At 71.8% G+C, this 55,875-nt stretch carries 53 protein-coding genes and 1 pseudogene (1 of these 54 cut by a window edge); 23 read left to right on the forward strand and 31 right to left on the reverse strand.

The window, feature by feature from the left end; all coding sequences use genetic code 11:
• Positions 1–31 precede the first annotated feature (31 nt).
• On the reverse strand, positions 32–421 hold the full coding sequence (locus ACIGJO_RS27830; RefSeq protein ID WP_399962643.1) for a VOC family protein: 390 nt from the start codon (positions 419–421) through the stop codon (positions 32–34).
• 116 nt (positions 422–537) lie between these two features.
• Between ACIGJO_RS27830 and ACIGJO_RS27835 the strand changes: the two genes are divergently transcribed.
• Complete coding sequence (locus ACIGJO_RS27835; protein ID WP_399962645.1) at positions 538–1,161, forward strand: nucleoside/nucleotide kinase family protein; 624 nt, start codon at positions 538–540, stop codon at positions 1,159–1,161.
• Positions 1,162–1,453: 292 nt separating this feature from the next.
• Positions 1,454–2,581, forward strand: coding sequence for a M24 family metallopeptidase (locus tag ACIGJO_RS27840; RefSeq protein ID WP_399962647.1), 1,128 nt, complete (start codon positions 1,454–1,456; stop codon positions 2,579–2,581).
• Positions 2,582–2,771: 190 nt separating this feature from the next.
• Here ACIGJO_RS27840 and treZ read toward each other — a convergent pair whose 3' ends face one another.
• Complete coding sequence (gene treZ / locus ACIGJO_RS27845; protein WP_399962650.1) at positions 2,772–4,592, reverse strand: malto-oligosyltrehalose trehalohydrolase; 1,821 nt, start codon at positions 4,590–4,592, stop codon at positions 2,772–2,774.
• Between the two features lie 170 nt (positions 4,593–4,762).
• Between treZ and ACIGJO_RS27850 the strand changes: the two genes are divergently transcribed.
• The gene (locus tag ACIGJO_RS27850) at positions 4,763–6,121 is read left to right on the forward strand and encodes a GH1 family beta-glucosidase (RefSeq protein WP_399962652.1); all 1,359 of its coding nucleotides are present in this window, start codon (positions 4,763–4,765) and stop codon (positions 6,119–6,121) included.
• A gap of 61 nt (positions 6,122–6,182) precedes the next feature.
• Here the strand turns inward: ACIGJO_RS27850 and ACIGJO_RS27855 are convergent, their stop codons facing one another.
• The 5 genes from ACIGJO_RS27855 to ACIGJO_RS27875 form a co-directional block, all read right to left on the reverse strand.
• Positions 6,183–7,049 carry an NmrA family NAD(P)-binding protein gene (locus tag ACIGJO_RS27855; protein WP_399962654.1) on the reverse strand — a complete coding sequence of 289 codons (867 nt, stop codon included), beginning with the start codon at positions 7,047–7,049 and terminating at the stop codon, positions 6,183–6,185.
• Positions 7,050–7,104: 55 nt separating this feature from the next.
• Positions 7,105–7,569 carry a hypothetical protein gene (locus ACIGJO_RS27860; RefSeq protein WP_399962656.1) on the reverse strand — a complete coding sequence of 155 codons (465 nt, stop codon included), beginning with the start codon at positions 7,567–7,569 and terminating at the stop codon, positions 7,105–7,107.
• A gap of 116 nt (positions 7,570–7,685) precedes the next feature.
• Positions 7,686–8,207, reverse strand: coding sequence for a MarR family winged helix-turn-helix transcriptional regulator (locus ACIGJO_RS27865; protein ID WP_399962658.1), 522 nt, complete (start codon positions 8,205–8,207; stop codon positions 7,686–7,688).
• Positions 8,208–8,333: 126 nt separating this feature from the next.
• A complete protein-coding gene (locus ACIGJO_RS27870; protein ID WP_399962660.1) occupies positions 8,334–9,245 on the reverse strand; it encodes a GNAT family N-acetyltransferase in 912 nt (303 codons plus the stop codon).
• A gap of 299 nt (positions 9,246–9,544) precedes the next feature.
• On the reverse strand, positions 9,545–10,498 hold the full coding sequence (locus ACIGJO_RS27875) for a GNAT family N-acetyltransferase (protein ID WP_399962662.1): 954 nt from the start codon (positions 10,496–10,498) through the stop codon (positions 9,545–9,547).
• A gap of 130 nt (positions 10,499–10,628) precedes the next feature.
• On the opposite strand from ACIGJO_RS27875, the gene ACIGJO_RS27880 reads away from it, so the two are divergent.
• Positions 10,629–11,195: a DUF1707 and FHA domain-containing protein gene (locus ACIGJO_RS27880; RefSeq protein WP_266925023.1), complete on the forward strand. Its 567-nt coding sequence runs from the start codon at positions 10,629–10,631 to the stop codon at positions 11,193–11,195.
• Positions 11,196–11,506: 311 nt separating this feature from the next.
• Positions 11,507–12,586, forward strand: a complete 1,080-nt coding sequence (locus tag ACIGJO_RS27885) for a cytochrome P450 (RefSeq protein ID WP_399962664.1) — start codon at positions 11,507–11,509, stop codon at positions 12,584–12,586.
• Here ACIGJO_RS27885 and treY read toward each other — a convergent pair.
• Positions 12,546–15,035 (reverse strand): malto-oligosyltrehalose synthase, encoded by a 2,490-nt coding sequence (gene treY, locus ACIGJO_RS27890; protein ID WP_399962666.1) that lies wholly within the window; start codon positions 15,033–15,035, stop codon positions 12,546–12,548. The genes ACIGJO_RS27885 and treY overlap by 41 nt on opposite strands.
• A gap of 139 nt (positions 15,036–15,174) precedes the next feature.
• The gene (glgX, locus tag ACIGJO_RS27895; RefSeq protein WP_399962668.1) at positions 15,175–17,358 is read right to left on the reverse strand and encodes a glycogen debranching protein GlgX; all 2,184 of its coding nucleotides are present in this window, start codon (positions 17,356–17,358) and stop codon (positions 15,175–15,177) included.
• 592 nt (positions 17,359–17,950) lie between these two features.
• Here glgX and ACIGJO_RS27900 point away from each other — a divergent pair.
• Positions 17,951–19,183: an SAV2148 family HEPN domain-containing protein gene (locus tag ACIGJO_RS27900; RefSeq protein ID WP_266925031.1), complete on the forward strand. Its 1,233-nt coding sequence runs from the start codon at positions 17,951–17,953 to the stop codon at positions 19,181–19,183.
• A 160-nt stretch (positions 19,184–19,343) separates the two neighbouring features.
• Positions 19,344–20,096, forward strand: coding sequence for a 3'-5' exonuclease (locus ACIGJO_RS27905; RefSeq protein WP_399962671.1), 753 nt, complete (start codon positions 19,344–19,346; stop codon positions 20,094–20,096).
• 92 nt (positions 20,097–20,188) lie between these two features.
• Here the strand turns inward: ACIGJO_RS27905 and ACIGJO_RS27910 are convergent, their stop codons facing one another.
• Positions 20,189–21,055 (reverse strand): phosphotransferase, encoded by an 867-nt coding sequence (locus ACIGJO_RS27910; protein WP_399962813.1) that lies wholly within the window; start codon positions 21,053–21,055, stop codon positions 20,189–20,191.
• Between the two features lie 105 nt (positions 21,056–21,160).
• On the opposite strand from ACIGJO_RS27910, the gene ACIGJO_RS27915 reads away from it, so the two are divergent.
• The 7 genes from ACIGJO_RS27915 to ACIGJO_RS27945 all read left to right on the forward strand — a co-directional run bounded on the left by ACIGJO_RS27915 (position 21,161) and on the right by ACIGJO_RS27945 (position 28,372).
• On the forward strand, positions 21,161–22,147 hold the full coding sequence (locus ACIGJO_RS27915) for a carbohydrate ABC transporter permease (RefSeq protein WP_399962815.1): 987 nt from the start codon (positions 21,161–21,163) through the stop codon (positions 22,145–22,147).
• Positions 22,144–22,983 (forward strand): carbohydrate ABC transporter permease, encoded by an 840-nt coding sequence (locus ACIGJO_RS27920; protein ID WP_399962673.1) that lies wholly within the window; start codon positions 22,144–22,146, stop codon positions 22,981–22,983. The genes ACIGJO_RS27915 and ACIGJO_RS27920 overlap by 4 nt, the downstream gene beginning before the upstream one ends.
• Positions 22,983–24,275, forward strand: a complete 1,293-nt coding sequence (locus ACIGJO_RS27925) for an ABC transporter substrate-binding protein (protein WP_399962675.1) — start codon at positions 22,983–22,985, stop codon at positions 24,273–24,275. Before ACIGJO_RS27920 ends, ACIGJO_RS27925 begins: the two co-directional genes overlap by 1 nt.
• Before the next feature lie 67 nt (positions 24,276–24,342).
• Positions 24,343–25,542: a macrolide-inactivating glycosyltransferase gene (gene mgt, locus ACIGJO_RS27930; RefSeq protein WP_399962677.1), complete on the forward strand. Its 1,200-nt coding sequence runs from the start codon at positions 24,343–24,345 to the stop codon at positions 25,540–25,542.
• Between the two features lie 566 nt (positions 25,543–26,108).
• The gene (locus ACIGJO_RS27935; protein WP_399962679.1) at positions 26,109–27,311 is read left to right on the forward strand and encodes a S8 family serine peptidase; all 1,203 of its coding nucleotides are present in this window, start codon (positions 26,109–26,111) and stop codon (positions 27,309–27,311) included.
• A gap of 136 nt (positions 27,312–27,447) precedes the next feature.
• Positions 27,448–27,996, forward strand: a complete 549-nt coding sequence (locus ACIGJO_RS27940; protein ID WP_399962681.1) for a DUF1697 domain-containing protein — start codon at positions 27,448–27,450, stop codon at positions 27,994–27,996.
• Positions 27,989–28,372 carry a DUF4440 domain-containing protein gene (locus tag ACIGJO_RS27945; RefSeq protein WP_399962683.1) on the forward strand — a complete coding sequence of 128 codons (384 nt, stop codon included), beginning with the start codon at positions 27,989–27,991 and terminating at the stop codon, positions 28,370–28,372. Before ACIGJO_RS27940 ends, ACIGJO_RS27945 begins: the two co-directional genes overlap by 8 nt.
• Positions 28,373–28,376: 4 nt before the next feature.
• Here the strand turns inward: ACIGJO_RS27945 and ACIGJO_RS27950 are convergent.
• The 15 genes and pseudogenes from ACIGJO_RS27950 to ACIGJO_RS28020 form a co-directional block, all read right to left on the reverse strand.
• Positions 28,377–28,700 (reverse strand): annotated as a pseudogene (locus tag ACIGJO_RS27950) (ABC transporter ATP-binding protein); the annotation flags it as partial.
• A gap of 309 nt (positions 28,701–29,009) precedes the next feature.
• Positions 29,010–29,771, reverse strand: a complete 762-nt coding sequence (locus ACIGJO_RS27955) for a sirohydrochlorin chelatase (RefSeq protein ID WP_399962685.1) — start codon at positions 29,769–29,771, stop codon at positions 29,010–29,012.
• Between the two features lie 42 nt (positions 29,772–29,813).
• Positions 29,814–30,731 carry an ABC transporter permease gene (locus tag ACIGJO_RS27960; protein ID WP_399962687.1) on the reverse strand — a complete coding sequence of 306 codons (918 nt, stop codon included), beginning with the start codon at positions 30,729–30,731 and terminating at the stop codon, positions 29,814–29,816.
• Complete coding sequence (locus tag ACIGJO_RS27965; RefSeq protein ID WP_399962689.1) at positions 30,718–31,509, reverse strand: ABC transporter ATP-binding protein; 792 nt, start codon at positions 31,507–31,509, stop codon at positions 30,718–30,720. Before ACIGJO_RS27965 ends, ACIGJO_RS27960 begins: the two co-directional genes overlap by 14 nt.
• A gap of 120 nt (positions 31,510–31,629) precedes the next feature.
• Positions 31,630–32,745, reverse strand: coding sequence for an aliphatic sulfonate ABC transporter substrate-binding protein (locus ACIGJO_RS27970; RefSeq protein WP_399962692.1), 1,116 nt, complete (start codon positions 32,743–32,745; stop codon positions 31,630–31,632).
• A 288-nt stretch (positions 32,746–33,033) separates the two neighbouring features.
• Complete coding sequence (locus ACIGJO_RS27975; RefSeq protein WP_399962695.1) at positions 33,034–34,377, reverse strand: sulfate adenylyltransferase subunit 1; 1,344 nt, start codon at positions 34,375–34,377, stop codon at positions 33,034–33,036.
• A 176-nt stretch (positions 34,378–34,553) separates the two neighbouring features.
• Positions 34,554–35,489, reverse strand: a complete 936-nt coding sequence (cysD, locus tag ACIGJO_RS27980) for a sulfate adenylyltransferase subunit CysD (RefSeq protein ID WP_399962697.1) — start codon at positions 35,487–35,489, stop codon at positions 34,554–34,556.
• Positions 35,486–36,031: an adenylyl-sulfate kinase gene (gene cysC, locus ACIGJO_RS27985; protein ID WP_399962699.1), complete on the reverse strand. Its 546-nt coding sequence runs from the start codon at positions 36,029–36,031 to the stop codon at positions 35,486–35,488. Before cysC ends, cysD begins: the two co-directional genes overlap by 4 nt.
• Positions 36,032–36,054: 23 nt before the next feature.
• Positions 36,055–36,771 (reverse strand): phosphoadenylyl-sulfate reductase, encoded by a 717-nt coding sequence (locus tag ACIGJO_RS27990; protein WP_399962701.1) that lies wholly within the window; start codon positions 36,769–36,771, stop codon positions 36,055–36,057.
• Positions 36,768–36,947, reverse strand: coding sequence for a hypothetical protein (locus ACIGJO_RS27995; RefSeq protein ID WP_399962703.1), 180 nt, complete (start codon positions 36,945–36,947; stop codon positions 36,768–36,770). The genes ACIGJO_RS27990 and ACIGJO_RS27995 overlap by 4 nt, the downstream gene beginning before the upstream one ends.
• Positions 36,944–38,641: a nitrite/sulfite reductase gene (locus ACIGJO_RS28000; RefSeq protein ID WP_399962705.1), complete on the reverse strand. Its 1,698-nt coding sequence runs from the start codon at positions 38,639–38,641 to the stop codon at positions 36,944–36,946. The genes ACIGJO_RS27995 and ACIGJO_RS28000 overlap by 4 nt, the downstream gene beginning before the upstream one ends.
• A gap of 115 nt (positions 38,642–38,756) precedes the next feature.
• Positions 38,757–38,840 carry a putative leader peptide gene (locus tag ACIGJO_RS28005; protein WP_309500612.1) on the reverse strand — a complete coding sequence of 28 codons (84 nt, stop codon included), beginning with the start codon at positions 38,838–38,840 and terminating at the stop codon, positions 38,757–38,759.
• Between the two features lie 195 nt (positions 38,841–39,035).
• Positions 39,036–39,632: a GNAT family N-acetyltransferase gene (locus ACIGJO_RS28010; protein ID WP_399962707.1), complete on the reverse strand. Its 597-nt coding sequence runs from the start codon at positions 39,630–39,632 to the stop codon at positions 39,036–39,038.
• A gap of 92 nt (positions 39,633–39,724) precedes the next feature.
• A complete protein-coding gene (locus tag ACIGJO_RS28015; protein ID WP_399962709.1) occupies positions 39,725–41,017 on the reverse strand; it encodes a GAF domain-containing protein in 1,293 nt (430 codons plus the stop codon).
• Positions 41,018–41,317: 300 nt separating this feature from the next.
• Positions 41,318–42,955, reverse strand: coding sequence for an acyl-CoA dehydrogenase family protein (locus tag ACIGJO_RS28020; RefSeq protein ID WP_399962711.1), 1,638 nt, complete (start codon positions 42,953–42,955; stop codon positions 41,318–41,320).
• A 17-nt stretch (positions 42,956–42,972) separates the two neighbouring features.
• On the opposite strand from ACIGJO_RS28020, the gene ACIGJO_RS28025 reads away from it, so the two are divergent.
• A complete protein-coding gene (locus tag ACIGJO_RS28025) occupies positions 42,973–44,253 on the forward strand; it encodes a YihY/virulence factor BrkB family protein (protein ID WP_399962713.1) in 1,281 nt (426 codons plus the stop codon).
• Between the two features lie 38 nt (positions 44,254–44,291).
• The gene (locus ACIGJO_RS28030; protein ID WP_399962818.1) at positions 44,292–45,050 is read left to right on the forward strand and encodes a DUF6597 domain-containing transcriptional factor; all 759 of its coding nucleotides are present in this window, start codon (positions 44,292–44,294) and stop codon (positions 45,048–45,050) included.
• Here ACIGJO_RS28030 and ACIGJO_RS28035 read toward each other — a convergent pair.
• Positions 44,990–45,382, reverse strand: a complete 393-nt coding sequence (locus ACIGJO_RS28035) for a VOC family protein (protein WP_399962715.1) — start codon at positions 45,380–45,382, stop codon at positions 44,990–44,992. The two genes, ACIGJO_RS28030 and ACIGJO_RS28035, sit on opposite strands and share 61 nt — an antisense overlap.
• A 72-nt stretch (positions 45,383–45,454) precedes the next feature.
• On the opposite strand from ACIGJO_RS28035, the gene ACIGJO_RS28040 reads away from it, so the two are divergent.
• On the forward strand, positions 45,455–45,655 hold the full coding sequence (locus tag ACIGJO_RS28040; protein ID WP_399962717.1) for a hypothetical protein: 201 nt from the start codon (positions 45,455–45,457) through the stop codon (positions 45,653–45,655).
• A gap of 10 nt (positions 45,656–45,665) precedes the next feature.
• Entirely contained in the window at positions 45,666–45,872 is a 207-nt protein-coding gene (locus ACIGJO_RS28045) for a hypothetical protein (RefSeq protein WP_399962719.1), read from the forward strand.
• A gap of 86 nt (positions 45,873–45,958) precedes the next feature.
• Here ACIGJO_RS28045 and ACIGJO_RS28050 read toward each other — a convergent pair whose 3' ends face one another.
• From ACIGJO_RS28050 to ACIGJO_RS28060, 3 genes are read right to left on the reverse strand one after another with little or no spacing between them, the layout of a single operon-like run.
• Positions 45,959–47,494, reverse strand: coding sequence for a 3-hydroxyacyl-CoA dehydrogenase (locus ACIGJO_RS28050; protein ID WP_399962721.1), 1,536 nt, complete (start codon positions 47,492–47,494; stop codon positions 45,959–45,961).
• A 16-nt stretch (positions 47,495–47,510) separates the two neighbouring features.
• A complete protein-coding gene (locus tag ACIGJO_RS28055) occupies positions 47,511–48,332 on the reverse strand; it encodes a CoA-transferase subunit beta (RefSeq protein WP_399962723.1) in 822 nt (273 codons plus the stop codon).
• A gap of 26 nt (positions 48,333–48,358) precedes the next feature.
• On the reverse strand, positions 48,359–49,276 hold the full coding sequence (locus tag ACIGJO_RS28060; RefSeq protein ID WP_399962820.1) for a CoA transferase subunit A: 918 nt from the start codon (positions 49,274–49,276) through the stop codon (positions 48,359–48,361).
• Positions 49,277–49,476: 200 nt separating this feature from the next.
• Here ACIGJO_RS28060 and ACIGJO_RS28065 point away from each other — a divergent pair, with 200 nt between their 5' ends.
• Both ACIGJO_RS28065 and ACIGJO_RS28070 read left to right on the forward strand, forming a co-directional pair.
• Complete coding sequence (locus ACIGJO_RS28065) at positions 49,477–50,400, forward strand: LysR substrate-binding domain-containing protein (protein ID WP_399962725.1); 924 nt, start codon at positions 49,477–49,479, stop codon at positions 50,398–50,400.
• A gap of 123 nt (positions 50,401–50,523) precedes the next feature.
• The gene (locus ACIGJO_RS28070) at positions 50,524–51,750 is read left to right on the forward strand and encodes an acetyl-CoA C-acetyltransferase (RefSeq protein ID WP_399962727.1); all 1,227 of its coding nucleotides are present in this window, start codon (positions 50,524–50,526) and stop codon (positions 51,748–51,750) included.
• A gap of 182 nt (positions 51,751–51,932) precedes the next feature.
• Here ACIGJO_RS28070 and ACIGJO_RS28075 read toward each other — a convergent pair whose 3' ends face one another.
• Together ACIGJO_RS28075 and ACIGJO_RS28080 are read right to left on the reverse strand one after the other, a co-directional pair.
• Positions 51,933–53,126: an FAD-dependent monooxygenase gene (locus ACIGJO_RS28075; protein ID WP_399962729.1), complete on the reverse strand. Its 1,194-nt coding sequence runs from the start codon at positions 53,124–53,126 to the stop codon at positions 51,933–51,935.
• Positions 53,127–53,323: 197 nt separating this feature from the next.
• On the reverse strand, positions 53,324–54,073 hold the full coding sequence (locus ACIGJO_RS28080) for a chaplin (protein ID WP_399962731.1): 750 nt from the start codon (positions 54,071–54,073) through the stop codon (positions 53,324–53,326).
• A 539-nt stretch (positions 54,074–54,612) separates the two neighbouring features.
• On the opposite strand from ACIGJO_RS28080, the gene ACIGJO_RS28085 reads away from it, so the two are divergent.
• The 3 genes from ACIGJO_RS28085 to ACIGJO_RS28095 all read left to right on the forward strand — a co-directional run.
• Entirely contained in the window at positions 54,613–55,014 is a 402-nt protein-coding gene (locus ACIGJO_RS28085) for a rodlin (protein WP_399962733.1), read from the forward strand.
• A 293-nt stretch (positions 55,015–55,307) separates the two neighbouring features.
• Positions 55,308–55,541 (forward strand): chaplin, encoded by a 234-nt coding sequence (locus tag ACIGJO_RS28090; RefSeq protein WP_399962735.1) that lies wholly within the window; start codon positions 55,308–55,310, stop codon positions 55,539–55,541.
• A 271-nt stretch (positions 55,542–55,812) separates the two neighbouring features.
• A protein-coding gene (locus ACIGJO_RS28095; protein ID WP_266925098.1) for a hypothetical protein crosses the window boundary here: on the forward strand, positions 55,813–55,875 show its start. Its footprint extends 225 nt past the window's final position; the window shows 63 of its 288 coding nt (coding positions 1–63); the start codon lies at positions 55,813–55,815; the stop codon falls past the right edge of the window.

Below are 55,875 nucleotides of genomic sequence, written 5' to 3' on the forward strand. Positions count from 1 at the left end.
CGCGCCCCTCGCCCCCTCGCAGCGCAGCGGCTCACGCGGGCTGCAACAGGTCCCACCGGTTCCCGTACAGGTCCTCGAAGACCGCCACCGAGCCGTACACCTCGTGCCGGGGCTCCTCCAGGAACCGCACCCCGGCCGCCCGCATCCGCTCGTGGTCGCCCGCGAAGTCCTCGGTGTGCAGGAAGAAACCGACCCGGCCACTCGTCTGCGCCCCCACGCTCGTGGCCTGGGCCTCGTCCGCGGCGCGGGCCAGGAGCAGGCCCGTACCCGGGGCGGTGCCGCGCGGGCGCACCACGACCCAGCGCGAGCCGTCGCCCCGGTCGGTGTCCTCGGCCAGTTCGAAGCCGAGGGCGTCGCGGTAGAAGGCGATGGCCTTGTCGTAGTCGTGGACGACCAGCGTGACCAGGGCGATGAGGGACATGTTCGGGTCCTTCCGGGGGAGCGGCACGGCGGTCATCGATGACCGGTGGGTGGGCCGACACGACAGTTATACGTAACACTAACGTTCCTCCGTCCCGCCCCCGCACAATGCCCCGCATGGACACGAGCGACCTCTCCGAGCTCACGGACCGCGCCCGGCGCCTCGCCGCTCCCGGCCACCGCCGCATCCTCGGCATCACCGGCCCGCCGGGCGCCGGGAAGTCCACCCTGGCGGCCCGGCTCGTCGGCGCCCTCGGAGGAAGCGCCGTCCTCGTTCCCATGGACGGCTTCCATCTCGCCGGCGCCGAACTGGACCGCCTGGGCCGTGCCGACCGCAAGGGCGCCCCCGACACCTTCGACGCCGCCGGGTACGCGGCGCTCCTGCGCCGCCTGCGCGACCCCCACCACACCGCGCCCGTCTACGCCCCCGCCTTCGACCGTGCTCTGGAGGAACCCATTGCCGGATCCCTGCCCGTCCCCCCGGACATCCCGCTGGTCGTCACCGAGGGGAACTACCTCCTCCACGACGACGCGGCCTGGGCTCCGGTGCGCGGGCTGCTCGACGAGGTGTGGTTCCTGGACCTCGACCCGGTGGTGCGGGTGCGCAGGCTCGTCGACCGCCATGTGCGGTTCGGCAAGTCCCGCCCGTACGCCGAGCGCTGGGTGGCCGAGTCCGACGAGGTGAACGCCCGGCTGATCGCCAGGGGCCGGGACCGGGCCGACCTGCTGGTACGCGGCTGAGCCGACGGCGCGCGATCCCTCCACGGCCGCGCCCGTGGCCAGCGGTCAGGTGTCCGGGTGTACACGGCCGGCCGTGCACTGCCGGGTCCGACCGGCCGTGTACACGCTGAACCGACCAGCCCTGTGCGCGCCGTACCCGGCCGGTCACGTGTCCGCCGTACCCGGCCGGCCACGCACTGCCCCGCACTGCCCCGCTGTGCCCGCTGTGCCCGCTGTGTCCGACCCCCGCTCGCGCCGTTTCCGGCGTACGGGCAGGATGCTGTGTGCCGTGTCGCCCGCCAGGAGGTCTGCCATGTCCAGCCCGAACCAGTCCGTCCCCTTCACCGCCGACGACTACCGGGCCCGGATGACCCGTGCCGCCGAGGCGGCCGAGGCCGCCGGGCTCGCCGGTCTCCTCGTGGCGCCCGGCCCCGATCTGGTGCACCTCACCGGCTACCAGCCCGTCAGCACCGAACGCCTCACGCTCCTCGTCCTCAAGGCCGGCAAGGACCCCGTCCTGGTCGTCCCGACCCTGGAGGCACCGGACGCCGAGCACGCGGTGGGCGCCCCGGCCCTCATCCTGCGGGACTGGACCGACGGCAAGGACCCGTACGCGGTGACCGCCCCGCTGCTGGACGCCGGGGGGCGGTTCGGGATCAGCGACAACGCCTGGGCGATGCATCTGATCGGCCTCCAGCAGATCCTCCCCGCCACCTCCTACACCTCCCTCACCGAGGCCCTCCCGATGCTCCGGGCGGTCAAGGACGCGCACGAGCTGGGCCGCCTCGCGGCAGCGGGCGCCGCCGCGGACGCCACGTACGGCGAGATCCTGAAGGTGCGCTTCTCCGGCCGCAGGGAGACCGACGTGGCGGCCGATCTGTCCGCGCTCCTCAAGCAGTTCGGGCACTCCCAGGTCGACTTCACCGTCGTCGGCTCCGGCCCCAACGGCGCCAACCCGCACCACGAGGCGGGCGACCGCACCATCGAGCGCGGTGACATGGTGGTCCTCGACTTCGGCGGGCTCAAGCACGGCTACGGCTCGGACACCTCCCGTACGGTCCACGTCGGCGAACCCACGGCCGAGGAGCAGCGCGTGCACGACATCGTCCGGGAGGCGCAGAAGGCGGGCTGCGCCGCGGTCCGGCCCGGCGCCGCGTGCCAGGACATCGACCGCGCGGCGCGCGCCGTGATCACCGAATTCGGCTACGGCGAGCGCTTCATCCACCGCACCGGCCACGGCATCGGGGTCACCACCCACGAGCCGCCCTACATGATCGAGGGCGAGGAGCTTCCGCTGGTCCCCGGCATGTGCTTCTCCGTGGAGCCGGGCATCTACCTCCCCGGCCGGTTCGGCGTCCGGATCGAGGACATCGTGACGGTCACCGAGGACGGCGGACGGCGGCTGAACACCACCTCCAGGGAACTGGCGATCGTCGAGTAGGGCCGCGTGATCGGCCGACGCGCGCGGATTCCCCCGCGGCCTCGCCGGAAGCGGCTTTCGGCGAGCCCGGTCCTGACCGGGTGACGCCGTCCCCGCCCCCCGGCCGTCCCCCGCCCCCCCCCGGCCATCACGCGGGTCACCCGCGTCGGGCCGGTCAGAAGCGCGTGCCCCGCGCCGTGTCCGGGCCTCCTCAGTCGTCCGCCAGTACCACGCACGACTCCGCCGGCAGGTGCAGCAGGCCATCGGCGCCGGGTGCGCGGACCGGGTTCCAGGACGCCAGTACCCTCCCGGCGCCGCGCCGGTTCCGGCCGACGCCCAGGGGGATGGCGGCGGGGCTGTCCGCGAGGTTCACCACGATCCGGAGATCGCCCCTGCGGTACGCCAGCCAGCGGGCGTCCTCGTCGTACGCGACCCTTATCGTGGCGAGGTCGGGGTCGTGGAGGTCGGGCATCGCCCGGCGCAGTGCGATCAGTTCGCGGTACCAGGCGTGCAGCCGGGCGTGCGGCTCGCGCTCCGGCTCGCTCCAGTCGAGACAGGAGCGGTCGCGGGTCGCCGGGTCCTGCGGGTCGGGGATGTCCTCCCCTGCCCAGCCGTGCGAGGCGAACTCCCGCCGTCTGCCGCTGCGTACGGCCTCCGCGAGTGCCGGGTCGGTGTGGTCGGTGAAGAACTGCCACGGCGTCCGGGCGCCCCACTCCTCGCCCATGAACACCATGGGGGTGAAGGGGCCGGTGAGCACCAGGGCGGCGGCGCAGGCCTGGAGGCCGGGGGAGAGCGTGGCGGCCAGCCGGTCGCCGAGGGCCCGGTTGCCGATCTGGTCGTGGGTCTGGGCGTACCCGACGAAGCGGTGGGCCGCGCTCCGGGTCACGTCGACGGGGCGTCCGTGCGTACGGCCCCGGAAACCGGAGTACGTCCCGTTGTGGAAGAAGCCACTGGTCACCGTCTTGGCCAGGGCGGCGAGCGGGGCCCGCGCGAAGTCGGCGTAATAGCCCTGGGACTCGCCGGTCAGCGCGGTGTGCAGGGCGTGGTGGAAGTCGTCGTTCCACTGGGCGTGCAGCCCGAGGCCGCCGGCCCTGCGCGGGGTGGTGGTGCGCGGGTCGCAGAGGTCCGACTCCGCGATCAGGGTGAGCGGCCGGCCGGTCTCCGCCGCCAGCGCGTCGACGGCCGTGGAGAGTTCCTCCAGGAAGGTGAGCGCGCGGGTGTCGGCGAGGGCGTGGACCGCGTCCAGCCGCAGTCCGTCGAGGTGGTAGTCGCGCAGCCAGGCGAGCGCACTGCCCAGCAGGTACGCGCGGACCTCGTCCGAGCCCGGGGCGTCCAGGTTGACCGCCGCGCCCCAGGGGGTGTGATGAGTGTCGGTGAAGTACGGGCCGAAGGCCGGGAGGTGGTTGCCGGACGGTCCGAGGTGGTTGTGGACCACGTCCAGGACGACCGCGAGCCCCAGACCGTGCGCCGTATCGACGAACCGCTTCAGCCCGGCCGGGCCGCCGTACGGTTCGTGCACGGCCCACAGCGACACCCCCTCGTACCCCCAGCCGTGGGTGCCGGGGAAGGGGCAGACGGGCATCAGCGACACATGGGTCACCCCCAGCTCCGCGAGGTGACCGAGCCGTTCGGCGGCGGCGTCGAAGGTGCCCGCGCCGGTGTACGTCCCGATGTGCAGCTCGTACAGGATGCCGCCGGGCAGTCCGCGTCCCGCCCACGCGTTCCGCCAGACGTACGCCTCCTGGTCCACGACCGCGCTCTCGCCGTCCGGGCCGTCCGGCTGGCGGCGGGAGCGCGGATCGGGCCGTACGGGGCCGTCGTCCACGCAGAACCCGTAGCGGTCGCCGTCCACCGCGTCCGCCTCGGCGCACCACCAGCCCGCCCGCGACGGGTCGCGCACCATCGCCCGCCGCGCGCCGGAATCCGCTCCCGCGCCGGTCCGCGCCCCGGCGCCCGCGCCTGTTCCGGCCGCCGGGCCCGACAGCCGGAGCACGACCGACTCCGCGTCCGGGGCCCACACCTCGAACCGCATTCACCACTCCTCGTTCATGAACAGGTCGCCCGAAGGCGGGCTCCGTGATCGGCGGAAGTCGCGTTCACGGCCCCGGAACACTAGAGCGAGCCCGTTACTGGCGATTAGGGTCTGGTCCTGATCATTGCCCTGCTTGCTTCTGCTCATACGTACGGCTGCTGGAGGCCGAGATGACCGTGCCGTTGTTCCCCCCGGGCTTCCTCTGGGGAGCCTCCGCCTCCGCCTTCCAGACCGAGGGGGCCGCCGACACCGCCGGCAAGGGCCCCTCCGGCTGGGACGCCTTCGCCGCGCAGCCCGGCCGGATCAAGGACGGCACCGACACCACGCGGGGCACCGGGTTCCACGAGCACTACCGCGAGGACGTGGCCCTGCTCGCCGGACTCGGGGCGGACGCCTTCCGCTTCTCCATCAGCTGGCCGCGCGTGGTGCCCGGGGGCAGCGGTGCGGTCAACCCCGAGGGGCTCGACTTCTACGACCGGCTCGTCGACGAACTCTGCGCCCACGGCATCACCCCCGCCCCCACCCTGTACCACTGGGACACCCCGCTGCCCCTGGACGAGGCGGGCGGCTGGCTCGACCGGGACACCGCCTACCGCTTCGCCGAGTACGCGGGCATCGTCGCCGAACGCCTCGCCGACCGCGTACCCATGTGGATCACCATCAATGAACCCGCCGAAGTCACTCTGCTGGGCTACGCACTCGGTGAGCACGCCCCCGGGCGCACCCTCCTCTTCGACGCCCTGCCCGCCGCCCACCACCAGCTGCTCGCCCATGGCCTCGCCGTACGCGCCCTGCGTGCGGCGGGTGCCGACAACATCGGCGTCGCGCTCTCGCACGCCCCGGTCTGGACGGCAGGGGACACCGAGGAGGACCGCTTCGGCGCGGAGCTCTACGACACGCTCACCAACTGGCTGTTCGCGGACCCCATCCTCACCGGCCGCTATCCCGACGAGAACTTCGCGGCCCTGATGCCGGGCCCGGTGGCGGACGACCTGAAGGTCATCTCGGCACCGCTCGACTGGTACGGCGTCAACTACTACAACCCCACCCTCGTCGGCGCGCCCAAGCCGGAGGCCCTCGACTCCTTCTCCGGCTTCGGTATGCCCGCCGAACTCCCCTTCGGCATACGCGAGATCGAGGGCTACGAGAAGACCGACTTCGGCTGGCCCGTCGTTCCCGAAGGCCTCGGCGAGACGCTCACCCTGCTGCGCGAGCGCTTCGGCGACCGTCTGCCGCCCGTCCACATCACCGAGAACGGCTGCGCGATCGACGAGCCCGTCGCCGACCACCGCCGCATCGCCTACCTCGAAGGACACCTCACCGCGCTGCGCGCCGCCATCGACGAGGGGATCGATGTGCGCGGCTACTTCACCTGGTCGCTCACCGACAACATCGAATGGATCGAGGGTGCCGCCAAGCGCTTCGGGCTCGTCCACGTCGACTACGGGACGATGCGCCGGACGCCGAAGGAGTCCTACGGCTGGTACCGCGACCTGATCCACGCTCAGAAGACCCGGCAGCAGCGGTAGCCCCCCGGCCTCCTCGCGGGTGCGCCGCCACCGCGCGAGGAGGCCGGGGGCAGGGTGCCGGTCAGGCCACCGGGGCGAACACGGCGAGATGCTCGCGGACGAAGGCGTCGAGTGTCCGGGCGGGGCGTCCGAGGACGGTCTCCACCGTGCCGTCCGGGGACTCCGGACACGCGATGGCCAGTTGCTGGATCTCCACGACATGGTTCGCGAGCCAGTCCGGCATGTGCGCGGTCCGGACGAGATGGCCGTGGAAGTCGTCCGGTGTCAGGTCGATGTGGCGGACGGGCCGGCCCGTCCGCGCGGTGAGGAGAGCGGCGAGCTCCGGATGGCTGAAGGCCTGGGGGCCGGTCAGCGTGTACGTGGCCCCGCGGAGGCCGGGGCGGAGAAGGGCCTCGGCGGCGACATCGCCGATGTCCCGGACGTCGATGTAGTTGCAGGGCACGTCGCGCATCGCTCCGATGAGCACGCCCTCGGCGACCGCCGGAGCGTTCAGGAGCAGGTTCTGCATGAACCCGTAGGGCCGAAGCAGCGTGGCCACCATGCCGGTCGCCGCGAGGTGTGCCTCGATCCGCCAGTGCCCGCGCGAGATGACGACCGGTGAGTCGGGCCCGACCGCTGGGGAGGAGAGTTTGACGACGTGCTGTACGCCGCACGCGGCCGCGGCGTCTATCGCGTTGATCTCCAGCGCCACTTGACGCGGGCTGTTGGCCATGGCGAGGAACAGCTGCGAGGAGCCTTCGAAGGCAGCGCGGAGCGCGCGGGGATCCGCGGCGTCCGCACCGACGACCTCGACCCGCGTTTCCCCGCCCATCGCGGCACGCAGTGTGTCCGGAGTACGGCTGACGGCACGGCAGGGGATGCCCAGTTCGGTCAGGCGCCGGAGCAGCGCTCCGCCGGCGGAGCCCGTCGCGCCCATGATGGTGATCACGATATGTCCTTCGTGGTTGTGGTGAATCCGGGGAATCGGGTGGAGACCGGCCGCGTCACTTCTGCTGCCGGGATGCCGTGCCACGCCATCGCCAGGTGACGATCGTGGTCGCCAGGGCGGCCGACAACGGCAGGTCGATCCGCAGCCGCTCCAGCCACCCGGCATCGGGCAGCGGAGTGTGCGCGGGCAGCCAGTCGGCCGCGAACCACCCGGCCAGGCCCGCGATTCCGGCGGCGACCGTGCCGAGTCCGATGGTGATGACGGGACGCGGCACCGATGTCGTCCACCGCCGCGGCCGGCCCCGGCGGTGCAGCCACCCGCCGACGGCGAAGGCCACGGCGGCCGATGTGGCACCGATGGAGGTGAAGGCGGCCACCGTCAGTTCGGGCTGTCCGCCGAGCACTCCACCGAGCCCGGCCGTGAGGGCGGGGGCCAGATAGGCGACCGCGACTTCCTTCCGGAGTGTGAAGGGCCGTGCCGTGGGACCGCGCTCGGCGGCCGTGGTGCGGGTGGGGCTCACGTGCACTCCTCGAAAAATTGTTAGGGACCTAACTATGTGGGCATGGAGGGGCCGCCCGGTCGGGGCGGTCGCTTCTCGCTGCTCGCCTCTTGTTTTCTCGTGCGACGTGAGGGGGGCTACTCGGCGGTCAGTGCGCCGATCCCCTGTGTGATCCGTTCCAGCAGGTCCAGGAACTGTCCGCGTTCGTCGGCGGTCAGTCCGCCGACCAGCGCCTGCAGGCGCGCGAAGTGGTCCGCGGCCATGTCGCGCAGCCGCTGGGCGCCGCGCGCCGTCAGTACGACCACCGCGCCCCGTCCGTCCTCCGTGGACGCGCGCCGGGCCACGAGGCCTTCTCGTTCGAGGCCGTCCACCAGGCCGGTCACCGTGGCGCGCGAGACGCCGAGGCTCTTCGCGAGACGTGACGGCGACTTCTCCCCGTCGCTGTCCTCAAGGTCCACCAGGAGGCGGTAGCGCCCGGTCGACAGCCCGAAACGGGAGAAGTGCACTTCGGACGCGCGGTCCAGTCGCACCCCCGCGGCCATCAGGCGCACCGCCACGAGCACCGCCTGGGGGTCGGCATCGAGCCCGTACCGTGCGATCTGGTGCCGTGCCTGATCGAGTGTCGGCACGGCACCAGGGTTCGCTTCCTCGCTGCTCATGGAACTAATATGGCAGCTAACTACATGCCGGTCAACTCGTCCGGCGCCGCCAGGGCAGCCGCCCCGCCGACTCCCTGCGGGGTGACGGGAACACCAGCGGCCGGCCTGCCGGTGAGGTCACCGTGCTCACGTCAGGTGAACGCGTTCCTGAGTGATGCGGTGGCCGGCGCGGGCGAACGCCACGGCCATCGGCACGTTCCCCCGGTCGGTCGCCCCCGCGATGTACTCGGCACCCTGCTCGGCCAGGAAGTGCATGCACTCCACGAGCAGGTCGTAGCCGTAGCCGTGGCCGCGCGCCCCGGGGACGACCCCGATGAAGCCGATGCACGGACCCGACGGGTTGTGCGCGGGCACATGGATGCCCGCCACCGCGCCGTCCGGCGTGTACGCCAGCTGCCACCAGGAACGCGGCGAGGGGCACCAGTAGAAGAAGTCCAGCTCCTCCTGGGCCGCCGCCTCCAGCCCGCCGGGCCCCTCGATCGCCTTGCGGGCATGGGCGTCCAGCGTGACCGAGTGGACCCGGCGCAGGACGTCCAGGATCACGGCGTCGTCGGGCTCCGGGCGGAAGGTGAGCCGGCCGGGGCGCGCGGGCAGCCCGTCGTCCGGGGTCCAGTGGTAGCGGTAACGCTCGACGAGCGGCCGCAGCCCGGCCGCGGTGGCGGCGGCGATCCGCGACCGCGCGGCGGCCGTGACCTCGGGGACCTCCCGCCAGTCCGCGGGCAGGATCAGTTCGTACTCAAGGTGGAACGGGGCGCGCCGCAGGAGTTCGGCGCCCGCCTCGTCCTCGCCGTCCGCGAAGTCGAACCAGTTCAGCAGGACGGGCTCGGTGTCATCGGGCCCGCCCCACCAGGCGGCCCTGGCGACCACGGTGCCCTCGCGCAGGGCGACCCAGGTCCACTCGGGGCGGTAGTCGCCGCCGGCCGCGACGGTGGCATAGCGGTGGCCGAACGCGGCCCGGCCGACGAGAGCGCGGTCCTGAAGGGAGTCGAAAAGCTGGGCGTCGCTCTCATCGAGCGCGCGGATGACCAGATCGGTCATGGAATTGTCCTCCGGGGACTGAAATCGCGCTCCCGGTCAGACGGAGTCCGACACCGCCCTGCGGACGGGACGGGAGCGCGGGAATGAGGTGCTGCCGATGGTGGTGCTGTTGCTCGTACGCACTTCTCTCGCCTCCTTCCACGACTCGCTCGGCCGGTCCGGTGTTTCGCGAGCACACTAACCCGGCCCCGGGCGGCCCGTCCATCGGATTGTCGGGACGCCGGAGACACGAGCCCCGATCCCGGACGATCGGGCGACGGGCCATTCCCGGACGTTCAGTCCCGGACCGTCCGGGCGGTTCAGTCCCAGACCATGTTGAACGCGCGCTCGAAGTTCACGTACCCCAGGCGCTCGAAGGCCTTCGCCATCGGGACGTTGCCGAGGTCGGTCGCCGCCCTGATCCGCTCCACGCCCTGCCCGGCGAGCACCCGGGTGCCCTCGGCGAGGATGTCGTCGATGTAGCCCTGTCCGCGGTGTGCCGGCAGGACGCCGATGTACGCGATGATCGGGTTGTAGTTGTTGCGGGCAGGGACGACGAAGCCGACCGGTTCACCGGAGGGCAGTTCGGCTGTCCGCCACCATTCCCGCGGGCTCGAATATCCCGCCAGCTCCTCGTCGAAGTGCTTCTCCGCCGCCTCGCGGGCGCTCAGCCCGGACGCCAGGTCCGCCTGTCCGTGCGCGTCCAGGGTGCCCTCCATCACCGGTGTCATCAGGGCGACCAGATCCTCGCGCCCGGTGACCGGCCGGAACACCAGACGGCCGCCGGCCTCGGGGACCGCCGTCCCGGCCCGCCACTCCAGACGCAGCCGCTCCACCAGCATCCGGGCACCCGTACGTTCCATCACCTGGATCCGGGCTTCGACGATCTCGCGCGCCGCCGGGTCCTCGTGCCAGTCCGGCGGCACGAACCTGCCGTACTCGGGGCGTGCCGCGCCCGCCGGCAGCACCGCAGCGGCGGCCGTCTCCAGCAGCCGGACCCCGATCTCGACGCGCTCCGCGACCGGCAGGGTGTCGTCCAGGTCGAAGAAGTCCAGTGCCAGCGGCTGCCCGTCCTTCTCGGCGGTCCACCAGGCGGCTCTGGCCACGACGCGCTCGCCGTGCAGCGCCACCCACATCCACTCCGGCCGGCGGCGGCCGGTCGCCAGATCGTCCGCCAACTCGTGGTCCAGGACGTACGACAGACGGCGGAAGAGCCCGAGCTCCTGCGCTCCGGCCAGCGGACGAACGGTCAAATCCTGTGGTGCAAGGGTCACGAAGTCTCCTCATGGCGCATGGGCCGCAGACACTAACAACGGCCCCGGCCGAGGAGCACCGCAGGTCAGCACGGGCGGAAAGAGGGGTTCTTCTGGACACCCCGGGGCGGTCGGCCCGACAATCGACCCTGTGACGTCCTCCTTCGAGTTCCACACGTATCCCGCGCGGCTGTCGGACGCCCAGCGCGACCGTGTCCTCGGCGTGCTCAGAGAAGGGGCCGCGCAGGGCAAGCTCTCCCACGACACCTTCCTGCGACGCATGGAACTGGCCCTCGTCGCACGCCGCCCCGAGGAACTGGCGGCGCTCACCTCCGACCTGGACTCCGGCGGACGCTGGACCCAGAGCCTGGCCCGTGCCGTGGGCGGCCTGTCGGCCTTCCCCGGGCGGATGCGCCGGGCCTGGCAGACCGAACGGCTGCCCAAGCTCCTGCTGCCGGCCCCCGGCCCGTACCCGCTCCTCATCGGCCGCGACCCGGGCAACGGCCTGCGGCTCAACCACGAGACGGTGTCCCGGCTGCACGCCGAACTCACCGTGCAGGGCAGCCGGTGGGTGCTGCGCGACCTCGGTTCGACGAACGGCACCTGCGTCAACGGCCAGCGGGTCGTCGGATCGGTCCCGGTCCGTGACGGGGACCAGGTGAGCTTCGGCCGGATGAGCTTCCGGCTGACCGCCCAGGCGCTCCGTCCGCCGGCCTGACCGCGAACCCCGCCGGGTGCCGCGCGACGCCTTCTCCCGCACCTCGGGCCCCGTACCCCGGGCCAGGCACCTCGCCCCTGTGCCTCGGGTCCGTACCGCAGGCCACGCACCGCAGCTCCGCGCCGCAGGCCCCCGCCACGGTCCCGCCCCGCCCTGCCGTGGTCGTGCCCTGCCACGGTCCCGCCCCGCCCTGCCCCCGTCGTGCCGCGGCCGTCACCCGAACGGCCGCACACCGACTGCGGTGAGCCCCCGGCGGTGGTCGGCTTGAGGCACCCGCGTCGGACAGCGACGCACCGATCCCGGGGGTGCGGATGCCGGTCGACGGACCCGAGCGCGTACCCGCGGCCCCCGCACCGCGACGGCGGACGGGCGGGCAGCCCGGCCTCCTGGCGCCCGGAGCGGCCACCGACCCGTGCCGGCTCCGGCTCTACCGCCGCCTGCGCGAGGCCTACCCGCTCTGTTACGACGAGGGCCTGGGCGCCTGGCTGCTCAGCCGGTACGCCGATGTGGCCGTCGCGCTCACCGACCCCCGGTTCGCCGGCTACCCGCACGACGGCGCGCCGCGCGGCGGCCCCGCCCCGCTCGGGCTCTGCCGGGGCAGCATCCGCTGCACAGCGCGGGACGAGGAATCGCAGGGACCCGCGCTCCAGGCCCGCCCCGCAGGCCCCGCGGGCTCTGTTCACGCTGTGGACCCCGCCCGCCGCATGGCCGTCGAGCGGACCGCGTACGTCCTCGCCCGCCGCATAGCCGGGCGCCGACAGGCCGACCTGGTCGAGGAGTTCTGCCGCTGGCTTCCGGCCGGTGCCGCGGCCGCCGCGGCCGGTCTCTCCTACCCGGACCTCAACCGGCTGCCACGCGCCGCCCTCCATCCGCGGCTCGTCCACCCCGCCTCCGGCCCCGCCGACTGCGCCGGGCACACGGCTCTGCGGGAGACGGCCCTCGCGTCGTTCCTGGCCAACCTGATCGACGACGGCGACCTGCTGGCCGCCGTACGCACCGAACCAGAGCTCATCGCGCGGGCCTGGACGGAGACGCTGCGCCGCGACCCGCCCGTCCAGATCGTCCTGCGCCGCACTCTGACCGAGGTCCCCGTCAGCGGCGGCACGCTCCCCGCGGGGGCGCCCGTCGCCTGTCTGATCGGCGCGGCGGGACGCGATCCGGACCGCTTCGCCGATCCCGACCGCTTCGACCCGCTCCGCCCCGAGCCGGGCGGCCTCACCACCGGCCCCGCGGGCTGCCCCGCCGTACTGCTCGGCCGGCTGGAGGCCGAGTACGGGCTTCGCGCCCTGCTGGAGGCCATGCCCCGCATCCGCTGGGCGGACGGCTTCCGGCCGGCCGGCACCGGGCTGCTCACCCGTGGTCCGCGGACTCTTCTCGTACGGCCCTCCTGAGCAGGGCCACCGGGCGTTCGGCGAACAGTTCCTCCACCGCGACCGTGCCGCCGGAGAACTCCCGTCCCGGGGCCAGGACGTCCTGCCAGGGGCCCGCGTCCGGCAGCGGAAGCACCGTGCCGCGCCACCCGCCCTCCTCCGCCAGCCGCAGGGACAGCCGGGTCACCGCCGTCACCACCTCGCCCGACCGGCAGAACGCCAGACAGTGCCCGGCCGCCGGGCCGTGAGCGGCCAGTGGGGCGTACGTCCCCGACTCCCCGAACACCTCCGGCCGCGCCCGCCGCAGCCGCAGCGCGGCCATCGTGAGCGCCGCCTTCTCACCGGCACCGGCCGAGCCGTACGCACCCCCCGGGTCTTCGGCGCCGACCGAGCCGTCGCCACCTCCCGAGCCGTCCGAGTCGTCCGCGCCGTCCGAGCCGTCCGTTCCGGCGGCCGGCCGGCGGAACGGACGCCGGTTGTCCGGGTCGACCAGCGCGATGTACTCGTGCTCCGTGCCCTGATACAGATCGGGCACCCCCGGCATCGTCAGATGCACCAGCGCCGCGCCCAGCACATTGGCCCGCACGAACGGGACGAGCGTCCCCGCGAACCGTGTCACCAGCATCCGCGCCGCACCGGTGGCGCTGCCCGGACCGGCCGCGACGAAGTCCGACACCGCCCGCTCGTACCCCGGATCGGGCTCGGTCCAGCTGGTGAAGAGCCCCGCCTCCCGTACGGCTTTGAGCAGTGCGGGTTCGAGCCGCCCGGCCATCCTGGTGCCGGACAGCCCCGCGCAGCCGTACGAGTACTGCCAGGACTGCCAGGCCAGCTGCGGGTCCGGTGCCGTCACCGCCGTCGCCCGGGTCAGCTGCTCCACCAGCGAGGACCATCGCTCGGGGCACTCCGAGAGCACCGCGATCCTGGCCCGTACATCAGCGCTGCGCTTGGTGTCGTGCGTGGTCAGTACCGTGGCGGAGCCCGGCCAGTCCCGGGCCAGCCGTGCGCAGAACGCGTGGAACTCCTCCGGCGCCACGGCGGGCCTGCCGGGGTCGCCGCCCACCTCGGTCGCGGAGATCAGCGGCACGTAGCGGTAGAACGCGGTGTCCTCGACCGACTTGGCGTGCAGCGCCGACGCCGTCTGCGCGAACCTCGCACAGAACGCCGCCTGTTCCGGCCCGTCGCCGAGCCGCCCCAGCGCCAGGTCCCGCACCGCGTCGACGGCAGCCGCCTCCTCCGGCACGGAGAACACCGCCCTCGCGTCCCGCAGCGCCTCCTCCGGCAGCGCCGATGCGGCGGCGTCCGTGAGCGGCCCGCCGGCCGTGACGTACGGGCGGTAGACGGGGATCCGGACGAGCAGCTCGCGTACGGCGGTGTGCAGCGCCCACGGGGCGTGGTCGCGCAGGACGGGATCCGCGGCGCACACCCGGACCGCCAGCCGGGTCAGCCACGCGGTCTCGGCGGCGAGTTCATGGGTCACCACGCGGTACGCGGCACGGCGCACGGTCGCCGCCCAGTAGCCGCCCCGGTCGCCGGGCGGGCCCGCGAAGTCCCGGTAGCGGCCGAGCAGCTCCGCCGCGCCCGCCGGGTCGGTGAAGAGCCCGTCGATCCGGCACAGTGCGTCGTACCCCGTCGTCCCGGCGACCGCCCAGCCCGCGGGCAGCGTTTCCGGACCAGTGAGGATCTTCTCCACCACCGTCCACCGGCCGCCGGTGGCCCGGTCGAGCCGTTCCAGATAGGCCGTCGGGTCGGCGAGGCCGTCCGGGTGGTCGACGCGCAGCCCGTCGACGACGCCGTCCCGGAGCAGTCCGAGCACCGTGCCGTGGGTGGCGTCGAAGACCTCGGGATGCTCGACGCGGACCCCGATCAGCTCCGAGACGGTGAAGAAGCGCCGGTAGTTCAGCTCGGTACGGGCCAGCCGCCACCAGCCGAGCCGGTAGTGCTGGGCGTCCAGCAGCTCGGGCAGCGGCAGCGCGGCCGTGCCCTCGCGCAGCGGGAACACCTGTTCGTCGTAGTGCAGTACGTCCCCCTCCACCGAGAACCGGTCGAGCTGATCGCCGAGGCGCCCCGGGAGGACCGGCAGCAGGATCCTGCCGCCGTGCTCCGTCCAGTCGATGTCGAACCAGCGGGCGTAGGGGGACTCCGGGCCCTCGCGCAGCACTTCCCACAGCGCCCGGTTGTGGCGGGGCGCGGTCGCCATGTGATTGGGCACGATGTCCAGGATCAGCCCGAGCCCGTGCTCGCGGGCCGTCGCGGCGAGCCGCCGCAGCCCCTCCTCACCGCCCAGCTCGGCCCGGACGCGGCTGTGGTCCACGACGTCGTAGCCGTGCCGGGAACCGGGAACGGCCTCCAGGACGGGCGAAAGATGCAGATGGGAGACGCCGAGCGCGGCGAGGTAGGGCACCGCGTCCCCGGCTGCCGAGAAGGGGAACTCCGGCTGGAGCTGGAGGCGGTACGTGGCGGTGGGCGTCATGCGAACGTACGTACCCAGCGGGCGGCGGTGTGTGTCACGGCGGCCGTGAGCATCACCCGTTCTTGTCGCGGGAGGCACGGGGGTGACGTCGGGCGCGGGCCGGGCTCACGACGGGGCGCGGGCCGCGCGCACGCCGGGTTCACGCCGGCCGCTTCAGCACCGCCAGACTCCGCCCGATCAGCGTCACCCGCTCGCCCGCCGACACCCTGGGCCCGGCCCCCGGCGGCACACCGTCCGGCCGTGCGGTGTCGACCACCACCTGCCACTGCCGCCCGTGGTTCACCGGAACGGCGAAGTCCAGGGTGTCGGCGCCCGCGTTGAACATCAGCAGGAACGAGTCGTCGGAGATCCGCTCGCCGCGCGGTCCGGGCTCCGAGATCGCGTGCCCGTTCAGAAAGACCGTCATGGCCCGGGCATGGGCCGCCTGCCAGTCCCGCTGGGTCATCTCCTTGCCCTCGGGGGTGAACCAGGCGATGTCGGAGAGCTCGTCATGGGTTCCCTCCACCGGCCGTCCGTGGAAGAACCGGCGGCGCCGGAAGACCGGATGGTCACGGCGCAGCCACACCATGGCCCGGGTGAACTCCAGCAGTCCGCTGCCGGGAGCCGAACCGGTCCCGGCTCCGGCTCCGCCGTCCGTGTCCCCGCCGGCGTCCCCGCCGGTGCCCGCCGACGACGGATCGGGCCAGTGCACCCAGGCGAGCTCGTTGTCCTGGCAGTACGCGTTGTTGTTGCCCCGCTGGGTGCGGCCGAACTCGTCCCCGTGGCTCAGCATGGGCACGCCCTGCGACAGCATCAGCGTGGCGATGAAGTTCCGCATCTGCCGCCCGCGCAGCTCCAGCACCTCCGGATCCCCGCTCTCACCCTCCACACCGCAGTTCCAGGACCGGTTGTGGCTCTCGCCGTCCCGGTTGCCCTCGCCGTTCGCCTCGTTGTGCTTGTCGTTGTACGAGACCAGGTCGTTCAGCGTGAATCCGTCGTGGCAGGTGGTGAAGTTGATCGAGGCGAGCGGACGGCGCCCGTCGTCCTGATAGAGGTCCGACGAGCCGGTGAGGCGGCCCGCGAACTCCGCCAGGGTGCGCGGCTCGCCGCGCCACAGATCCCGCACCGTGTCGCGGTACTTGCCGTTCCACTCGGTCCACAGCGGGGGGAAGTTCCCCACCTGGTAGCCGCCCTCACCGACGTCCCACGGCTCCGCGATCAGTTTCACCTGGCTGACCACCGGGTCCTGCTGCACCAGATCGAAGAACGACGACAGCCGGTCCACCTCGTGGAACTGCCGTGCCAGCGTCGCCGCCAGATCGAACCGGAACCCGTCCACGTGCATCTCGGTCACCCAGTACCGCAGCGAGTCCATGATCATCTGGAGCACGTGCGGGGACCGCATCAGCAGCGAATTCCCGGTTCCGGTGGTGTCCATGTAGTACCGCTGGTCGTCCATGAGGCGGTAGTAGGAGGCGTTGTCGAGACCCCGGAAGGAGAGCGTCGGACCGAGATGGTTCCCCTCGGCCGTGTGGTTGTAGACCACGTCGAGGATGACCTCGATGCCCGCCTGATGCAGCGCCCGTACGGCCTGTTTGAATTCCAGCACCTGTTCCCCGCGGTCGCCCCAGGAGGCGTACGCGTTGTGCGGGGCGAAGAAGCCGATGGTGTTGTAGCCCCAGTAGTTGGCCAGTCCGGCGTCCGCCAGCCGGTGGTCCTGGACGAACTGGTGCACCGGCATCAGTTCGATCGCGGTGACGCCCAGCTCGGTCAGATGGGCGATGACCTCCGGGTGCGCCAGTGCCGCGTACGTACCGCGCAGCTCCTCGGGGAGGCCCGGATGGAGCATCGTCAGCCCCTTCACATGGGCTTCGTAGATCACCGTGCGGTGGTAGTCCGTACGGGGCCGCCGGTCGTCGCCCCAGTCGAAGTACGGATTGACCACGACCGAGCTCATCGTGTGCGGGGCCGAGTCCAGGTCGTTGCGCGCGTCGGGCCGGCCGAAGGGATAGCCGTACACCGCCTCGCCCCACTCGATCCTCCCGGCCACCGCCCGCGCGTACGGATCGAGCAGCAGCTTCGCCGCATTGCACCGCTGCCCGCGCTGCGGCTCGTACGGCCCGTGCACCCGGAAGCCGTAGCGCTGACCGGGCATCACCCCGGGCAGATAGGCATGGCGGACGAAGGCGTCGGTCTCGCGCAGTTCCACCGCCGTCTCGGAACCGTCGTCGTGCAGCAGGCACAACTTGATTCGGTTGGCGGCCTCGGAGAAGACCGCGAAGTTGGTCCCGGCGCCGTCGTACGTGGCACCGAGCGGATACGCCTGTCCCGGCCAGACCTGCATGGATAGGATCCTTCCCCTTCTGATCCGGGTACGAGGGGTCTCTTGAGCCAGATACGCCCCGAATGAGCCAGATACTCCCCGAAAGAGGTGCGTCCGCCTCGCGGCTGTCCCGTCATCCCTGGTGGGCGCGCGACGAGAGCTACGGCACCTCAAGGCTCTGTCGAGATGTCCGCATACATCCAGTATGCGGACGTCTCTCCGCCTTGCGGTGCACCGCATCCCGTGCCGCGCGCTGATCCATCAGGGATCACGGGGCATCCTTGAGGGCGTCGTGCCGGAGCGGCCCGGCCCGGTCGGCCCCCCTGGGCGGGCCCGCGGCGGGCCGTCGGGTCCGCACCGGTCAACTTCGGACACCTCGATGCCGCCCGGGGCGGAAAACTGCCGCCGCCCGGCGGCCGGGCGCCCGGAATGCGGCATGCGGTGGGGTGGTTAATCACTATGAATCAGCTCACTCCGCCCAATGTTGCCGCTTGGAACGGGCTTGTCCCGCAGGGGAGTTGAGAAAGCAGCCTGCGCATCCGGCTGCACCGGCTCCCGCTCGCGGAGTACCCTTCCTTGATCGTTGGGTGGGGGAGTGGAAGGCGGTACGCGGGTGAGCTCGGGAGGGTTCGAGCTACCCCCAGGTGACGCAGGTCACGAGGGGGAGTCGACCGATGCCCCGCCCGGGGCGGTGTCCCTTGCGCAGCCCCTGGAGATCGGTGCCGAGCTCGACTGGGGAGCGGATGCCTGGACCGAGGTCCGCACCCGGGCCCAGCGGGCCGGACGGGCCTATATCTGGCTGAATCTCGTGGAACAGCGGCTGCGGGCCGTCGTCGCCGCGGTGCTGCGGCCCATCTACGAACCGGTGCACGGCGAGGACTGGGTGGTCGCCGCGGCCGGACCCGCGGGGCAGGAGTGGGTGCAGCGGGCCGTCGCCGTCCGCGAGGTCTCGCGCCGCAAGGGCTATCTGCTCGACCCGGCCGACGACAACGTCCTCAGCTTCCTCACCCTGCCGCAGCTGCGCGAGCTGATGGTCCAGCACTGGCCGTGTTTCGAGCCCTACTTCGACGACCGCCGGGATGTCGAGCTGGCCCTGGACGAGCTGGAGGTGGCGCGCAATGTGGTCTCCCGCAACCGCGCGCTGAACGAGGCGGTCCTGGCCCAGGCGGAGCGGGCCTCCGCACGGCTCCTCGAAATCCTCGGCAGCGGGGCCGCGGTCCCGTCCGCGGACCGGCTGCCCGTCGACGCCGTCGAGGAACTGGTCGGCGACCGGTACGCCGACGTGGTCTCGGTCCACCCCGACCGGGTGCGGCTCCAGCGCCAGCTGCCCGCCGAGGACCTCTTCGGCGGTGCGCGGCGCCTGGACGCCGTCGGGATAGGGCTCAACCTGCTCGTGCAGAACTTCTCCGGCCGGCGGCTGGTGCGGCTGGCCGAATCGGGCTGCCGGGTCCGGCTGCTGTTCATCAACCCGGCCAGCAGCGCGGTCAAGCGCCGCGAGCGGGAACTGGGCCTCAAGAAGGGCGAGCTGAGCCGCTCGGTGGAGATGAACATTCTGCACATGCGCCGGGTGCGCTCCAAGCTCCGCGACCCGGGCGCCTTCCAGATCCAGGTCTTCGACGAGACCCCGCGCTTCACCGCCTACCTGGTGGACGGCGACGGACCGGACGCCGTGGGTGTCGTACAGACGTACCTGCGGCGGGCCCGCGGTATGGAGGCGCCCGTGCTGGTCCTGCGCGGCGGCGGACGTTCGGTGGTCAGGGTGGGGCAGGACAGCGAGCACGGACTGTTCGAGACGTACCGGGAGGAGTTCGAGTCCGTGTGGACGGACTCGCGGCCCGTCTCCTGATGAGCAGGCCAATCCCCTGACGGGCTTGACGGGCTCGAAGGCTGGACGTGCTCGGCCGGTGGCCTGACGGTCCTGCGGTGTGCGGGCCGGTGCGGGCTTGTCAGTGGTGCGTGGGAGGGTGTTCATCACCTGGGGGAGAGCACCACGAAGGAGGTACGGGATGAGCTGGCACCGTGAGCCGCTGGTCGGCTTCGACCTGGAGACGACGGGTACGGAACCACTGGAGGCCCGGATCGTGACCGCCGCGGTCGTCGCGGTCGAGGGCCGCGAGGACGAGCCGGTCCGACGGCGGTCCTGGCTGGCGGATCCGGGCATCCGGATTCCCGCGCAGGCCTCCGCGATCCACGGCATCAGCAGCGAGCGGGCGGCGGCGGAGGGCCGCCCGGTGCGCGAGGTGGCGGACGAGATCGCCGAGAGCCTGGTGGCCTACTGGCGCGAGGGGGTGCCGGTCGTCGCGTACAACGCGTCGTTCGATCTGACCCTGCTGACGGCGGAGTTGCGGCGGCACGGGCTGCCTTCGCTCAGCGACCGGCTGGGCGGCGGCGGAATCGGTCCGGTCATCGACCCGTACACGATCGACCGCGCCGTCGACCGCTACCGCAAGGGCAAGCGCACCCTCGAAGCGGTCTGCGTCGAGTACGGGGTGGTGCACGGCGGCGCGCACGATGCGGGGGCGGACGCGCTGGCCGCGGTGCGCGTGGCGTACGCCATAGCCGAGCGGCACGGCTCGGTGGCCGCGCTCACCCCGGCCGAACTGCACGAGCGCCAGATCGAGTGGTACGCGCGCTGGGCGGCCGATTTCGAGAAGTTCCTCCGCCGGAAGGGCAGTGCCGACGCGGTGATCGACGGCCACTGGCCCCTGCGGGAACCGGCGGCGACGCTGTCCGGGATATCGGCCCCGTCCGAAGGCTGAGGGCGGCACTTCCGCCGCCGATCAGCCGGTCGGCCGGTCACCCGGTCAGCCCGTCCCGGTCCGGAGGCCTTTCGGTCCGCCGGTCGTCCGCTTCAGAAGGGATACCAGCGCACCTCGGCGTCACCGTCCCGCAACGACGCCACCCGCCGCCGGAACTCCGCCAGTGCCTTCGGGTTGGCCGGCGCGTGCTGGGAGACCCAGGCGCAGCTGGCCGTTTCCCGTGCCCCGCGCAGCACCGCGCAGCCGTCCCACTCCCGCACGTCCCATCCGTACGCCGCGGTGAAGGCGTCGTACGCCGCGGCGGGCAGGCCGTAGCGGTCCCGGGAGAGGGCGAGCACGACCAGGTCGTGTTCCCGCAGATCGAAGGAGAACGTCTCCAGGTCGACCAGCACGGGGCCGTCCGGGCCGACATGGACGTTACGGGGGAGGGCGTCGCCATGGATCGGACCGGGCGGAAGGTGCGGGGTCAGCGCGGCCGCGGCCGCCGCGAAGCCGTCGCGGCGCTCGCGCAGATAGTCGGCGTCGGCCGGATCGATCGTGTCGCCCGCGAGCCGCAGCCAGCGCTCGACGCCGCCGAGCAGTTCGCGGCGCGGCAGGGTGAAGTCCGCCGGGGCGGGCAGCGCGTGGACGAGGGAGAGCAGGGGCGCGAGATCCTGCGGCTCGGCAGGGCGTACGGCCTCGGGGAGCCGGTGCCACAGGGTCACCGGGTGGCCCTCGGCCAGGCGTGCCCCGGGTTCGGCCGACCGTACGGCGGGGACCCCGGACGCGGCGAGCCACCGCGCGACGGCCACCTCGCGCTCGGCCCGGTCCCGTAGCTCCGGGTGGAGCGTGGCGTCCCGGCCGACCTTGATCACCAGGTCGCCGTCGGCGAACACCGCGTTCTCGCCCAGCGCGAGCAGCTGCGCCCCGTCGGAAAGCCCGGCAGCGGTAAGCACCTCGCGTGCCCGCATCTCGTTCATGGCTCCGATTTTCGCATCCGCGCAGGCCGCCTTGACGAACGGACGGTCCGTCAGCACGATGACGGGGGCCGACCGGGCGGCCATACCGGGATGAACTCCATCCAAATGAGCGAAGAGGTCGAATTCGTGACATTGCCGACCGCGACCAAGCGGTCCGGCCCGTCCGGCGCACGTGGTCCGCGTGGCGGACGGGCCGGAGGGGGAACCGGGGCCGGACGGGCTGCCCGGGACCGGGCCACCTGGTTCCTGGTGCTGCCCGCGCTCATCCCGATCCTGATCCTCAGTGTCGGGCCGCTGCTCTACGGCATCATGCTGGCCTTCACCGACGCGCAGTCGGGGCGTACCCGCTCCACACAGTGGATCGGCGCTCTCAATTTCCAGGACCTGCTCCACGACACCCTGTTCTGGGACTCGTTCCGGATCGGTCTGCTGTGGGCGGTCGGCGTCACCGTTCCCCAGTTCTTCCTGGCGCTGGGCCTGGCCCTGCTGCTCAACCAGAAGCTGCGCCTGCGCTGGCTGGCGAGGGCGCTGGCGATCATTCCCTGGGCGATGCCCGAAGTGGTCGTCGGCATCATGTGGCGCCTCGTCTACAACCCCGACGCGGGCATTCTCAACGAGACCGTCCGCGATCTGGGGCTCGGCGACGGGCGGGACTGGCTGACCGGACCGGCCACCGCGCTGCCCGCCGTGATCCTGGTCGGCATCTGGGCGGGCATGCCGCAGACCACGGTCGCCCTGCTGGCCGGACTCCAGAACACCCCGCACGAACTCCACGAGGCCGCGGCCCTCGACGGGGCGGGCGCCTGGCGCCGGTTCCGTACGGTCACCTGGCCCGCCCTGAAGCCGGTCGCCCTGTCCATCACCGCTCTCAACTTCATCTGGAACTTCAACTCCTTCGCCCTGGTCTACGTCCTGACCAGCGGCGGACCCGGTGGCCGCACCAGGCTGCCGATGCTCTTCGCCTACGAAGAGGCATTCCGCTACGGCCAGTTCGGCTACGCCGCCGCGATGGGCTGCGTGATGGTCGCGGTGATCTCCGTGATCCTCGCCTGCTACCTGGCCGGCCGCCTCCGGGGAGGCGAGGACGCGTGAGTCTCCGTACCAGCAGGCCCGCACGCGCCGGGCAGTACGCCGCGCTCCTGGCGTATCTGATCTTCCTGGCCTTCCCGTTCCTGTGGCTGATCTCCACCGCCTTCAAGCCCGCCCGCGAACTGGGCTCGCTGCACCCGACCTGGATCCCCCGGGACCCGACCCTGGACAACTTCCGGCAGGCCTTCGAGGAACAGCCGCTGCTCCAGGCGGCGGCCAACTCGCTGATCGCCGCCGTCTGCGCCGCGCTGATCGCTGTCGTCATCGCGACCCCCACGGCCTATGTGATGGCCCGCCACCGGGGCAGGGTCTCGACGGCGGCGACCGGCTGGGTGGTGGTGAGCCAGGCGTTCCCCTTCGTCCTGGTGATCATTCCGCTGTTCCTGATCCTCAAGAACCTGCATCTGATCAACACCCTGTGGGGGCTGATCATGGTGTACGTCGTCTGGTCGCTGCCGTTCGCACTGTGGATGCTGGCCGGATATGTGAGAGCCGTGCCGCCGGAGCTCGAAGAGGCCGCCTCGGTCGACGGGGCGGGCCGGGTACGGATACTCGTCTCGGTCGTCGCCCCGCTGCTGGCCCCCGGAATCGTCGCCACCGCCCTCTTCGCGTTCATCACCGCGTGGAACGAGTTCTTCTTCGCGCTCGTCCTGCTCAAGACACCGGAGAAACAGACCTTGCCGGTCGTACTCACGCACTTCCTCGGCGCGGAGGGCGTCGCCGACCTCGGTCCGCTCGCCGCCGCCGCCTTCCTCGCCACCCTTCCCTCCCTCGTCCTCTTCGCGGTCATCCAGAAGCGGATCACGGGCGGCATGACGGCCGGGGCGGTGAAGAGCTGATGGGCGCCTTCTCGCGGGCGGCGGCCGTCGCCACCGCTCTGACCCTGCTCCTCGCCGGCTGTTCCGGCGGCGGGGACGGGAGCGGCGCGGACGGCACGATCAGGCTGCGCTTCCAGTCGCTGGCCTGGCAGAAGGAGTCCGTCGACGCCAACAGGCAACTGGTGAAGGAGTGGAACGCGGCCCATCCCGGCATCCAGGTGGACTATGTCCAGGGCAGCTGGGACAACGTCCACGACCAACTGCTCACCTCCTTCGAGGGCGACGAGGCGCCGGACATCATCCATGACGCCTCCGACGACCTCGCCGACTTCGCGTACGGGGGCTATCTCGCCGATCTGCGCACCCTGCTGCCCGCGCGGCTGGCGAAGGACATCCCGGAGCAGTCCTGGCGGACCACCACCTTCGACGGCGGTGTCTACGGTGTCCCGTTCCTCCAGGAACCCAAGGTCCTGATCGCCAACACCAGGATCCTCAAGGCGTCCGGGGTCCGCGTCCCGACCCCCACCAGCCCCTGGAGCTGGGAGGAGTTCCGGCGGATCACCGAGAAGCTGACCGGGAAGGGCACGTACGGCGTCGCCTGGCCGCTGAAGGAACCGGTCTCCGTCACCCTCAACCTCAGCCTGTCGGCCGGCGGACGGTTCTTCCACCACGACGCTGACGGCAAGGTGGTCATCCGCTTCGACGAGGGCGAGCGGGTGGTTCCCCGGACCATCCATGACCAGGTCAACACCGACCGCAGCGCCGCCCGGACGGCGCTCGGCATGGGTGGTTCCGACACCCTGCCCGGCTTCTTCGGCGGCAGGTACGCCATGGTGCCGCTGGGGTTCTCCTACCGTCAGCAGGTCGTCGAGCAGGCGCCCGAGGGCTTCGAGTGGACGGTGCTGCCCGCCCCGGCGGGAAGCGCCGGAGCCACCCAGGGCGTGAGCCCGCAGACGCTCTCGGTCGCGGAGGGCAGCCCGCACAAGAAGGAAGCGGTGCGGTTCATCGACTTCCTGCTCCAGCCGCGCAACATGGTGCGGCTGGCCAGGGGCGACTGGATGCTCCCCACCGGCACCGAGGCCCTGGCCGACCCCGCCCTGCACACCGCCGAGAACGGCTGGGCGACCGGCACCGCGCTCGCCCGGGGGCTGCGTCCGGCGCCCGCGCAGTCCGTACGCGGCTACCCCGAGTGGAAGGACAAGGTGGCGACCCCCGCGCTCCAGGAGTACTACAGCGGGGCGATCGGCATCGACGAGCTGGAGCAACGCCTGGTCGAGGACGGAAATCGGGTCCTGGCCCGCTACCAGCGCTGAGCGGAGGGGACCGGCCCCACGGGAATATGCTTGCACGATACGTATCGTCTCGTCTAGGTTGAGCGGCATGACGGAATCTCCGCGTGCCCATATCGCCATGTTCTCCATCGCCGCCCACGGGCACGTGAACCCGAGCCTGGAAGTCATCCGGGAGCTCGTCGCCCGTGGGTACCGCGTCAGTTACGCCATCCCGGCCTCCTTCGCCGAGAAGGTCGCCACGACCGGAGCCGAGCCGGTGATCTACCGGTCGGTCCTCCCCACGGAGGAGGACCACGAGGCCTGGGGCACGGAATGGATCGACAACATCGAGCCCTTCCTCAACGACGCGGTCCAGGCGCTCCCGCAACTGGCCGAGGCCTTCGCGGGTGATGAGCCCGACCTCGTCCTGCACGACATCACCTCCTATCCGGCCCGCGTTCTCGCGCATCGCTGGGGCGTGCCCGCGCTCTCCCTCTGGCCCAACCTCGTGCCCTGGGAGGGATACGAGGAAGAGGTCGCCGCGCCCGTGACCGCCGAGCTCAGGCAGAGCGAGCGGGGCCGGGAGTACTACGCGAGATTCGCGGCCTGGCTCACCGCGAACGGCCTCGGCGATCTCTCCGCAGACGACTTCGTGGCCCGTCCGCGCCGCGCGCTCGTCCTGATCCCCGAGGTGCTCCAGCCGAACGCCGACCGGGTGAACCACGAGGTGTACACCTTCGTCGGCGCCTGTCAGGGCGAGCGGGCCGACCAGGGGGAGTGGAAGCGTCCGGCGGACGCCGGGAAGGTGCTGCTGGTCTCGCTCGGCTCCGCGAACACCAATCACCCCGCCTTCTACCGGGAGTGCGTCAAGGCGTTCGGTGATCTGCCCGGCTGGCATGTGGTGCTGCAGATCGGTGCGTTCGTCGACCCGTCCGAGCTCGGCGAGGTACCCGCCAATGTGGAGGTGCACTCCTGGGTGCCGCAGCTGTCCGTGCTGAAGCAGGCGGACGCCTTCATCACCCACGCGGGCGCGGGCGGCAGTCAGGAGGGGCTGGCCACCGGTACGCCGATGGTCGCGCTCCCGCTGGGCGTCGACCAGTTCGGGAACGCCGACATGCTCCAGGGGCTCGGCGTGGCACGCCGGCTCTCGATGGAGGAGGCCGACGCGCCGGCCCTGCGCGCCGCCGTACTCGGCCTGGTGGACGACCCGGAGGTGGCGGCGAGGTCCTCCGAGGTCCGCCGGCGGATGGCGGCGGAGGGCGGGACGCTTCGCGCGGCGGATCTCATCGAGGCCGAACTGGCCTCCTGAGCCGCCCCATCGGTGTCCCCGCCCGGGGGCGCCGGTAGGGCCGCGGTACCGGAAACCGGAGCTGTCACAGGTCGTGGCGGCTCCGGTTTCCGTATCTTCACGTGTCTCCTCGTGACTTCACACAGCTGCGCGTCTCATTCACCTGCCGTCATTCACCTTCATGGCGTGCGCGGGGACCTTCGCGGATTCACCGGGGTCTTCACCCGTCCACGGGGAGTGTTCCGCCGATTTCGGGGCCGCGTGCGCGGTGGGCCCTCAGGGGCGAAATCAAGCCAACTCGACTCGCCCGGCCGTGTGCCGGACGGGAGTTGTCCAGGTGCCGGCTGTGCGGCGTTGTGGCCGGTGATGGCGGTGCGAGAGGGCTGTGGGGCGGATTCGTCTGCGCGCGCCGCCCGTTGGGGCCCGGTGTGGCTGATTTCTTATTAAGAAACCTTGTTGTGTAAGTCACAGCCACGGGAAGGCCTTGATCTGCGCGCGTCAATCGGTCAGGGTTTCGAGCCAGCCCCCGGAGATCTTCCGGCCGAGGGCCAATCCCCCCACAAAGAATGACGAGGAGATCCCTCTTCATGACCACTCAGCAGCGCACCCGCCGGTTCAAGCTCACCGCCGCGATAACCGCCGTGGCGGCAGCGGCCGGAGTCACCCTTCTCAACACCACGCTCGCCGGAGCCGCGCCGGCTCCCGCGATGGGCACGGTCTACGGCGCGGACGCGGCGACCGCCGTGTCCGGCAGCTACATCGTGATGCTGGACCAGAAGGCGGACAAGGCGGAGCTCGCCAAGGAGTACGGCGGCAAGCTCAAGCGGAACTACTCCTCCGCCATCAACGGCTTCTCCGCCAGCGGCCTCACGCTGACCGAGGCCAAGCGGCTCGCGGCCGACCCGGCCGTCTCCAAGGTGGTGCAGAACAAGAAGTTCCACATCGACGCCACCCAGGACAACCCGCCGTCGTGGGGCCTGGACCGGATCGACCAGACCGAGACCGCGGGCGACGACGCGTACAACTACCCGGACGCGGCGGGCGAGGGTGTCACCGCGTACGTCATCGACACCGGTGTCCGTGTCACCCACAGCGACTTCGAGGGCCGGGCCACCTCGGGCTTCGACGCCGTGGACAACGACGACGACGCGGACGACGGCAACGGACACGGCACCCATGTGGCCGGGACCATCGCCGGTTCCTCGTACGGCGTCGCCAAGAAGGCCAACATCGTGGCCGTCCGCGTCCTGGACGACTCCGGCTCGGGCACCACCGAGCAGGTCGTCGCCGGCATCGACTGGGTCACCGAGAACCACGAGGGCCCGTCCGTCGCCAACATGAGCCTCGGCGGCGGCGCCGACGAGGCCCTCGACGCGGCCGTCCAGAAGGCCATCGCCTCCGGCGTCACCTTCGCGGTGGCCGCGGGCAACGACTCCAGCGACGCCGGCGAGGGCTCGCCCTCCCGCGTCCCCGAGGCCATCACCGTCGCCTCGTCCACGGTGGACGACGAGCAGTCGTCGTTCTCCAACTACGGCTCCGTCGTGGACATCTACGCCCCGGGCTCGGACATCACGTCCGCCTGGAACGACAGCGACGACGGCTCGAACACCATCTCCGGTACGTCCATGGCGACCCCGCACGTCGTCGGTGCCGCAGCCGTCTACCTGGGCGGACACCAGGACGCCACCCCGGAGGAGGTCGCGACGGCGCTCACCGAGGGAGCCACCCCGGACGCCATCACCAACGCGACCGAGGGCACGGCGAACCTGCTGCTCAAGGTCGTCGAGTAGTCACCGGCCCGATCGGATGCCGGGCGGCGGCGCTCACCCGCCACCGCCCGGCATCCGTGTGTCCCACGGCCGCCGCGCCCTCCCCCACGGGGCGCGGCGGCTGCACAGCTCGGAAAGATCGTCCTATGGTGTGCCCATGACCATGAAGTACGCGGCGCTGCTGCGCGGGATCAACGTGAGCGGCCACAAGCGGGTCCCGATGGCGGAACTGCGCACCGTGCTGGGGGAGCTGGGCCACCAGGACATCGCCACCTATCTGCAGAGCGGCAACGCCGTCTTCAGCAGTGACAGCGACGACGAGGACGCACTCGCCGCGGCTCTGGAGAAGGCCGTCGAGCAGCGGTTCGGCTTCCACGTCAGCTGTCTGGTCCGCAACGGCCCCTATCTCGCGGCCGTCGCCGACGCCTGCCCGTTCCCGGCCGCCGAACTGGAGGGCAAGCAGGTGCACGTCACCTACTTCGGGCAGCCGGTGGACGCCGCACGCTTCGCCTCTCTGGACGCGGACTCCTTCCTCCCCGAGAAGTTCGGGCTCGGGGACCGCGCGCTCTACCTGTACGCTCCCGACGGGCTCGGCCGCTCCAAGCTGGCCGCCGCCCTGTCGAGGCCCGCGCTCAACAAGGGCCTCACCGCCACCAGCCGTAACTGGAACACCGTTGCAAAACTCGTGGAGATGACACGTGTCTGAGCCGTCGCCCGCCGTGGCCGCCGCCATCGAAGGCGAGCTTCGCCTCCTGGACCCGCTGGTGCGGGCCTCCGAGGATCTCCTCGCCACGCTGCTGCACCCGGAGTTCCGGGAGATCGGCACCAGCGGACGCCTCTGGAGCCGGGAAACGATCATCGCCTCGCTGACCGCGGACGACGCCCCGAACCCCGGGCCGCTGACCGCCTCGCGGATGCGGGGAGTCCAGCTCTGCGAAGACCTGGTGCACCTCACCTTCGATACGGAGTCCAAGGGGCTGCGCTCCCACCGCAGTTCGCTGTGGCGCAGGGAGGAGTCGGGCTGGCGGCTCTACTTCCACCAGGCCACCCCGTTCATCGACGATCCGTTCGCCGAGGTTTGAGCCCTCAGCCGCGGGCGCGCCACCGGGCCCGTGCCGTCCACCGGCCGTCCGTGCGCTCGATCCGCACCGGATGCCCGAAGCAGTCGCTGACCCGGTCCGTGGTGAGCACCCTGTCGGCGGGCCCGGAGGCGGCACACCGCCCGCCGCGCAGCAGCATCGCGTGAGTGGTGGAGGCGGGCAGCTCCTCCCGATGATGGGTGACCAGCACGGTCGCGAGCTCCGGGTGCTCCTCGCGCAAGGCGTCCAGGCTGTCCAGCAACTGCTCACGGGCGGCGAGGTCGAGCCCGGTCGCCGGCTCGTCGAGGAGCAGCAGCCGGGGCTGCGGCAGCCGTACGGGGCGGTCCGCCCCCGGGTGGCACCGGGCCGTTCGGCGGTGAGGGTGGCCGAACCGGTGGCACGATCCTACCGGCCGCCTCGGTCCTGCTCCGGCCGGGCTCCGGCTGCTTCGGGCCTGCACCCGTCTGCACCCGCCTGCACCGGTCGCTTCTGGCTTGCACCGGCCGGGCTCCGGTTGCCTCAGGCCCGCACTCGCCCGCACCCGCCGCTTCGGGCCTGCACCCGTCTGCACCGGCCGGGCTCCGGTCGTCTCCGGCCCGCGCCCGTCTGTACCGGTCGCCTCCGGTGGCCCCCGCCCGCCTCAGGCCGTCAGCGACGCACGGGCCATGAGCCGTGCCTCGTCGTACCGGGTCAGCAGCAGTCGTGCCAACTCCGGTGCCGCGCCCAGCACATCGGCCAGCACATCGGCCCCGGCCGCCCCGGCACCCGCCGCGATCCGGTCCGGCAGCCGTCCGGGTGCGATGACGTACGGGGCGACCGCCACCCGGCGTACGCCCTCGGCCCGCAGCGCCCGCACCGCGTCCTCGGTGCGGGGGCGGTCCGGGGAAAGGGCGGAGGCGAACGCAGGCCGCACGGCGCACCAACCGGTGTGCCGCAGCTCCCGCGCGATTTCAGCGATCACTGCGCTCGCCTCCGGGTCTGTGGAGCCCGCCGAGGCCAGGACGAGCCCGGTCGAACTCTTGTCGCCGGGTGAGATCCCGGCCTCGTGCAGCCGCCGGTCCAGCGCCGCGTTGAGCAGGGGCGACGGGCCGAGGACCTCGGCCTGACGGATGTCCAGCCCCGGCAGCCGGGTCCGGGCCTCGCGCAGGACCGCGGGAATGTCGGTCTTGGCGTGGAAGGCCCGGGTGAGCAGCAGGGGGAGGGCGACGATCTCGCCCGCCCCCTCCGCGGCCAGGCGTTCCAGCAGCCTGGGCACGGACGGTGCGTGGAAATCCAGGAAGCCCGTCTCCACCCGTGTCCCGGGCCGCAGCGCCCGTACCCGCGCGGTGAGCGCGTGCACGGTCGCGGCGTGCCGCGGGTCGCGGCTGCCGTGGGCGATCACCAGGAGGACAGGGGTGGACATCGGCGTACTCGTTCTCTCGGTTCTCCGGTCTTCGCGTTCCTGTCAGCTTCTGACGAGGAGCCCTCGGCTGCGCAGCACCCAACGCTCCAGCGGGCTGAAGATCAGCAGGTCGATCGCGATGCCGACGAAGAGGATCAGAAGGATGGAGAGGAAGATCCCCGGCATGTCGAAGTTGTTGCGGCCGTTCTCCATCAACTGCCCCAGGCCGAGCCCGAGATCGGGGGACGAGGCGATGATCTCGGCGGCCATCAGTGAACGCCAGGAGAACGCCCAGCCCTGCTTCAGCCCCGCCAGATAGCCCGGGAGCGAGGCCGGCAGCACGATGTGCCAGGTCCCGCGCAGCCCGGTCGCGCCGAGCGTGCGGCCCGCCCGCAGGAACAGCGGCGGTACCTGGTCGACCCCGGAGACCAGACCGTTGGCGATCGACGGGACGGCACCCAGCAGGATCACCGCGTACATCATCCTGTCGTTCAGCCCGAGCCAGATGACGGCCGGGGCCACCCACGCCACCGAGGGCAGCGACTGGAGACCGGACAGGATCGGGCCGATGCCGGCCCGGACCAGTTTTACCCGTGCGACCAGCAGACCCAGCGGCGTACCGATGGCCACCGCCAGCAGGAAGCCGAGCAGGCCGCGCGACACACTGGTCCAGACGACCTCCAGCAGCGTCCCCTTCAACCACATGTCGACCGCGCTGTCCCACACCGCGGACGGCGGCGGCAGCTTGTAGTCCTCGGTGACCTGGGCCCGGACCAGCAGCTGCCAGATCACCAGGACCAGGGCGACCGCGACCACGGGCGGCAGGACCTTGCGCAGCAGGATCTCGCGCACCGGGGTCCGGCGCACCTGGACGGCGTCCAGCGCGTCGAGTCCGGCCTCCAGACCGGCCAGGTCGTCGGGGTTCGGGCCGGCCGGTCCGTCCTTCCGGACCCGGTCGGACGTGATGTCAGTGCTGGCCATGTCGGCGGATCTCCCCACGCAGTTGTTCGGTGATCTCGACGGACAGCTCCGCCACCGCCTTGTCCTCGATCCGGCGCGGCTGCTCGATGCCCACCGTCCACTCCCGGGCGATCCGGCCCGGCCGCGACGACAGCAGGACGACGCGCTGGGCGAGCCGTACCGCCTCGCGCACGTTGTGGGTGACGAAGAGGACCGAGGCGTTCGTCTCGTGCCAGATCCGGGTCAGCTCGTCGTGCAGCACATCGCGGGTGATGGCGTCGAGAGCGGCGAACGGCTCGTCCATCAGCAGCAGCCGGCTGTCCTGGGCGAGCGCGCGGGCCATCGCCACCCGCTGACGCATGCCGCCCGAGAGTTCGTGCACCCGCTTGCCGTACGCCCCGCCGAGCCGTACGAGTTCGAGCAGCCGTTCCGCCTCGGTCCGGCGGTCCGGCTTGGGCACCCCGCGCAGCCGCAGGGCCAGTTCGATGTTCCTGCCCGCGGTCAGCCACGGGAAGAGGGCGTGCTCCTGGAACATCAGGGCGGGCCGCCCGCCGGGGGTCTCGATGGACCCCGCGGTCGGGCGGTCGAGTCCGGCCACCAGGTTCAGCAGCGTCGACTTCCCGCACCCGGAGGCTCCCAGGAGGGTGACGAATTCGCCGGGAGCGACATCGAGCGTGATGTCGTCCAGGACGAGCTGCTGCCCCGTGGGTCCGGCGAAGGACTTCGAGACATGCGTGAGACGAGCGGCGTGCTCGACCGTCGCGCGGTCCTCGGCCTTGGTGAGGGTGGTGGTCGCCATGGTCGTCACCTCCTGGGAATCCTGGAATCCTGAATACGGGCGATCGGTCGGACAGCCGTGGCGGACGGCCGTCGCACCGGACCGCGGCCGGCCGTCGGACCGACCGCGGGCGGCGGCGGGCTACTCGACGCCGAGACCGGCGTCGTCGACCGCGGGCTCGCCCTCGGCCTTGAGGATCTTGTTCAGCGGCCCCAGGTTGTAGATGCCCTTGAGGTCCGGCTCCTCCAGCAGGCCCGCCTTCACCGCGTGTGCCGCCTGCGCGTCGAGCGTCGCCGCCAGCGGGTCGTTGATGATCTGGATGGACTTCCACGCCGGGTCGAGGATCTCCGGGGCCAGCGGCTTGCCGTTCAGCGCCTCCAGCGCCTTGTTGGCGGACGCCTTGGCGAGATCCGGGTTGGCGTTGATCCACTTGTTGGTGTTCACCGAGCCGCGCAGCACCGCCTCGACGACATCGGGGTGCTCGGAGAGGAACTTCTGGGACACGATGATGTTCGTGATCACGAACTTGTCGTCCGGCCACAGCGTCGACTCGTCGAGCAGCACCTTCGCACCGTCGGAGACCAGCTTGGACGCGGTCGGCTCCGGAACCCAGGCACCGTCCAACGAACCGGACTTGTAGGCGTCCGGCGTCACCTTGTTGTCCGAGCGGACCACGGAGACATCGCCCTTGCCGCTCTGGGCGTCGACCTTCCAGCCCTTCTCGGAGATCCAGTTGAGGAACGCCACGTCCTGCGTGTTGCCGAGCTGCGGGGTGGCGATCCTCTTGCCCTTGAGGTCGTCCAGGGTCTTGATCTTCTTCGGGTTCACGACCAGCTTCACCCCGCCGGAGGCCGACCCGCCGATGATCCGCAGGCCCTTGCCCTTCGACTTGACGTAGCCGTTGATCGAGGGGGAGGGGCCGATGAAGCCGATGTCGATCGATCCCGCGTTGAGCGCCTCGATCTCGGACGGGCCCGCGTTGAACGTCGAGGGCACGACCTTCGTACCGCCGAGCTCCTTCTGGATGGTGCCTTCCTGGATACCGACCAGGGCGGTCGCGTGCGTGAGGTTCGGGAAGTAGCCGATCTTCACGGTGTCCGCGGAGAGCTTCTTGCCGTCGGCGGAGACGTTCGCCTTCCCGGCGTCGTCGTCCTTCGCCTCGGATCCGTAGCCGCAGGCGGTCAGTGCCACGGCCAGCAGCGGCAGGGCGACAGCGGCGGCGAGGCTGCGGGAGACGGTGGTACGTGGGGCAGGCACGGGAGGCTTTCCTCTCGTCGGCCCGGTGCTCACGTCCCTCGGAAGTCCGGGGACACGGCCGGGCGGTCGGCAGGTCTTCGTCCGAACCGGCTGTTCGGGGCGGACGGGTGGCGCTGGATGTGCCGGCGACGCGTGCTGCGCCGGCGGTGCGGTGGGTACGGGCGGGCGCGCAGGCAGTGCGCGTACGTCATCACGCACATCGCCCGACCCCGCCCTGGCCGCTGCCGAGGGCGCCGCTGCCGACGCGGCCGCCCTCCTTCGCGAAGGTGGAGAAGACGTCGATTCCCATCAGAAGTCCCATTCCGCGTCGTCGTCCGCGGGGTCCTCACCGGCACCGGGCAGCGCGGCCTCGGCGAACGAGGCGCCCGCCATACCGGCCGAGAGGGTGGTGCCGTCCGCCGGGTCGATCAGCAGGAACGAACCGGTGCGCCGGGAGTCCGCGTACGCGTCGAGCGCGAGCGGCTCGGCGGTGCGTACGACGACCCGGCCTATGTCGTTGGCGACCAGCCGGCCCGGGGACGGGTGCTGGGAGAGGTCGTCCAGGGTCAGCCGGGACGGGATGTCCTTGACGATCGCCTTGACCGTACGGGTGGTGTGCTTGAGCAGCACCCGCTGGCCGACCGAGAGCGGCTGGTCGGCCACATGGCAGACGGTCGCCCCGACGTCCTGGGTGACGGCGGGTGCGTCGTCGGTGGGCGCGAGCAGGTCGCCGCGCGAGACGTCGATGTCGTCGGCCAGCCGGACGGTCACCGACTGGGGGGCCCAGGCGATGTCCACGCTCTCGCCGAGCGCGTCGATCCCGGCGATCGTCGTCGTGCGTCCGGACGGCAGTACGGTGACGCTCTCGCCGACCCGGAAGACCCCGGCGGCGATCTGGCCCGCGTACCCCCGGTAGTCGGGGTGCTCGGCGGTCTGCGGCCGGATGACGTACTGCACCGGGAAGCGGGCGTGGCAGCCGGTGAGGTCATGGCTGACCGGCACTGTCTCCAGGTGCTCCAGCACGGTCGGGCCGCCGTACCAGTCCATGTTGGCCGACGGCTCCACCACGTTGTCCCCGGCCAGCGCGGAGATCGGGATCGCGGTGATCTCCGGGACGCCGAGCGAGGCGGCGTACGCGGTGAACTCCTCGGCGATGGCGGCGAACACCGGCTCCGCGTACGCGACGAGGTCCATCTTGTTCACGGCGAGCACCACGTGCGGGACGCGCAGCAGCGCGGCGACGGCGGCGTGCCGGCGGGTCTGCTCGACCACGCCGTTGCGCGCGTCGACCAGGACGACGGCCAGCTCCGCGGTGGACGCGCCCGTCACCATGTTGCGGGTGTACTGCACATGTCCCGGGGTGTCGGCGAGGATGAACCGGCGCCGGGCGGTGGCGAAGTAGCGGTAGGCGACATCGATGGTGATGCCCTGCTCGCGCTCGGCCCGCAGCCCGTCGGTCAGCAGCGCGAGGTCGGGCGCCTCCTGGCCGCGGCCCAGCGAAGCCTGGGTGACGGCCTCCAGCTGATCGGTGAGGACCGACTTGGAGTCGTGCAGAAGCCGCCCCACGAGGGTGGACTTGCCGTCGTCGACGGACCCGGCGGTGGCGAACCGCAGCAGGGTGGTGGCCGACAACTGCTCGGTGGTGCTGGTCATTGCGGGCCTCTCGTGAGGATCGGGCCGGATCGGGGAGCGGGGTCTGGTGCCGTGCGCCGCGGGGCGGGGAAAGGACCGGCGCCCGGCGCCGGTGACCGAGGAGTGGCGGTGACCGACGGCGGCGCGGCGTGTGCGGTACGGGCGGGCGCGCCCGCAGCGGTCCGCACGGGAGACCCTCAGAAGTAGCCCTCGCGCTTGCGGTCTTCCATCGCGGCCTCGGACATCTTGTCGTCGGCACGGGTCGCGCCCCGCTCGGTGAGCCGGGAGGCGGCGATCTCGGTGATGACCGAGTCCAGGGTGGTGGCGTCGGAGTCGACGGCCCCGGTGCAGGACATGTCGCCGACCGTGCGGTAGCGCACCTGGCGGATCTCGGTCCGCTCGTGCTCCTTGGGGCCGCCCCACCCGCCGGCGGTCAGCCACATGCCGTTGCGGTTGAAGACCTCGCGCTCATGGGCGAAGTAGATCTCCGGGAGCTCGATGGACTCGCGCTCGATGTACTGCCAGACGTCCAGCTCGGTCCAGTTGGAGATCGGGAAGACGCGGACGTGCTCACCGGCGGCGTGCCGGCCGTTGTACAGCTGCCACAGCTCCGGCCGCTGGCGGCGCGGGTCCCACTGGGAGAACTCGTCGCGCAGCGAGAAGACCCGCTCCTTGGCGCGCGCCTTCTCCTCGTCGCGCCGCCCGCCGCCGAACACCGCGTCGAAGCGGTGCCGCTGGATCGCCTCGGTCAGCGGCACGGTCTGGAGCGGGTTACGGGTGCCGTCGGGCCGCTCGCGGAGCTTTCCGGCGTCGATGTACTCCTGTACGGAGGCCACGTACAGCCGCAGCCCGTACTTCTCGACCGTACGGTCGCGGTACTCCAGGACCTCGGGGAAGTTGTGCCCGGTGTCCACGTGGAGCAGCGTGAACGGCACCGGTGCGGGCGCGAACGCCTTGAGCGCCAGATGCAGCATCAGGATCGAGTCCTTGCCACCGGAGAACAGGATCACCGGCCGCTCGAACTCCCCCGCCACCTCGCGGAAGATGTGCACCGCCTCCGACTCCAGGGAGTCCAGGTGGCTGAGCGCGTACGGATTGACGGTGCCCTCGGGCACGGTGGTGACGGTGCTCACGCCAGACCCCTCTCGGTGAGCAGCGCGTGCAGCGCCGCCGCGGATTCCTGCACGGTCTGCTGGTGCGACTCGATCCGCAGGTCGGGAGAGCCGGGCGCCTCGTAGGGGTCGTCCACCCCGGTGAGGCCGCTGATCTCGCCCGCCGCCTGCTTGGCGTAGAGCCCCTTCACGTCGCGAACGGAGCACACCTCCACGGGCGTCGCCACGTGCACCTCCAGGTAGGTGGTGGACTCGGCGGCGTGCCGCTCGCGGACGGCTTCCCGGCTGTCCGCGAAGGGCGCGATGACCGGCACCAGCACCTTCACGCCGTTGGCCGCGAGCAGTTCGGCGACGAAGCCGATCCGCGCCACGTTGGTGTGCCGGTCCTCGCGGGAGAAGCCGAGCCCCGCGGAGAGGAACTCCCGGATCTCGTCCCCGTCGAGCACCTCGACCCGGTGGCCCTCGCTCTTGAGGCGGCCCGCCAGTTCGTAGGCGATGGTGGTCTTGCCCGCGCTCGGCAGACCGGTCAGCCAGATGGTGGCTCCCGTCTCCGTCACGCTCATCGAAGTCTCCTGATTAGTCGTCATCACCCGTGCAGCCCGCACTCGGTCTTGCCCCGCCCGGCCCAGCGGCCGGCGCGGGCGTCCTCGCCCTCCAGCACCCGGCGGGTGCAGGGCGCGCAGCCGACGGAGGCGTAGCCGTCCATCAGCAGCGGGTTGGTGAGCACGCCGTGCTCCGCCACATAGCTGTCCACGTCGTCCTGGGTCCAGCGGGCGATCGGCGAGACCTTGACCTTGCGGCGTTTCTCGTCCCAGCCGACGACCGGGGTGCCGGCCCGGGTGGGGGACTCGTCGCGGCGCAGCCCGGTCGCCCAGGCGGTGTAGGCCGTCAGGCCGTCCTGAAGGGGGGCGACCTTCCGCAGGGCGCAGCACAGGTCCGGGTTCCGGTCGTGCAGCTTCGGCCCGTGCTCCGCGTCCTGCTCGGCGACGCTGCGGCGCGGGGTCAGCGTGATGACACGGACGTCCATCACCGCGTCCACCGCGTCCCGGGTGCCGATGGTCTCGGGGAAGTGGTAGCCGGTGTCGAGGAACACCACGTCCACGCCGGGCAGGACCCGGGAGGCGAGGTGCGCGACGACGGCGTCCTCCATGGAGGAGGTGACACAGAACCGCGGGCCGAAGGTGTCGGTGGCCCATTTCAGGATGTCGAGCGCGGAGGCGTCCTCCAGCTCACGGCCCGCCCGCCCGGCCAGCTCCCGGAGTTGGCCGTCGGTGAGCCGGGAGATCGGCAGAGTGTCCGTCATATCCCGTCCCCTTCCCCCTCGTTGCGCTGGAGGCCCCGGGTCAGCAGGCCCAGGAACTTGAGCTGGAACGCGCGATTGCAGGAGGCGCATTCCCAGGCGCCGTGCCCGGTCTCGTGCGGGCGCAGGTCCTCGTCACCGCAGTAGGGGCAGTAGAACGGCGCGGCTCGCTCGCTCATGACAGCGACTCCGCACTGGCCCGCGCCGCCCAGGTCGCGAAGCGCTCGCCGTCCTCGCGCTCCTCCTGGAAGCGGCCGAGCACCCGCTCGACGTAGTCGGGCAGTTCGGCCGAAGTGACCTTCAGGCCGCGGACCTTGCGGCCGAAGCCGGCCTCCAGGCCGAGTGCGCCGCCGAGGTGCACCTGGTAGCCCTCGACCTGGTTGCCCGCGCTGTCGAGCATCAGCTGTCCCTTGAGACCGATGTCGGCCGTCTGGATACGGGCGCAGGCGTTGGGGCAGCCGTTGATGTTGATGGTGAGCGGCTCCTCGAACTCCGGCAGGCGGCGCTCCAGTTCGTCGATGAGCGAGGCGCCGCGCGCCTTCGTCTCGACGATGGCCAGCTTGCAGAACTCGATGCCGGTGCAGGCCATCGTGCCCCGCCGGAACGGGGACGGCTTCACCTGGAAGTCCAGCGCCTCCAGACCGGCGGACAGCGACTCGACCTGGTCCCGCTCCACATCAAGGATGATCATCTTCTGCTCGACGGTGGTGCGCAGCCGGTCCGAACCGTGGGCGGCGGCCAGGTCGGCGATCTTGGCCAGTGTGGAGCCGTCCACCCGGCCGACCCGCGGGGCGAACCCGACGTAGAAGCGGCCGTCCTGCTGCTCGTGCACACCGATGTGGTCACGCCAGCGGGAGCTGGGCTGCTCGGGCGCGGGTCCGTCGAGCAGCGGGCGCTTGAGGTACTCGTCCTCCAGTACCCGGCGGAACTTCTCCGGGCCCCAGTCGGCCATCAGGAACTTCAGCCGTGCCCGGGTGCGCAGCCGCCGGTAGCCGTAGTCGCGGAAGATGCCGACCACTCCGGCCCAGACGTCGGGCACCTCGCCGAGCGGCACCCAGGCGCCGAGGCGTTCGGCGAACCGGGGGTTGGTGGAGAGGCCGCCGCCGACCCAGACGTCGAAGCCCGGACCGTGTTCCGGGTGGTCGACACCGACGAAGGCGATGTCGTTGATCTCGTGCACCACGTCCTGCACGGGCGAGCCGGAGATCGCGGTCTTGAACTTGCGCGGCAGGTTGGAGAACTCTTTGCCGCCGATGTAGCGCTCGTGGATCTCGTCGACCGCGGGCGAGCCGTCGATGATCTCGTCGGCGGCGATGCCCGCCACCGGGGAGCCGATGATCACGCGGGGGCAGTCGCCGCAGGCCTCGGTGGTGGAGAGCCCGACGGCCTCCAGCTGCTGCCAGATCGCGGGGACGTCCTCGATGCGGATCCAGTGCAGCTGGATGTTCTGCCGGTCGGTGATGTCGGCGGTGCCGCGGGCGTACTCCTGCGAGATCTCACCGATGACGCGCAGCTGCGCGGTGGTCAGCCGGCCGCCGTCGATGCGGACGCGCATCATGAAGTAGCGGTCGTCCAGCTCCTCCGGCTCCAGGACGGCCGTCTTGCCGCCGTCGATGCCGGGCTTGCGCTGGGTGTACAGGCCCCACCAGCGCATACGTCCACGAAGGTCGTTCGGGTCGATCGAGTCGAAGCCGCGCTTGGAGTAGATCGTCTCAATACGTGTCCGCACATTGAGACTGTCGTCGTCCTTCTTGAACTGCTCGTTCCCGTTGAGCGGGGTGAAGTGACCCATCGCCCACTGGCCTTCGCCACGGTGACGTCCGGCCTTGCGGCGGGGCGTGGTGGTCGCAGGCTGTTCCGGGGTAGCGGCCATGACAATACGTCCTTCGGGACTGCGGGAGGGCGGCTCTGAACGGCACACTCGCGCTGAGGCGCGGCGGTGCGCGGGGAGTTGCAGAGGTAAGGGGATCGCGGCGGTGCTGGGACTCTCAGCCCGCCGGACAGATGGCGCTGGACATGCGGCCGAGGTCGACGTGGCGTCGACTCACCAAGGCAATTCCAGTTCCGGACATGGCGGAAGCGTGTCACGCGAATCTCGGGCCAGTCCACCACTATCCGGTATGTGGACGAGATGGTCCCGAAGGGCGAGACGCCGTGTCGCGCATCACTCCGGGGCGGGGTCCGCGCCGCCCCGGACGGGTGCGTCTGTGTGTGCCGTCGAGTGCCGTCGAGTGCCGTCGTGCGCTGCCGTACGCGGTCGTGCGCCGTCAGGAAGTGCGGGCGCCGGGCCACGGGCCGGGCGTTGCCACGTCCGGCTCCCGCTCGGTCCGCGTGTCGAAGAGCCGGAAGCCGCGCCGCAGGTAGTTGTCCATGGCGTGCGGGCCGTCCTTGGAGCAGGTGTGCAGCCACACCCGCTTCGTCTCCGTCCGCTCCGGCCAGCGCTCGGCCAGGTCCCAGGCGCGCGCCACCCCGTACGAGAGCAGGTGACCGCCTATGCGGCGCCCCCGGAACGCCGGGATCAGCCCGAAGTACATGATCTCGACCACGCCGTCGTCCTGCGGGTCGAGCTCGATGTAGCCGGCCGGGGTCCCGTTCTCGTACGCCACCCAGGTCTCGGCCCCGGGCCGGTCCAGGGCCTCCTGCCACTGCGCGTACGTCATCGCGAGCCGGTCGGTCCACTGGATGTCGCCGCCGACCGCGGTGTAGAGGAACCGGCTGAACTCGGGCAGCGGCACCGCCGACCGTACGATCCGCAGATCACCCTCCGGTGCGGCGGCGGGCCGCAGGTCGGCGGGTGAGGTCTGCTCCAGCGACCAGATGGTCACCTCGGTGGTGGGGCTGTCGGGATTCGCGGCATTGCTCATGGCCGCCAGAAAACCATGACCTGCCGTTCCGGCCCAAAGCGGGCCTCCCCCGGGGCGGCGGACGCCCGGCGGTGCGGCCCCTTCCGCCCGCCTCAGACCCGCCGCGCCGACCGCCGCGCCGCGGCCACCACCGGGGCCTTCGACTGCGGCAGCAGATCGCCCGGATGCTCCGGGTGGACCACCTCCACCTCGACGTCCTCGCCGAAGCGGTACGGGCGGTGCGCCAGCACCTCCGCCAGATGGCGCCGTATCCGGGAGATCTCGGCCCGCACCGTCACCGTCCGGGTCGGATCGCCGAAGATGTCCCGCGCCAGCTCCGAGGCGGTCCGCCCCTCCCGGTGCAGTGCCAGCGCGTACAGCAGCTCCGCGTGCCGGGGCGAGAGCCGCTGTGTCCAGGTGCCGACCGGGCTGACGACATGGATCGAGAGCCCCCGCGCCCGGCTCAGATCGAGCACCACCCGGCGCGGCGGCCCGTCCGACGAGCCGTCCGCGACCTGCACCAGCCAGCCGCCGGGCAGCGGCTCCATCCGGCACATGCCCAGCGACGGCAGCCACACCCGGCCCGGCTGCAGGGACTTGGGCAGGGGCAGCCGGTCCACCGGCGGCATCCCGGTGACCGCCGCCAGCCAGCCGTGGGTGTCCACCACCAGCGCCCGGCCGCCCAGCCGGCACAGGATCGGCGCAGCCACCGCGCGCAGCCGTTCTATCGCCATCAGATGCCGCGTCCGCACCTCGCCCTCGGCGAGCCTGGCGACGGAGCCGACCAGGGCGAGCGCCGTCGGATGGAAGGTGGACGCGGGACCGCTGATGTCGACGATCCCTATCAGCCGTCCGTCCCGCGGATCGCGTACCGGGGCCGCCGCACAGGTCCAGGAGTGCAGTGCGCGGATGAAGTGCTCGGCGGAGTGCACCTGGATGGGGGCGCGGGCGGCGAGCGCCGTGCCGATCGCGTTCGTACCGGTCGAGGCCTCCGCCCAGGCGGCACCCTCCTCCAGACAGATGTCCTCGGCCCGGCGCATCACGGCGGGATTGCCCTGGCGCCACAGCACCCGGCCCTCGACATCGGTGACGACCATGATCTGCTGCGCGTCGGCGATGGAGCCCAGCCCCTCGCGCAGCACCGGCATCACCTCGCCCAGCACCGTGCTACGGCGCCGGTGCTCGATCTCGTCCGCCTCCAGCAGATCGCTCCCGGGGGACTGTTCCGGGTCGATCCCGCTGCGCACCGCGCGGTCCCAGGAAGCGTCGATCTCCGCACGCGGGGCGACCGCGGCACGACCGCCCGTCAGCCTGGCCTCCCGCGCGCCGTGGAGCAGCCGGGTCGCCGCCCGGTCCGCCTCCCGCGCGGTGAGCCGCGCCACCCCGACAGGCCCTGTATCCCTCATGGGTTCCCCCCAGAAAAAGCCGACCCCAAAGGCTGTCCCGCAGCCCCTGGCGGGCGTACGACGACGAATTCCGGACAGCCTTCAGCCCCAAGGAACCCCATCCTGACGCCGCCGGGCCCCCTGTACCCCGCACTCCACACAATGGTTGCAACCCTTTGCAACTCTGGCGATGTGCCGCGGGCCCGTACGAGAGTGAACGGAACACCGTATGACGGGCCTGTTCCCGTCGCCGGTGTCGCAGAAGCATGGAGGGTGGTGCCGTGTCGGCGCAGCACCACCCTCCGTCGCTCCGCTACCGCCTCACCGGGCGACGGGCCGGGCCCGCGTCACCACGGAGGCCAGATCCAGACTGTGCGGCAGCGTCCCGAACGCCATGCCCCAGTCCCCGCCCAGCCGCGAGGCACAGAACGCGTCGGAGACCTCCGGCGGCGCCCAGCGCACCAGCAGCGACCCCTGGAGCACCAGCGCCATCCGCTCGACGATCCGCCGGGCCCGCGCCTCCACGGCCTCCAGATCGGCCAGCTCGGTCAGCAGGTCCTTGATCGCGGCGTCCAGCCGGTGATCGGCGCCGCGTGCCTTGCCGACCTCCTGGAGATACGCGTCCAGGGCCTGCGGCTCACGCTGGAGCGCCCGCAGCACATCGAGGGCCTGTACATTCCCCGAGCCCTCCCAGATCGAGTTGAGCGGCGCCTCGCGCAGCAGCCGCGGCATGCCCGACTCCTCCACGTACCCGTTGCCGCCCAGGCACTCCAGGGCCTCGCCCACCACCGCCGTGCAGCGCTTGGTCACCCAGTACTTGGCCGCGGGCACCGCGAGCCGCAGGAACGCCCGCTCCTCCTCCGTGTCCGTGTCGTACGCGGCCGCCAGCCGCAGGCCCAGGACCGTCGCCGCCTCCGATTCCAGGGCCAGATCGGCCAGGACGTTGCGCATCAGCGGCTTCTCGATCAGCAGCCCGCCGAACGCGCTGCGGTACGCGGTGTGATGGATCGCCTGCGCCACCGCCTGCCGCATCAGCGCGGCCGAACCGATCACACAGTCCAGCCGGGTGGCCGCCACCATCTCGATGATGGTGCGCACGCCGCGGCCCTCGTCGCCGACCCGGCGCGCCCAGGTCCCGTCGAACTCGATCTCGCCGGACGCATTGGACTTATTGCCCAGTTTGTCCTTGAGGCGCTGGATACCGAACACATTTCGGGTTCCGTCCGGCAGGACGCGCGGCACGAGGAAGCAGCTCAGCCCGCCCGGCGCCTGCGCCAGCACCAGGAAGCCGTCCGCCATCGGGGCCGAACAGAACCACTTGTGGCCGGTGAGTAGATACTCCCCGTCCCCCGGCAGCGGCTCGGCCCGCGTCGTGTTGGACCGCACGTCGGTGCCGCCCTGCTTCTCCGTCATGCCCATCCCGAAGAGCACCCCGGACTTCTGCGCGGCGGGCCGCAGCCCTTCCTCGTACACGTGCGAGGTCAGCCGCGGCTCCCACTCGGCGGCCAGCACCGGGTCGGTGCGCAGCGCGGGCACCGCCGCGTGCGTCATGGACAGCGGGCAGCCGTGCCCCGCCTCGGCCTGCGTCCACACCAGGAACCCGGCCGCGCGCCGGACATGACCGGCCGGCCGGCCCCAGGCATCGGTGAGCCCGGCCGAGACCGCGTGGCCCAGGAGCCGGTGCCAGGAGGGATGGAACTCCACTTCGTCGATACGGTGCCCGTAGCGGTCGTGGGTACGCAGTTTCGGCGGATTCTCATTCGCCTGCGCACCCCATTCCTGGGCCTGTGCGGAACCGGCGGACCGGCCGAGCGCTCCGAGTTCCTCCCGTGCCTCGGGAAGGACGCCGGGCGCGACATGCCGCTCCACGGCCTCGCTGAGGGCGCGGTCGGCGACGAAGACGTCATAGCCGACCAGCGGCGGAACCTGATTGGTCACTGTGTGAGTGGTGGCTGCCATGCCGATACGGTAAGGAGGTGCAGGCAGCAAATGAAACACCCGAGCGGCCACCGGGCCGGCTCCACCGGGCCCGAGCCCTCTACCGCAACGTATCCAAGCGGCAGATGGCCTGGCACTTGCTCAAGGACACCGTCAACTCGTGCATCGAGTACCGCATTCTCGGACTCGCGGCCGAGGCGGCGTTCTTCACCCTGCTCTCCCTGCCACCACTGCTGCTCGGTCTGATCGGACTGCTCGGCTACGTCGACGAGTGGACGGCCACCACCACGGTCGCCTCCATCGAGCGCAACATCCTCGGCGCCGCGCAGACCGTGCTGTCCGAACGGGGCGTCAACGACTTCGCCAAACCCCTCCTGGCGGACATCACGACCGGTGCCCGGCCCGATGTGATCTCCATCGGTTTCGCGATCGCCCTGTGGTCCGGCTCCCGCGCGGTGAACGTCTTCATCGACACCATCACCGTCATGTACGGGCTCGACGGCGAACGCGGCATCGTCAAGACCCGGCTGCTCGCCTTCCTGCTGTACATCGTCGCGCTGCTGCTGGGAGCGGTGGTGCTGCCGCTCCTGGTGGTCGGCCCGGACCGGGTGGTGGAGTTCGTCCCCTGGGGCACCGAGGTCATCGCCGTCCTGTACTGGCCGCTGGTCATCCTGCTGACGATCGCGTTCCTCACGACGCTGTACCACGTGTCCGTACCCGTGCGTTCGCCGTGGATAGAAGACGTACCGGGAGCGCTCGTCGCCCTCGGGATGTGGGTGGTCGGCAGCTTCCTGCTGAGGATCTATCTGACCAGCACGGTCGAAGGCCCCACCATCTACGGATCGTTGGCCGCGCCCATCGCGGTCCTGCTGTGGATAGGCATCTCGGCGTTCGCCGTGCTGGTGGGCGCCGCGGTCAACGCCGCCATCGACCGGGTGTGGCCCTCGCTCGCGACCGCGGCCGCCCGCGAGGCCAACGAGCTGGTACGGGCCGCGCAGGCCGCCGAGTTCGTCGCCCGTACCCGCTACACGGCCTGGGACGGCACGGGGGACGACGACGATGACGACGACGCGTACATGCCCTCGGAGTTCCCGGAGCGCTGGTCGCGCTTCCTGCCGCCGGACGACGTGAAGTCCCGGCTGCACGCGACCTGGGAGAAGGAACCCAAGGGCGCGAAGGAATCCAAGGACGGCAAGCACGGCAAGGACGGCCAGGACACCGAGGCCGCCCGCGACGCGCAGGACACCCCGCACGTATGGCACGCCCCGGACGCGGGGCGCACGGACACCGGCGAGAACCCGGGGCTCCGGGCCCCATGAGGACGCGTCGCCGGAACCCGCGGGTGAACGCCGCGGACATGCCCCACGGGTACGCGGAACGGGCCTCGCGCCTCGACGGTGCGGTCGTCTGGACCTGGAACGGGCCCGAGGAACCCTCCCGTCCCGTCCTCCCCGACGGCTGCATGGACCTGATCTGGACCCGGGGCGGGCTGCTCGTCGCCGGACCCGACACCCACGCGTTCGAAACGGCCGGGGAACAGCCCGGACGGTGCGCGGCGATCCGCTTCGCCCCCGGCGCGGCGCCCACGCTGCTCGGCGTCCCGGCGGACGAACTGCGCGACCGCCGCGTCGGCCTCGCCGCGCTGTGGCCGGGCGCCGAGGTCCGCAGGCTCACCGAACGGATCACCGAGGACCCCGACCCGGCCGCGGCGCTGGAACGTCTCGCCCTGCGCCGGGCCGCCGACACCGGCCCCCCGGACCCGCTGACGGCGCATGTCGCCGCGCAGCTCCGGCACGGCCGGTCGGTCGCCGCCACCGCGCGGTCGGCCGGACTCGGCGCCCGCCAGCTGCACCGCCGCTCGCTGGCCGCGTTCGGCTACGGGCCCAAGACCCTGGCCCGGGTGCTGCGGCTCCAGCGCGCCCTGGCCCTCGTACGGGCGGGAACGCCGTACGCCGAGGCCGCGCTCACCGCGGGCTGCACCGACCAGGCGCACCTCGCCCGCGAGGTACGGGCGCTGGCGGGCACCACGCTGGGCGGCTATCTGGCCCGCACCGGCTACGCGGCATCCGCGAACAGCGACACCCCGCAGCCGTCCGGATCCAGCACGACGGCGTAGCGCTGTCCCCACACCGCGTCCCACGGCTCCAGATGCCCCTGATGCCCGGCCCCGGTCAGATCGGCGTACACCGCGTCCACCTCCGCCGGGCTGTCGCACAGGAACGCGAGGCCGAGGCGCTCCCCGCCCGCCGGCCGCCGCCAGTCCGGGTCGAAGGAGCGGACGACCTCCTCGGTGTCCCACAGCAGCCGCCCCCCGCCGGGCAGGGCCGCTTCGACATGGGGCGCGGATTCCGCACCGGCGGGAATGTCCAGGCCGAGCCGCCGGTAGAAGGCGAGGGACGCGGCCAGGTCCGCGGTGATGATGCTGATGGCGTCGAGTCGTGGAGTCATGGGGCCGACAGTAGGCGCGGTGTCCGGCGCAGGTCTTGTACGAAACGGTCATTCCCCCTCCGGCGGACCCAGGTGCTGCACCGGCTCGCGCTCGGCCGCCGGCTCGCCGTGGCCGAGGCCGGGCTGACCGGGTGGGAACGGGTGGGCCGCGACCGCGGCCGGGTCGTCGTGGGCTTCGACGACGGGGACGGCGTACGGCACGAGTTCCCGGCCGTCGTCGACCGGTACGCCCTGGGCCGCCCGGCACCCGCTCGATCTCCAGGACGCCCGTAACCGGCGCTCCATGGTGGTCCAGTACGACCCGGAGCAGCCCTGGCGGGTGATCGTGCCGAAGCGGGTGCCGGGGGAGCTCTCCCGGCAGGCGGCGAACCTGGAGATCACCGGAACGCCGGCCGAACGCATCGTGCCGCGCCGTCCGGAGATGCGGACCCTGGGTCTCGGAGCACTCATCGCCGCCGTGCTGCTGACGGTCATCCGGCTGACGGGCTGAGGCGGGGCCCGGACCGCCGCGGCGGGTCCGGGCCGGCCGGGGCGGGCCCCGGCCGCACCTCCGCGCACGGCCCGGGACCCCTCCCGTCAGTCCGTACAGGCCCCGGGTGTGGTGCCGGGGTCCGTCAGTGCCAGCCCGAGCTGCGCCCGTTCGGTGACCCAGCGGGTCGGCCGGTGGCGCGGATCACCCGTCGTGGCGTACAGGGAACGGGACAGCTCCAGCATGTGTCCGGCGCCGATCCGCTCGCCCCAGGCCAGCGGTCCCACCGGATATCCGAGCCCCGTCGTCACGGCCAGGTCGATATCGGCCGGGGTGGCCAGCGAGCGTTCCGCGATCGACGCGGCGACGGACACGACCGAGGCCAGCAGCCGCTGGGCGACGGAACCGGCGGTGTCCCGCACGACCGAGACGGCGTACGGCTCCGCGCCGTCGCCGGCCCGCGCCAGTACCGCGCGGGCGTCCCGCGCGGCGGCCGGACCGGACGCCGGGGTCACCGCGAGCACCCGCCGGCGGCCCACCGGGGGCAGCGGGTCCACCCCGAAGGTGCGGTCGGCCGGCAGCCCGTGCGCGGCCACCGCGGCGGCCACCGTCGTCCCCCAGACCGGGACCAGCACCACGGCGTCCGCCGACGGTTCCCGGCCCGCCCCGACGGTGGCGCCCGCCGCCGTCAGCGCCGCGCGCAGCGCCGTGGCCCGCGGCCCGTCGCCGGGCACATGCACCGGCCGGTCCGCGTCGCCGGTGACCGGGGCCTCCGGGGCGGGGCCGGGCGACCCGGGCCCGTACGCGAACCAGCCCCGGCCGGTCTTGCGCCCGTGCAGCCCGCCGGCCACCCGGTTCGGTGTGAGGTACGAGGGGCGCAGCCGGTCCTCGTGACGGAAGCCCTGCCAGATCGAGTCGATCACCGCGGCCGTCACATCGAGCCCGGTGAGATCCATCAGCTCGAACGGGCCCATCCGCAGGCCCAGCACGTCACGGGCGATCCGGTCGATACCGGCCGGGTCGGCGACCGACTCCTCCAGCAGCGCCAGCGCCTCCGTCACCAGACCGCGTCCGGCGTGGTTGACCAGGAAGCCGGGGGTGTCGGCCACCGTGACCGCCCGGTGCCCGCAGCTCTCGACGAGCGCGGTGAGCGCGGGCGGGATGTCCGGACGGGTGGCCGCGCCCGGCACCACCTCGACGATCCTCATCAGCGGGACCGGGTTGAAGAAGTGCAGCCCCGCCAGGCGCGAGGGGTCCTGGAGCGTCGCGGCGATCCGGGTGACCGACAGGGACGAGGTGTTGGTGGCGAAGACGGCCGAGGCGGGCAGCGCCCGCTCCAGCCTGCCGAACACCTCGGCCTTGGTGTCCAGGTTCTCCCGTACGGCCTCGATGACCAGCTCGACGTCCTCCCCGGCCGCCCAGGGGTCCGTGAGGGGGATGAGCCGTGCTCCGGCGGCCGCCCGTTCCCCGGCGGTCATCCGGCCCTTGGCCACGGCACGCTCCAGCATCGACGCGACGAAGTCCAGCGCCTCCGTCACCGCCTCGGCCCGTACGTCGCCCAGCTCGACGGTGTGTCCGGCACTCGCCGCCCACTGGGCGATCCCGCGCCCCATGGCTCCGGCGCCGACAATCCTGATACGCATGGCAGTTGAGGCCCTTTCAGCGGAGGTACACACGGTGGGGGTCGACATCGTCGCGCAGCAGCCGCAGCTCCGCGGCCGTGGGGGACGGCACCGTGGTGACCGTATCGGCCACCTGGAGGTCCCAGCCGGTCGCGGCCCGGACCTGCCCGACGGTGACGCCCGGGTGGACGGCGACCAGCCGCAGTTCCGCGCCGATGCCCGCACGGGCCAGGATGCCCAGTTCGGTGATGACCCGGGTGACACCGATGCCGAGCGGCCGGATGCCCTCGGCGAGTGCCCGGTCCGGCCCCGGGGTGGTGCAGAAGTCGAGGGTCCCGGCGAAGGAGCGCGGGGTGTGGCGGCGCATCACCACGAACACCTCGCGGGAGTTGGCCATCACCTCCACACCGCCGCCGGAGCCGGGCAGCCGCACCGAGGGGCTGTCCCAGTCACCGATCACGGAGGTGTTGAGGCTGCCCCACCGGTCGATCTGGGCGGCCCCCAGGAACCCCACGTCGATATGACCGCCCTGAAGGACACAGCCGAACAGGGCGGGCATCGGCAGCACGGCCTCCGCACCGGTGATCAGGACCGCGTCGGCGATGGTCTCCGGAAGGTGCGAGGGGTGGGCGCCGCAGACCCCGGACTCGTACACGACCTCGATGTCCGGCGCGACGGTCAGATGTGCCAGCTCGGTCGCCAGCGTCGGCAGGCCGATACCGGCGAACACGGTGCGCCGGGCGGCCAGTTCGCGGGAGGCGACGACGGCGAGCAGCTCGGAGGAGGTGGCGGGGGGCGCCGGGGAGTTCTCGAAGGCCGCGGCCGCGGCGTCCGCTGTGCCCGTGGTGCTCGTCCTCATGACCCGTTCCCTCCCGTGTCCCGCTCTCACAGCCGCCGTCCGTAGTTCACCGGCTCGCTCAGTGCCTCGCCGACCGCGAGCCCCGCCCAGAACTCCTCGCCGAGCTTGGCCACGTACTCGGCGTGGTCGGCCGTGCCGAGGACCCACTCGTCCAGCCAGGCCCGGAGCCGTTCCGGGTCCTTGCTGATCCCCGACCAGGCCCGGTAGAACGCGTTGTCCCGGTCGTAGTACCCCTGCGCGAACGAGGGGTGCGCGCCGCGCGGGCACACGACGACCGCGTCGACCGCGTGGGCCGGCACCAATGTGCGGTTCGGGTCCGAGCGGATCACCTCGTCGTCGACCAGCTCCTCCACGACGACGACCGCCCTGCGCGCGGCGAACACCGCCTCGGCCTGGACCCCGGTCAGTCCCCACATCTGCGTGTTGCCCCGGCGGTCCGCGCGCTGGGCGTGGATGATCGTCACCTCCGGATTGACCGGCGGGACGACATAGATCCGCTCCGGTCCACCGTCCGGGCCCGGATAGGGCGAGGTGACCGTGCGCAGACCGGGGTTGACGGAGGGCAGATCGCTGCCGCCGTACGAACGCAGCGGATAGAACGGCAGCCGCTGGGACCCGGCGAGATAGCGGCAGATCATCCCGTAGTGGCTGTACTCCTCGAACGCGAGCGGTTCCGGATCCGCGTTCTCGATCCGCCTGCGCAGCTCGCCCAGCGAACCGGCGGAGGAGTTGCCCACGAAGGAGGAGACCAGCCGCGAGACACAGCCCGCCGCCAGCATCTGGTCCACCACGATGTCCGCGGTCATCCGGACGACCGTGAGGTCACGGCGGCCCTGCCGGATGATCTCGTGTCCGGCGGCGGTCGGGATGAGATGGGTGAAGCCTTCGAGGCTGATGGTGTCCCCGTCATGCACGAAGGCGGCGACGGCCTCCTTCATCGACATGGTCTTGTCCGTCCGGACCACGGTGCTCCTCGGCGTCTGCGTGCGCTCGGCGTAGGCGTGCGGGCCGGCGTGTGCGTGCGGTCGCCCTACCGTGTCAGCGGCCATTGATCGCTGTCCAATACCGAATTAAGGTCGGATCAGGACGCCCTGGATATGAATTGCCGGAACCACCGGCCGGAACGGACGGGAGGGGCGACGGTATGGAGCTGCGTCATCTCCACGCGTTCGTCGCCGTGGCCGAGGAACTGCACTTCGGCCGGGCCGCCAGGAGGCTCCAGATGGCCCAGCCTCCGCTGAGCCAGCAGATCCGCCGGCTGGAGAAGGAGCTGGGCGTCCAGCTCTTCCGGCGCAACACCCGCTCCGTACGGCTCACCAGCGCGGGGGAGTCGTTCCTCGAACCGGTACGGACGGTCCTGGACGACCTCGGCACGGCGGTACGCGCCGCCAGATCGGCCGGCCGCGGTGAGTACGGCCGGGTCACCATCGGCTTCGCCGGGGCCTCCAGCCACGAGACGCTGCCCCGGCTGACCCGCGCCGTACGCGCCGCCCACCCCGGCCTCGAACTCGTCATGACCGGCCAGACGTACGCCAATGTCGCGCTGTCCCGGGTGGCGGACGGCACGCTCGACCTCGGCTTCGTCCGGCTGCCGGTGACCCGGCCGGGCGTGGCGTACCGGGTGATCGACGAGGAGGAGCTGCTGTGCGCCCTGCCCTTCGACCACCCGCTCGCCCGGCGGGAGACGGTGCCGGTCGAGGCCCTGGCCGAGGAACCCTTCGTCTCCTTCCCCGCCAACACCGGCTCCACCGTGCGCGACGCGATGGTCGAGGCGTGCGAGGACGCCGGGTTCAACCCGCGTGTGGTCCAGGAGGCCCCCGACTCGTACACGATCATGGCGCTGGTCGCCGCGGGGGTCGGCGTCGCCCTCACGGTCACCTCCTGCCGGCACATCCAGCAGAACGGGCTGGTCTACCGCCCCCTCGCCGGACCGCCCATCCGCCGCCAGGCGGCCCTGGCCTGGCGGGCCGACAACCCCTCCGCCGCACTGCGCGCCGTGCTCGCCGTCGCCGAGGAGGCGCTGCCGACCCCCGCCCGCCGGACGGGACCCGTAAGGGCTGTCCCGTAATCCATTGAGACGTGCCTCCTCTCGAACCCGGGTGAATTCGGTATTGGACCGGCTCGGTCGCCGGATGCGAAGGTCGCCCCCGTAACCGCACCGTCCCCGCCGCCCCTCGCGAAAGGCCCCGCCGTGCCCGACCCGCTCGATGTCGTCATCTGCGAACCGCTGCGCACCCCCATCGGCCGCTTCGGCGGGGCGTTCGCGCAGCAGACACCGGCCTCACTCGCCGCACGTGTCATCGCCGAGGTCGTCGCCCGTACGGGCATCGACCCAGGCCGTGTCGACGAAGTGATCCTCGGCCAGGCCTACCCGTCCGCCGAGGGCCCGGCCATCGGCCGGGTCGCCGCACTGGACGCCGGACTCCCCGAGTCCGTCACCGGCGCCCAGATCGACCGGCGCTGCGGCTCCGGCCTCCAGGCCGTCCTCGACGCGGCGATGCAGATCCGGGCGGGGTTCAGCGAGGTCGTGATCGCGGGCGGCGTCGACGTGATGAGCGCGGCCCCCTACTACACGCACGACGGGCGCTGGGGAATCAAGGGCCCCGGCCTTCAGCTGCACGACTCACTGGCCCGCGGCCGCGTCACCGCGGGCGGCGTCAACCACCCCGTCCCCGGCGGCATGATCGAGACCGCGGAGAACCTGCGCCGCGCGTACGGGATCAGCCGCGCCGACCAGGACGCGCTGGCCCTGCGTTCGCAGCGGCGTGCCGCGACCGCCCTCGCCGAGGGACGGTACGCCGCGGAGATGATCCCCGTCACCGTACGGACCCGCAAGGGCGATACGACCGTCACCGCCGACGAGCACCCGCGCCCCGACACCACCGCCGAGCAACTGGCGGCGCTCCGCCCGGTCATGGGCGAGTCCGACCCCGGGGCCACCGTCACCGCGGGCAACGCCAGCGGTCAGAACGACGCGGCTGCCGCCTGCCTGGTGACCGGGGCGGCCACCGCCGAACGCCTGGGCCTCACACCGCTCGTCCGCCTGGTCTCCTTCGCCCGCGCCGGAGTCCCGGCCGCGACCATGGGCATCGGTCCCGTCCCCGCCACCCGTGCGGCGCTCGCCCGCGCCGGGCTCACGCTCGGTGATCTCGACCTGATCGAGCTCAACGAAGCATTTGCCGCGCAAGTGCTGGCGTGCACACGCGAGTTGGGGCTCGGCGAGACCGACCACGATCAGCGGATCAACGTCAATGGGTCCGGGGTCTCGCTCGGGCATCCGGTGGGTGCCACCGGCGCCCGCATCCTCGCCACGCTGACCCGGGAACTGCACCGCCGGGAGGCCCGCTACGGCCTGGAGACCATGTGCATCGGTGGCGGCCAGGGCCTGGCGGCGGTCTTCGAGCGCATCGCCACCTGAGCCGGGCGACGCCGTGCGGGGGTGCGGTTGGGGGCGCGGACCGCGCTACCGGGCGGCGCGGTACGGCGGGCCGCATGACGGCATGTCACACCGCGCCGCCACCCGCCACCGCCCGTCGTGCCACCGCCCGTCGTGCCACCACCGCATGTCACATGGCACAGCGCCGCCCGCCCCGGCGCGGCCTATCGCAGTTCCCCGTACAGATAGTGCCGGGTCCCCGCCAGCGTGTCCCGGCACCACGCGTCCACCTCGTGCTGGTCCATGGCCGCCCAGTCCGGGGTCGCCTCCACCTGCGCGCGCCCCAGCCTGCGCCCCAGTTCCACCAGGCGGGAGCCCGCCGCCGTGCGTTCGTCCGCGTACCGCTCCAGCGCGCGGGCCGGTGACGTCGACTCCCGCAGCGCACGCTCCAGGCACAGTGCGTCCTGGAGCGCCTTGACCGCGCCGCTGGCCGTGTGCGGCCGGGTCACTCCCGCCGCGTCCCCGGCGAGCAGGAGCGGGGAGCGCGCGGCACGGGGAACCAGGACATCGGCCACCGGATGACAGGCCATGGCCAGATGCTCGCCGCGCGCGACGATGTCGGCCCATGAATCCGGGAAATGCTCCTCGGCGATCGTGCGTACGTGGGCGCCGACATCGCTGCCCGGCGCGGGCGGCCGACCGTAGACGGCGTACGCGATCACCTGGCCGGCGGTCCCACGGGCCCGCGCGCCGTCCCGGTGGCCGGCCGGAATCAGATAGAAGATCCCATGACCGCCCCGGAAGCCCACGGTGACCCACGCCTCGCGCAGCAGTTCCAGCTCCCGGGGATGACCGGCGAGGGCGCTCAGCGGAATCGTGCCGCGCCACACCAGATATCCGGCGGGCGTCGGACGCAGTCCGGGGGCCAGCACCTGACGGGTCGGGGACCTGTGCCCGTCGGCCCCCACGACGATGTCGTACGTCTCCTCGCCGTCCGCGGTGCGGATCACCGCCCGCCCGTCCGGCTCCTGCCGTACCGCGGTCACCGGCCGGCCTCGCAGATAGCGGGCCCCACCCACATTTCCGCGCAACGACCGCCACAGCAAACCCCAGTTGCAGGGAGTCACCGCGGCATCCTGGCGTGCGAACTCCCGCGCGGAACCCCCCTGCGGCCGCCGGGTGACCCAGGCCCGGTACGCCACCGGAGACGTGGGCATCGCCGCGTCCAGATAGCCGGCCGAGACCAGCTCCTCGTGCAGGGGCGGCGGGATCACGATCCCGAACCCGCGGTCCTGGAGCTCGCCGTCACTGCGTTCGTACACCGTGACGTCCGCCCCGGCGCGGACGCCCGCGACGGCCGTCGCGCAGCCGGCGATGCTGCCGCCGATCACTCCCACTCGCAAGGCCGCTGCCGCCACGCCACTACCGCCTTCGCCGTCGGCCCGGGGTACTCCGGGATGCAGGATGCCGAACCGGCCCATCGTCCCACCCGGCCGGGTGCGGCACCCGTGCCCGGACGCCGACGTCCGGGCACGGTGTCCCCGTCGCCCGCCGAGGACCCGGCCGGACGGCCTCTGCCGTCCGGCCGGGCCTCAGCCGCCCGGAGCGGCCGGGCTCAGCCCCGCGTGCCGCGGGTGCGGCGCATCAGGACCGCCCCGCCGAGCAGCAGCGCGGCGCTCGCGCCGGCGGCCATACCGAGGCCCTCGGCACCGGTCTCGGCGAGGTGCGATCCGGGCCGGTCCGGCCCGGGGGTGTCGGCCGGCGGCTCGTCGACGGGGGGCTCCTCGGCCGGCGGCTCATTCACCGGCGGTTCGTTCACCGGGGGCTCCTCGACCGGCGGTTCGTTGACGGGGGGCTCCTCCGTGGGGGGCTCGACCGGCGGCTTGACCGGGGGCTCGACCGGCGGCTTGACCGGCGGCTCGTGGTGGTCCGGGCCGCTCACGTTCGCGCACTGATTGCCGAAGGCCGGGTTCAGCAGACCGACGACGTTGACGCTGTTGCCGCAGGCGTTGACCGGGACATCCACGGGCGCCTGGACCAGGTTCCCCGACAGGACGCCGGGGGAGCCGGCCGTCACGCCCTGGGCGCTGGAGCCGCCCTGATGGCCGCCGTTGCCGCCGGAACCCGCGTTCTTGCACGCGTTGCCGAAGGCGGGGTTCAGCAGCGCGATCACGTTGACCGTGTTGCCGCAGGCGTTGACCGGGATGTGCACCGGCACCTGGACAGCGTTGCCCGAGCCGACCCCCGGTGAACCGACGGCGGCACCGGCGGCCGAGGCATCGGCGTACGCGGCGCCGCCGGCCGCGGTCAGGATGCCCGACGCCGCCGCCATGACGATCATGCTTTTGTTCAGAACCTGTCGCATTACTTGCCCTTCCTTAGGACATTTCGCGTGGGCGATTCGCCCGCAGAGCCACCGAGCGGTGCCGTGTTCGAGCCGAGACGCACGTGCGCGCTGGACGACACGCCTAACGACCCCTGGGTTGTGAGGGAAACTTGGAAGTCAGTGGAAATCTTGTAATCAGCCGAACGGGTGACGTACTCACGTTCGCATTTCGCTGGGAGGGGCTGGTTGAAAGTTGGCGGAACCGAAGGTGCCCCTTCGGTCCTCTGAATTTTTCGGCCTTCTTCCGGGCGGCAACTTTCACGCGTTCGGCGGCGGTTCCTCCGTGGAGAATGGTCGCGATTCCTTCACGAATCACCTAATCGGCTTCCCGGATGCGCCTCCGCGAGATGCGTCGCACATACGGACAGGAGGTCACCCCGACGGGGCGGACGTGGGCGGCCGCTTCGTCAACGAATCCCGGCCGTCCGGCATTCGGGTGAATGGAGAGAACCAATTGCCGGGCCGCGAGTTGGTCAGGAGGCTCCGGTACGGGGCAACGGGTTCGAGAAGGGTTAATCGTGATCAAGAAGGTTCTGGCTACGGGCGCTGTCGCCGCCTCCATCCTCGGTCTCGGCGCGACGCAGGCCATGGCGATCGGCAACGACGGAGGCACGACCTCGGTCAACGGCAACGGCGCCGCACAGGTGTTCGGCAACGCTGCCACCCACGGTGACTGGAGCCCCCAGTTCGGCCTGATCCAGGGCTCACTCAACAAGCCCTGCATCGGTCTGCCGCTGAAGGCCAACGCCGGTTCGCTGATCGGCGCCGTGCCGATCACGGTCCCGGACCTCAACGTCCTGTCGTCGCCGCAGAACCAGCAGTGCACCGAGAACTCCACCCAGGCCAAGGGTGACGAGGCCCTGTCGCACATCCTGGACAGCATCCCGATCCTCTCCGGCAACGGCGCCCACAACGGCTGACCGGACCGAGACCACAGGCCCGGACCGCCGGCTTTCCTCCTCCGAGCGGTCCGGGCCTGCTGCTGCCTCCACGGGTGGTCGTACATCGGCTGGGTATGAACCGGCCAATGATGTGGATCGACTGATACTGCGTCATTCGGGCGGAATCCGAGAATCTTCTCCTTGATTGAGCGGTTTCGATCCTGGTCGTTAATCGTTACGAATTACAGCGTCGGAGTCACGAGCACTGGAGACTCCGCTCGGGCGATACGAAAGTCGTACCGCTCCAGACCCCGCCGCAGAAAGGGAAAAAAGTGAAGTACACCAAGGTCGCCGCCGTCGCCGCCGGAGCCCTCATGGCCCTCGGATTCGCCTCGCCGGCCATGGCCGACGCGGGTGCAGAGGGCATCGCCGTCGGTTCCCCGGGCGTTCTGTCCGGCAACGTCGTGCAGATCCCGATCCACGTTCCGATCAACGTCTGCGGTAACACCGTGAACATCATCGGTCTGCTGAACCCGAGCTTCGGCAACACCTGCATCAACAGCTGAATGAAGTCCGGCTGAGCCCAGGCTCTGCCACGGTCGGCCCCGGATCGTCAACCCCCGATCCGGGGCCTTCCCCTTTCCTCTTTCCCCGCGCGGACTTCGTGCGGACTTTCGGCCGGTCCCCGTACGGGCGGGAAAAATCCGCGGACGCGTAGTTTCCCGTGTGCGGCCTGATCGTTGTTCACGGAAAGCGGCAGAAGTCACAGGCAAAGAGAGCTTGTGTGCGGCACGGGAACGTGACCGAAACAGATGCCGCGCAGAAGGGAACCTGAAAGTGAAGTACGCGAAGACCGCTGCGCTCGTTGCCGGTTCCGTGGTCGCTCTCGGAACGGCTGCT

Source organism: Streptomyces sp. NPDC079020 (assembly GCF_044542225.1).
GTDB lineage: Bacteria > Actinomycetota > Actinomycetes > Streptomycetales > Streptomycetaceae > Streptomyces.

Excerpts from the sequence above, each read along its gene's own strand:
- ACIGJO_RS27830 (WP_399962643.1), bottom strand. The coding sequence starts at position 421 with ATGTCCCTCATCGCCCTGGTCACGCTGGTCGTCCACGACTACGACAAG.
- ACIGJO_RS27835 (WP_399962645.1), top strand. The coding sequence starts at position 538 with ATGGACACGAGCGACCTCTCCGAGCTCACGGACCGCGCCCGGCGCCTC.
- ACIGJO_RS27840 (WP_399962647.1), top strand. The coding sequence starts at position 1,454 with ATGTCCAGCCCGAACCAGTCCGTCCCCTTCACCGCCGACGACTACCGG.
- treZ (WP_399962650.1), bottom strand. The coding sequence starts at position 4,592 with ATGCGGTTCGAGGTGTGGGCCCCGGACGCGGAGTCGGTCGTGCTCCGG.
- ACIGJO_RS27850 (WP_399962652.1), top strand. The coding sequence starts at position 4,763 with ATGACCGTGCCGTTGTTCCCCCCGGGCTTCCTCTGGGGAGCCTCCGCC.
- ACIGJO_RS27865 (WP_399962658.1), bottom strand. The coding sequence starts at position 8,207 with ATGAGCAGCGAGGAAGCGAACCCTGGTGCCGTGCCGACACTCGATCAG.
- ACIGJO_RS27870 (WP_399962660.1), bottom strand. The coding sequence starts at position 9,245 with ATGACCGATCTGGTCATCCGCGCGCTCGATGAGAGCGACGCCCAGCTT.
- ACIGJO_RS27885 (WP_399962664.1), top strand. The coding sequence starts at position 11,507 with ATGCCGGTCGACGGACCCGAGCGCGTACCCGCGGCCCCCGCACCGCGA.
- treY (WP_399962666.1), bottom strand. The coding sequence starts at position 15,035 with ATGACGCCCACCGCCACGTACCGCCTCCAGCTCCAGCCGGAGTTCCCC.
- glgX (WP_399962668.1), bottom strand. The coding sequence starts at position 17,358 with ATGCAGGTCTGGCCGGGACAGGCGTATCCGCTCGGTGCCACGTACGAC.
- ACIGJO_RS27905 (WP_399962671.1), top strand. The coding sequence starts at position 19,344 with ATGAGCTGGCACCGTGAGCCGCTGGTCGGCTTCGACCTGGAGACGACG.
- ACIGJO_RS27910 (WP_399962813.1), bottom strand. The coding sequence starts at position 21,055 with ATGAACGAGATGCGGGCACGCGAGGTGCTTACCGCTGCCGGGCTTTCC.
- ACIGJO_RS27915 (WP_399962815.1), top strand. The coding sequence starts at position 21,161 with ATGAGCGAAGAGGTCGAATTCGTGACATTGCCGACCGCGACCAAGCGG.
- ACIGJO_RS27925 (WP_399962675.1), top strand. The coding sequence starts at position 22,983 with ATGGGCGCCTTCTCGCGGGCGGCGGCCGTCGCCACCGCTCTGACCCTG.
- mgt (WP_399962677.1), top strand. The coding sequence starts at position 24,343 with ATGACGGAATCTCCGCGTGCCCATATCGCCATGTTCTCCATCGCCGCC.
- ACIGJO_RS27935 (WP_399962679.1), top strand. The coding sequence starts at position 26,109 with ATGACCACTCAGCAGCGCACCCGCCGGTTCAAGCTCACCGCCGCGATA.
- ACIGJO_RS27940 (WP_399962681.1), top strand. The coding sequence starts at position 27,448 with ATGACCATGAAGTACGCGGCGCTGCTGCGCGGGATCAACGTGAGCGGC.
- ACIGJO_RS27955 (WP_399962685.1), bottom strand. The coding sequence starts at position 29,771 with ATGTCCACCCCTGTCCTCCTGGTGATCGCCCACGGCAGCCGCGACCCG.
- ACIGJO_RS27960 (WP_399962687.1), bottom strand. The coding sequence starts at position 30,731 with ATGGCCAGCACTGACATCACGTCCGACCGGGTCCGGAAGGACGGACCG.
- ACIGJO_RS27965 (WP_399962689.1), bottom strand. The coding sequence starts at position 31,509 with ATGGCGACCACCACCCTCACCAAGGCCGAGGACCGCGCGACGGTCGAG.
- ACIGJO_RS27975 (WP_399962695.1), bottom strand. The coding sequence starts at position 34,377 with ATGACCAGCACCACCGAGCAGTTGTCGGCCACCACCCTGCTGCGGTTC.
- cysC (WP_399962699.1), bottom strand. The coding sequence starts at position 36,031 with ATGAGCGTGACGGAGACGGGAGCCACCATCTGGCTGACCGGTCTGCCG.
- ACIGJO_RS27990 (WP_399962701.1), bottom strand. The coding sequence starts at position 36,771 with ATGACGGACACTCTGCCGATCTCCCGGCTCACCGACGGCCAACTCCGG.
- ACIGJO_RS27995 (WP_399962703.1), bottom strand. The coding sequence starts at position 36,947 with ATGAGCGAGCGAGCCGCGCCGTTCTACTGCCCCTACTGCGGTGACGAG.
- ACIGJO_RS28000 (WP_399962705.1), bottom strand. The coding sequence starts at position 38,641 with ATGGCCGCTACCCCGGAACAGCCTGCGACCACCACGCCCCGCCGCAAG.
- ACIGJO_RS28005 (WP_309500612.1), bottom strand. The coding sequence starts at position 38,840 with ATGTCCGGAACTGGAATTGCCTTGGTGAGTCGACGCCACGTCGACCTC.
- ACIGJO_RS28010 (WP_399962707.1), bottom strand. The coding sequence starts at position 39,632 with ATGAGCAATGCCGCGAATCCCGACAGCCCCACCACCGAGGTGACCATC.
- ACIGJO_RS28015 (WP_399962709.1), bottom strand. The coding sequence starts at position 41,017 with ATGAGGGATACAGGGCCTGTCGGGGTGGCGCGGCTCACCGCGCGGGAG.
- ACIGJO_RS28020 (WP_399962711.1), bottom strand. The coding sequence starts at position 42,955 with ATGGCAGCCACCACTCACACAGTGACCAATCAGGTTCCGCCGCTGGTC.
- ACIGJO_RS28030 (WP_399962818.1), top strand. The coding sequence starts at position 44,292 with ATGCCCCACGGGTACGCGGAACGGGCCTCGCGCCTCGACGGTGCGGTC.
- ACIGJO_RS28035 (WP_399962715.1), bottom strand. The coding sequence starts at position 45,382 with ATGACTCCACGACTCGACGCCATCAGCATCATCACCGCGGACCTGGCC.
- ACIGJO_RS28045 (WP_399962719.1), top strand. The coding sequence starts at position 45,666 with ATGGTGGTCCAGTACGACCCGGAGCAGCCCTGGCGGGTGATCGTGCCG.
- ACIGJO_RS28050 (WP_399962721.1), bottom strand. The coding sequence starts at position 47,494 with ATGCGTATCAGGATTGTCGGCGCCGGAGCCATGGGGCGCGGGATCGCC.
- ACIGJO_RS28055 (WP_399962723.1), bottom strand. The coding sequence starts at position 48,332 with ATGAGGACGAGCACCACGGGCACAGCGGACGCCGCGGCCGCGGCCTTC.
- ACIGJO_RS28060 (WP_399962820.1), bottom strand. The coding sequence starts at position 49,276 with ATGTCGATGAAGGAGGCCGTCGCCGCCTTCGTGCATGACGGGGACACC.
- ACIGJO_RS28065 (WP_399962725.1), top strand. The coding sequence starts at position 49,477 with ATGGAGCTGCGTCATCTCCACGCGTTCGTCGCCGTGGCCGAGGAACTG.
- ACIGJO_RS28080 (WP_399962731.1), bottom strand. The coding sequence starts at position 54,073 with ATGCGACAGGTTCTGAACAAAAGCATGATCGTCATGGCGGCGGCGTCG.